A 50,888-nucleotide genomic window follows, 5' to 3' on the forward strand; every position below is an offset into this window, starting at 1 on the left:
TCGACGGACGGCACGATGGGTGTGGTTCCGGCGCTGGTGGCGGAGCGGCTGGGTGTGCCGCAGGTGACGCTGCTGTCGGAGGTGTCGGTCGAGGGTGGTGTCGTGCGCGGGCGTCGTGACGGCGACTCTGCCTCGGAGCAGCTGGAGGCGTCGCTGCCGGCGGTCGTGTCGGTGACCGACCAGTCGGGCGAGGCCCGTTACCCGTCGTTCAAGGGGATCATGGCGGCGAAGAAGAAGCCGGTCCAGTCGCTGGATCTGGATGATCTGGGCATCGACGCGGACGAGGTCGGTCTGGCCGGCGCGTGGACCGCGGTCGACTCCGCGGCGCAGCGTCCGGCCCGTACCGCGGGCACGATCGTCAAGGACGAGGGCGAGGGCGGCAAGCAGCTGGCCGAGTTCCTGGCCGGCCAGAAGTTCATCTGAGCCCCGCTCGCGCATTCCTTCGTAGTTTCTTCGTTCAATCGCAGGAGATTGAAGTCCCATGGCTGAAGTTCTCGTCTATGTCGACCACGTGGACGGTGCCGTCCGCAAGCCCACGCTGGAGCTGCTGACGCTGGCGCGCCGGATCGGTGAGCCCGTCGCGGTGGCGCTGGGCAGCGGCGCAGCGGACACCGCTGCCGCGCTCGCCGAGCACGGTGCCGTCAGGGTGCTGACGGCTGAGGCCGCCGAGTTCGCCGACTACCTCGTCGTGCCGAAGGTCGACGCGCTCCAGGCCGCCTGTGACGCGGTGTCGCCGGCTGCCGTGCTGCTGCCCTCCTCCGCGGAGGCCAAGGAGATCGCGGCCCGTCTCGCGGTCCGGATCGGGTCGGGCATCATCACCGACGCCGTCGACCTGGAGGCCGGTGAGCAGGGCCCGGTCGCCACGCAGTCCGCGTTCGCGGCGTCGTTCACGACGAAGTCCCGTGTCTCCAAGGGCGTCCCGGTGATCACGGTGAAGCCGAACTCGGCCCCGGTCGAGCAGGCACCGGCCGCCGGTGCCGTCGAGGCCCTCACGGTCTCCTTCTCCGGGCAGGCCACCGGGACCAAGGTGCTGTCCCGTACCCCGCGTGAGTCGACCGGCCGTCCGGAACTGACCGAGGCCGCGATCGTCGTCTCGGGCGGCCGTGGCGTGAACGGCGCGGAGAACTTCGCGGTCATCGAGGCCCTCGCCGACTCGCTCGGTGCCGCCGTCGGCGCCTCGCGCGCCGCGGTCGACGCCGGCTGGTACCCGCACACCAACCAGGTCGGCCAGACCGGCAAGTCCGTCTCGCCGCAGCTCTACATCGCCTCCGGCATCTCCGGCGCGATCCAGCACCGCGCGGGCATGCAGACCTCGAAGACGATCGTCGCGATCAACAAGGACGCCGAGGCCCCCATCTTCGACCTCGTCGACTACGGCGTCGTCGGTGACCTCTTCAACGTCGTCCCCCAGCTCACCGACGAGGTCACCGCCCGCAAGGGCTGACCCCGCCCCACAGCACACGGCACGGCACAAGGGCCCGGGGCCGCACGGTGAGACCCACCGCGCGGCCCCGGGCCCTTTCCGATCACCATTGACGCAGATACGACAGCCTTATAACTTCACTATACGGATTGTTGATTCCGGGAAGCGGAAACAGTGAGCGTGGAGGGTGCGGAAATGGGTCAGCAGGAGAAGGTGGCGACGAGCCTCGCCGGTGCGGTCAGCGACGGGATCAGCGCCTCCCTCACGGCGGTGGACGCCGAACTCGCCCGCCGCTACCCGGGCGATCCCGGAACGCGCCAGCCCGTCCACACGGTCTACGTACCCGGGGACACCTTCACCGCGGACACCATCCGCTCCTGGGGCGGCCGGGCGCTGGAGGCGCTCGACGAGCACGCCCCCGACGCGGCCGCGTTCGCCGCGGTGCTGGGGATCCCGGAGGAGCTCGCCGGGCCGGTCCACGACCGCGTACGCGCCAAGCTGACCCGCGAGCCCGTCGAGGACCTGCGGATCGACTTCGAGGACGGCTACGGCCCCCGGTCAGACGCCGAGGAGGACGAGGCCGCCGCCCGCGCGGCCCGCCTGGTCTCCGAGGCGTACGCGAACGACACGGCGGCGCCGTACATGGGCATCCGGATGAAGTGCATGGAAGCCGGGGTACGCGACCGGTCCATCCGGACCACGGACGTCTTCCTCACGGGCCTGATGGAGGCGGGCGGCCTCCCCGAAGGGCTCGTGCTCACGCTGCCGAAGGTCACGTACCCCGAACAGGTCACCGCCTTCGTCCAGCTCCTCAAGGCCTTCGAGAAGGCACACGCCCTGCCCGCCGGGCGGCTCGGCTTCGAGATCCAGATCGAGACCAGTCAGTCGATCCTCGCCGCCGACGGCACCGCCGCCGTCGCCCGCATGATCGATGCCGCGCAGGGCCGGGCGACGGGCCTGCACTACGGCACGTTCGACTACAGCGCCTGCGTCGGGGTCAGCGCCGCCTATCAGGCGAGCGACCATCCGGCGGCCGACCATGCGAAGGCCGTGATGCAGGTGGCCGCCGCGGGCACCGGAGTACGTGTCTCCGACGGCTCCACCAACGTGCTGCCCGTGGGGCCCACCCCCCAGGTCCACGAGGCCTGGCGGCTCCACTACGGGCTCACCAGGCGCGCCCTGGCCCGCGCCTACTACCAGGGCTGGGACATGCACCCGGGCCATCTCCCGACCCGCTACGCGGCCGTCTACACCTTCTACCGCGAGGGTCTGGAGCAGGCCGCGGCCCGGCTCGCCGCCTACGTCGCGAAGGCGGGCGGCGACGTGATGGACGAACCCGCCACCGCCAAGGCGCTCAGCGGCTATCTGCTGCGGGGCATCGACTGCGGAGCCCTGGACACCGCCGAGGTGGCCCGGCTGACCGGGCTGACCCGCGCGGACCTGGACGCCTTCGCCTCACCGCGGCGTGGCGGACTGACGGTGACCACGCCGTAGTCCGCCCGCGCCTGCCGCGCCCGGCCCGGAGCCTCTCAGGCCGGGCGCAGCTCGCCCGAACCGCGCGGGATCAGCTTCGTCGGCAGCTCGACGCGTGCCGGGCTGTGATCGGCGCCGTCGAGCCTGCGGAAGAGGTGCTCGGCCGCGGTGCGCCCGACGGCCGCCGCGTCCTGGGAGATGACGGTGATGCCGAGCAGGTCCGCGAGCTCGATGTCGTCGAACCCGACCAGGGCGACCGGTCGTTCCCGGCCGGCCAATACGCGTACCGCTGTGACCGTCACACGGTTGTTGCCCGAGAAGAGCGCGGTGACGGGTTCGGGGCCGGAGAGCATGGTCTCGACGGCGAGCCGGACCCGTTCGGGTTCCGTGGAGCCGAGCGAGACCCAGGACTCGTCGACCGTTATCCCGGCGTCGGTCATGGCGGTGTGGTAGCCGCGCAGACGCTCGGTGGCCGTGTGGATCCTCGGCTGGTCACCGATGAACCCGATGCGGCGATGGCCGTGTGCGATCAGATGGGCGACACCCTCGCGGGCGCCCCCGAAACTGTCCGAGAGCACCATGTCGGCCTCGATCCGGCCCGCCGGACGGTCCACGAACACCGTCGCTATGCCCGCCTTGATCTCCGGCTCCAGGTAGCGGTGGTCGTCCCCGGCCGGAATCACGATGAGCCCGTCGACCCGCCGCGCGCACAGGGCGAGCACGAGCTCCTCCTCACGCTCCGGGTCCTCGGCGCTGGAGCCGTTGATGAGCAGGGCGCCGTGCGCCCGGGCCACCTCTTCCACGGCGCGGCTCAGCGGGCCGTAGAACGGGTCCGCCAGGTCCTCCAGCACCAGGCCGATCGACGCGGTGCGGCCCTTGCGCAGCACCCGCGCACTGTCGTTGCGGCGGAAGCCCAGTGCGTCGATGGCCTCCTGGACCCGGCGCTCGGTGTCGGGTGTGACCCCCGGCTCGCTGTTGACCACGCGTGAGACCGTCTTGAGGCCCACTCCGGCACGGGCCGCCACGTCCTTCATGGTCGGCCGGCTGCCGTAGCGGGGCTCGGGATGACGGGTGGTCTCGGCCACGATGCGCTGTCCTGTCGTCGGGTACGGGCGGTCCGGGAGCGCCGCGGCGGGTGCCGTGGATGAGGCCGGAGGCTGTGGCGTCGAGCATAGGCCCTGGACAACGTTGTCAGAGGAATGGAGACTGTGCAGACTATTGACTGAAGTCGCAGGTCCCACCACCTCACCCACGGAGCCACACCGATGCATACCGACCTCGTCGCCGCGCTGGACATCGGCGGCACCAAGATCGCCGGGGCGTTGGTCGACGGCGACGGCACGCTCCGCGTCCGGGTGCAGCGTCCGACGCCCGCCCGTGAGGACAGCGAGACGGTGATGGCGTCGGTGGCGGATGTGCTGGCGGAACTGTCCGCGTCGCCGCTGTGGAGCCGGGTCTCCGCCGTGGGCATCGGCAGCGCCGGTCCGGTGGACGCCGTCGCCGGCACGGTCAGCCCCGTGAACGTGCCCGGGTGGCGGGACTTCCCGCTGGTGGAGCGAGTCGGGGCGGCGACCGGCGGTCTTCCCGTCGAGCTGGTCTGCGACGGCGTCGCGATCGCCGCGGCCGAGCACTGGCTGGGCGCGGCCCGGGGCCACGACAACGCGCTGTGCATGGTCGTGTCGACCGGCGTCGGAGGCGGGCTCGTCCTCGGCGGCGCGCTGCACCCCGGCCCGAGCGGCAACGCGGGCCACATCGGGCACATCAGCGTCGACCTCGACGGCGACCTGTGCCCCTGCGGCGCGCGCGGCTGCGTCGAGCGCATCGCCAGCGGCCCCAACATCGCCCGCCGCGCGCAGGAGGGCGGCTGGCGGCCCGGTCCGGACGGTGACGCGACGGCGGCGGCGGTCGCGGCCGCCGCCGCGGCGGGAGACCCGGTCGCGGTGGCCTCGTTCGAGCGGGCGGCGCAGGCGCTGGCCGCGGGCATCGCCGCGACGGCCTCTCTGGTCGAGATCGACATCGCGGTGATCGGCGGCGGCGTGGCCAATGCCGGCGAGGTGCTGTTCGCCCCGTTGCGCAGCGCCCTGCGGCGGTACGCGACGCTGTCGTTCGTGCAGAAGCTGACCGTGGCGCCGGCGGTCATGGGGAACGACGCGGGGCTGGTGGGCGCGGCGGCGGCGGCCTTCGCCGCGCGCGTGGCCGCGGACGGGGTGCTCTCCGCCTGAGGCGTGATCCGAAAGGAGCGCCGTCCGCGCGCAGGGCGGGCCCGTCGGCGTCCGGTGCGTGCGATCGCAACGCGCGGAAATGGTCACGGAGGGCGGACCCGGCCTGCCGTCAGGTGGCTTCCAGGAGAACGGCCCACAGGTTCAGGTCCGGGTCGCCGAGCCAGTCGGTGGCGTCCCACGGAGAGGCCGAGCCGGGTGGCGACGCAGGACGCCGCCACCCGGCTCCCCGTACGGCCTCAGCAGGTGATGCGGAGGTCCGCCCAGTCCCCGTGGTCGGAGTCGACGCCGTCGCCGCCGTCGGTGACCACCAGGCGTACGACCTGGGCACCACTCACGTCCGCCGAGACGGACTGCGCCGCCATGGCGTTGGTCAGGACCCCGGTCGACGCCGCCTTCGTACCGTCCGCCCAGATCTCGAAGGCCACGCTTCCCTTGGCTCCCTTCTCGTCGTCGACCCCGACGCGTGCCGTCACCGTGCCGCACGCGCCGCCCGCGTAGTACTCGACGGCACTGGCCGCATGCACCCCCAGCCCCTTGGCGTACACCTCACTGCCGATGGTCAGCGGATGGCCGTCGCCCGCCGCGCTCTCGCCGTTGCTGGTGTCCTTCTCCACCGGTCCGTAGCCGTTGGACGCGGTGAGCTGCGGCAGGTCGCTCAGGTAGCCGCCGCCGGCCGGTGGCGCCACCACCACATGGGCCTGGAACGGCACCGAGGACCGGACCTGCTGTCCGGCGGGCGAGCGGTACCGCGCGGTGAGCGTCAGGTCGTAGGTGCCGGTGGCCGTGCCCGGCGGAGCCGTCACCCGCCAGCGGGTGGTCAGCGCGCCTCCCGTCGGCAGGACCGGTGCCGCGGTCGCGGAGCCGGCCGCGATCCGCCAGCCGGACGGCCCGGTGAGCGCGGCCGACACCTTGACGGCGGGGGTCCGTCCCAGATCGGTGACCGTCGTCGTCAGCCCTGCCGTGCGGCCCGCCTCCACCAGCGGGCTTCCGCCCAGAGCCAGTTCCACCGCCGGCGGATACGCCGCCCAGTGGCGGTCGGCGGCCACGCGCAGCAGTACGGTCCCGTGGGCCGGTACCGTCGCGGAGAGGCCGCCCGCGGTATTGCGCGTGGTCTGCGCCCACAGATCGCGCACGGTGTACGCGTCGGCCGCGGGAAGCCCCGTCGCGGCGGCCGTCGTCGAGATCCGCTGCGCGCTCCCGGTCTCGTTGAACAGCGCCACCACCCGGCTGCCGTCCTGCATCTCCTTGGCGACGACCCAGCGGCCGCCTTCGGAGGAGAGCACGACGCCCTGCTTGCCCAGCGGGTCCTGGTCGACGGCGATGACCTCCCGGTTCGAGAGGATCCGGTACGTCTCGGGCGTCGCCGTGCGCAGATCCGCGCCGATGAGCAGCGGCGCGGCCATGACCGACCACATGGAGAAGTGGGTGCGGTACTCCGTGTCCGTCATCCCGCCGTTGCCGACCTCCAGCATGTCGGGGTCGTTCCAGTGGCCGGGACCCGCGGCGGCGGCGAGCGGCAGGTTCTGCTTCATGATCGACAGCATGCTGCTCCAGCTGTCGTTGATGTCGCCCGTGGTGCGCCAGAGGTTGCCCAGTCCGGCGGCCCATTCCCAGGGCTTGTTCTGGCCCCATTCGCAGATGCTGTAGACGATCGGGCGGCCGGTGGCCGCCAGCGCGTCCCGCATGGTCGTATAGCGCTCTTTCGCGTCCACACCCTGGTTGTTGCAGTTGTCGTACTTGAGGTAGTCGACGCCCCAGTCCGCGAACTGCCGGGCATCGCTGTACTCGTGGCCGAGCGCTCCCGGAAGCCCGACGCTGTCGCAGGTCTTGGTGCCCGCGCTGGTGTAGATGCCGAGCTTGAGACCCTTCGAGTGGACGTAGTCCGCAACAGCCCCGATTCCGTGCGGGAATCGCACCGGGTCCGCTTCGAGCTTGCCGTCCGCATTACGCTGCGGCTTCGCCCAGCAGTCGTCCAGGTTGACGAATTCGTAGCCCGCCTCCCTGAGCCCCTTCTCGACGAAGATGTCGGCGATTGACTTGACCATCTCCTCGTTGAACTCGGCGCGGCAATGGGTCGAGTTCCAATTGTTGAACCCCATCGGGGGAGTGAGCGCGAGACCGTTGTCCGCCCGCGTGCCGGCCGCCGGCGCCGGGGCGGGGGACTGCGCGGCGGCGGGAACGGTGATTCCCGCCGCGCACAGGAGGCCTGCGGTCAGCGCTCCGACGACTCTGTGGCGGCTTGTGCGGGTTGTACGGCTTGGAAGATGACGCATCGTTACGTTCCTCCGTACTCGTGCCGGATCGAGTGGCGACATGTGCACGCCAAGTCGAGCGATTACGTTAGAGCGTGTTGAAGTCTGTTGGAAGAGGGGCAGTGCCGGTTGTTCGGTATCTCGTCAAAACCCTTGACGTCGCTGCTCGTTGGGGGTGAGATCCAAGCGCACGTTCGGTTGTGTTGGGTTGCCTTCCGGAGGAGGGGGTCATGGCGCACTCGTACGACAGGTCAGATCAGCCCGGCGGCGTCACGGGACACCGGGTGTCCAGGCGGACTCTGCTGCGTGGCGCGGCAGTCGGAGCCGGAGCGGTCACGCTGCCCGCCCTGCTCGCCGCGTGCGGAGGCGGGCCGGGCGGTGACGGCAAGACCATCGCTCTGGGATCGAACGCGTCGGACCCCATTCCGAAAAAGGCCTTCGCCGACGCCTTCAAGGCCTATGCCGGTCAGTCCGACGGCCGAAAGGTGAAGGTCAACACCGTTGACCACAACACCTTCCAGGAGAACATCAACCGCTATCTGCAGGGAAAGCCCGACGACGTCTTCATGTGGTTCGCCGGATACCGCATGCAGTTCTTCGCCAAGAAGGGGCTGCTGTACGACATCAGCGACAACTGGGAGGGCTACGAGGGGTTCTCGGACGCGCTGAAGGCCCAGTCCACCGGTGAGGACGGCAAGCAGTACCTCACGCCGTACTACTACTATCCGTGGGCCGTCTTCCACCGCAAGAGCCTCTTCACCGAACGGGGCTACCAGGCGCCCAGGACGCTCGACGAGTACGTGGCCCTGGCCAAGCAGATGAAGAAGGACAAGCTGGATCCCATCGCTTTCTGCGACAAGGACGGCTGGCCCGCGATGGGCACCTTCGACTACATCAATATGCGGAGCAACGGTTACGCGTTCCACAAGAGTCTGATGGCAGGCGAGGAAGCCTGGACGGACAAGCGTGTCAGGGAAGTCTTCGACACCTGGCGGCGCCTCCTCCCGTACTGCCAGCAGGGCGCCAACGGCCGCACCTGGCAGGAGGCGGCCACCAGCCTTCAGAAGCGTGACGCGGGCATGGCGGTCTTCGGGCTGCCGCACCCAGGCGCCCAGTTCCCCGAGGCGGAACAGGACGACCTCGACTTCTTCCCCTTCCCCGTCATCAACCCGGAACACGGCCAGGACGCCGTCGAGGCGCCGATCGACGGCTTCCTGCTGGCGAAGAAGTCGAAGAGCCTCAAGAACGAGAAGAGCCTGGAGAGTGCCAAGGACCTGCTGAAGTGGCTCGCCACCGGCAAGGCGGAGGACATCTACCTCAAGAGCGACCCGAACAACATCGCGGTCAACGACCGGGCGGACACCTCCCAGTACTCCGCCATCCAGAAGAAGGCCGTCGAGCTGGTGTCGGGGGCGAAGCAGATCTCCCAGTTCCTGGACCGCGACACCCGTCCGGACTTCGCGTCCACGGTCATGATCCCGGCGATCCAGAAGTTCATCAGCAGTCCGAACGACGTGGACGGCCTGGTCAACGACATCGAACGGCAGAAGAAGACCATCTTCGCCTCGGACTGAACCGGGAGTACCGACCGTGTCGTTCATCTCGGGGCGGCGCACCGGACGACGTGGCTCGCGACGGTTCACCCGCCGCGACCTCGTCGTACTCGGTGCCCTGCTCGGCATACCCGTCCTGCTCGACATCGCCATCGTGTGGGGGCCGACGCTCGCCTCCGTCGCCCTCTCCTTCACCAGCTGGGACGGCATCGGCGACATCGAGTGGGTCGGCACACGCAACTACACGAACCTCTTCACGAACTACCCGCAGTTCTGGCCCGCCGCCCGCCACAACCTGCTCTGGCTCGCCTTCCTCGGGCTGGTCGCCACGCCGTTCGGGCTGCTCCTGGCCGTACTCATCGACAAGGGCGTGCGCTTCAGCCGCTTCTATCAGTCGACGCTGTACATGCCCGTCGTGCTCTCCCTCGCGGTGGTCGGCTTCATCGCGCAACTGGTCTTCTCCCGCGACCAGGGAGCACTCAACGCCGTCATCGGCGACACCGCCTCACCGACGGACTGGCTGGGCGATCCCGACCTCAACATCTGGATGGTCCTGCTCGCGGCCGCCTGGCGCCACACCGGCTACGTGATGATCCTCTACCTCGCCGGGCTCAAGGCCGTGGACACCTCGCTCAAGGAGGCCGCCGCGATCGACGGGGCGAGCGAGACCCAGACCTTCTTCCGCATCGTCTTTCCGACGCTGCGCCCGGTCAACGTCATCGTCGGCGTCATCACCGTCATCGAGTCGCTTCGCGCCTTCGACATCGTCTACGCGGTCAACCACGGCCGCAACGGCCTGGAACTGCTCTCGGTGCTCGTCACCGACAACATCATCGGCGAGGCCAGCCGGATCGGGTTCGGCTCCGCCATCGCCGTCGTCCTGCTGGTCGTCTCCCTGGGATTCGTCGTGACGTATCTGGTCCAGGAGATCCGAGGGGAGAAGGACCGATGACCACGCAAGCAGCCCCCGCCCCGCCTTCGCGGCCCGCCCCCGCCACGGCCCGGCGCCGGATCCGCCCCGGCCGGCTCGGCGTGCACGCCTTCCTGATGGCGGTCTCGCTCGCCTTCCTCGCCCCCCTGCTGCTCGCCGTGTACGCCTCGCTCAGGCCCTACGACGAGACCTCGGAGCACGGCTACTTCTCCCTGCCCCGCCATCTCTCGCTGGACTACTACCGGCAGGCGTTCACCGACTCCGGCATGACGAAGTACTTCATCAACACCATGATCATCGCGGTACCCGGAGTCCTCGTCACCCTGTTCCTCGCCTCGTTCGTGGCCTTCGCGCTCGCCCGGCTGAGGATGCGCGGCGGGCTCGTCCTGCTGATGCTCTTCACCGCGGGCAACCTGCTCCCGCAGCAGGTGATCGTCACACCGCTGTACGTCGTCTTCAACCGCATCCCGCTGCCCTACTGGATGTCGGACTCGATGACGATGTTCGACTCCTACTGGGCCGTCATCCTGGTGCAGGTCGGATTCCAGCTCGGCTTCTGCGTCTTCGTCCTGGCCAACTTCATGCGGACCCTCCCGCAGGAGATCCTGGAGGCGGCCGTCGTGGACGGGGCGGGCGTCTGGACCCAGTACTGGCGCATCACCCTGCCGCTGTGCCGTCCCGCACTCGCGGCCCTCGGGACGCTCCAGTTCACCTGGATGTACAACGACTTCCTCTGGGCGCTGGTCTTCATCTCCGACGGCGACAAACTCCCGGTCACCTCGGCCCTGAACAACCTGCGCGGCCAGTTCTTCACCGACTACAACCTGCTTGCCGCAGGCTCGGTGATCGTCGCGCTCCCGACCCTCGTGGTCTTCCTGCTGCTCCAGAGGCACTTCATCGCCGGGCTCACGCTGGGGTCCAGCAAGGGGTAGGGCGCCGGGCCGAGACGCGTCGCGCGGCTCGGCCCGGCTACCTCCTTCGTTCTGGCCCGGCCACGGTGGTCGGGCGCCGGGGAGAATCCGGGGAGAGCGTCAGCGTGGCCGCCACCACGACGCACCAGGCGTCCATCGCCGCCCTGCCCCTCGTCGGCCTCCGGCATGAAGTGCTCGTACGCCACACCGGTGCCGGGCGTCCCTGGGACGGCGGTGGTCCGGTCCTCGGCGTGTTCGAGGAGTCCGGATCCTAGGGGCGGCGGTAGTCCGGTCCTCGGGCCTACGGGGAGTCCGGATCTTCAGGACGGCGGTGGTCCGGACCTCGGTGCGTACGGGGGTCCGGATCAGTCGAACACCGACCAGCAGATGTCGTTGCGCAGCCGCTGGTCATCTCGTACGAGATCGCGGATCTCGTCCGGGAGCTGATCGCGCTGCCACTGGCACTCGAGTCGTCCCGCGGCCCCGCTCCCGCCCTCCGGCGCCGCCGCACGTGCGGCCTTGATCGCGTAGGCGGCGGCGCCGAGCTCGTGCGCGGCGACGTGGGCGACCGCCCCGGCCTGGCCGGCGGCGTACGCGGCATGCCGTGCCGCCCCACGCAGGTCCCTGGCCGCCCCCATCGCATGACCGCCCGCAGCGCGGGCCCGCATCATCCTGACCTCGCCACGCGCCCAGGCCCGGGCCTGCCCGATCGCCTGCCGCGGTCGCGGGTCCCCGGGCCGGGCCGACTCGAAGAGACCAAGGACGTGCTCCGCACAGGAAGCAGCCCACAGAGCGAGGAGACGGTGATCCGCATCAGTGAGAGTCCCACCACGGCGGAGCGTCACGAAGCGGGGGTCGCGCACCTTCGGGAGGATCATGACGTGGACTCCCTCTCGCGCACACCGGGGCCGGTCGTTGCCGTGTGCACCGGCGGCCGCTCGGCCGCCCGGCGCAGGGAGTGATCCAGCGCGCTCATCAGCTGGGCGACACGACTGCTGCCGCCTGTCGCGAGCGGGTAGCGGCAGAGCACATCGATGAGTACCGGTGTCGCACGCCGCCGCGACCGCTCCATCAGGGCGTCCACAAGCGCGAGGTCGCCGCCCGCCTCCAGCTCGCCGATGTATGCGGCGCTTGCCGGGGCTCGCAGGATGTGGCCGACCTGACCGGCCTGGGCGATGGGATGCAGGTACGCAGCCGACGCGGCGTCACCCGCGGATCGCGCGGCCAGTCGCGCGGCTTCGGAGGGCGCGGACCGGGCGGCTCGGTGAGCGTCCATGGAAGTGACGCGCTGCAGTCTCGTCCGGTCGGCACCGTTGGCGAACGCCCGAGCCGCGTCGATCGCCGCACGGGGGCGCGGATCATCGGGAACCGCCTGCTCGAAAACCGGCAGGACGTCCGCCGCGTGCCGAGCCACGTAACGCGCCACGACGCGCAGCTCGTCCATCGTCAGATCGAAGTCGCCGGACACGGTGTGCGTGCTCTTTGCCATGGCCCTGAATCGTATCCTTGAACGCCCGGTGGAGACTCTGCGACGCATTCTTCGCCCCATCTGCGCCCAAACCCTCAACCGGAGGTCACATGCGGCCCGTGGACCTGGCCCGCCGCCATGGCCTCTCCACGCAGGCGGTCCGCAACTACGAGGCCGCCGGAATCATCCCGCCTGCCCGCCGCAGCCGGACGGGGTACCGCGACTACACCGCCGCTCACGCCGCCGGCCTCGCGGCCTACCTGGCGCTCGTCCCTGCCTTCGGGTACGCGTCGAGCCGGCGCATCATGCATGCCGCCACCGGCGGCCGGATCGACGAAGCACTGGAGCACGTCGACGACGGGCACTCGCTCCTGGCCAGGGACCGCAACACGCTACGAACCGTCGAAGCGGCTCTCTCGCACCTCGGAACCTCCACCCCGGATGCGACGGCCGGCATCCGGGCGCCCCACAGCATCGGTGAACTCGCCCGCCACCTCGCGCTCGACCCGGCCACCCTGCGCGCCTGGGAGCACGCTGGAGTCCTCACCCCGCAACGCGACCGGCACGGGCACCGCCGCTACCAGGCACAGGACGTGCGCGACGCCGAACTGGCACACCTGCTGCGTCGAGGCGGCCGGCCCCTGGGCACCATCGCGACCGTGCTCGGAGAACTCCGCGACGCCGGCAGCATCGATGCGCTGGGCAGGACCCTGGAAGGGTGGCGGCGCGACCTGACGGCCCGCGGGTTGGCCCAGCTCCACGCCGCCGGTCAGCTCTCCACCTACCTTGATTCCCTGGACGCACCGGCGGAAGCCGGTTCAGCCCCGGAGCACGGGACCCATTGACGATCGATGCCGGGACCACTGACGTCTCGGCCGGGCCGCTTCGACGTGGCAACACTGCCCACCGAGCCGTGCCCGACCCGGGCAAGGCGGACGCGCCCGAGCAGTTGGCGTGCACGAGGCCCCCGTCGGCCGTTCCGCCTCGTCCGCGGCCTCGGTACTGTGGCTCCGCATGACCGAGATCGAGATCACCGCAGACCTGGTCCGTGACCTGCTGCAGGACCAGCACCCCGACCTTGCGGGGCTGGCCGTCCGCGAGGTTCAGGGCGGCTGGGGCAACCAGATGTGGCGCCTCGGGGACGAGTTGGCCGTACGCATGCAGCGCATGGACCCGACTCCGGAGCTCCAGCTGAACGAGCGGCGGTGGCTCCCCGTGCTGGCCCCGCGCCTGCCGCTCCCGGTCCCGACACCGGTGCGTTCGGGTGAACCGTCCGAGCGCTTCCCCAAGCACTGGACCGTGATGACGTGGGTTCCCGGCGAGCCGCTGGACCAGGGCTCGATCAGCCGCGGCGACCACGCGGCCGACACACTGGCGGACTTCCTCCGGGCGCTCCACGTGGCAGCACCCGCCGACGCGCCGGTCTCCACGGACCGCGGAGCGCATCCCGGGAACTGCACGGACGCCTTCGAGCACTTCGTGGAGGCCGTCGCCCTCGGCGACCGAGCTGCCGAGGTCCGGGCCGTCTGGGACGACGCCGTCGCCGCCCGGGCGTGGGAGGGACCGCCGGTGTGGGTGCACGGCGACCTCCATCCCGCGAACGTGGTCGTCTCGGACGGAACGCTCGCGGGCATCGTCGACTTCGGAGACATGTGCGCCGGTGATCCGGCCTGGGACCTCGCCGCCGCATGGGTGCTGCTGCCCGAGGGTGCGGCTTCACGGTTCTTCGACGCCTACGCGCATGCGGACGATGCGGCGATCCGGCGCGCCCGTGGGCTGGCCGCGATGAAGAGCCTGTTCCTGATGCTCATGGGGCAGAACGGAGACCGAGGTCTGCCCGGCGGCAAGCCGAACTGGGGTCCGGCGGGCAGAGCGGCACTTGACCGTGTCCTGAAGGGCGTTTGACGCACGCCTCTTCGCACTCGCTCCTGTTCTTGGTCCAGGAGTGCGGGGCAGGCCCTTCTCGGCGTTCGTCACCGGGGACCCGCAGGAACCTGCCCGTCAGCTGACCCGGGCAGGGGCCTGCTGACGGCTACTCAGTTCCCGTCCGCGGTTCCTGTCCGCGGTTCCTGTCCGTGGTTCCTGTCCGTGGCTCCCGTCCGCGGTTCCTATTCGCAGGCGACGCCGTCACCGTCGCGGTCGAGGTGTGACCCGTAGCCGGGGTCCCCGGCGCGAATGGGGTCGGCGCCGGCCGCCCGGACGGCTGAACAGTTGGCGTAGTACGTGGCCCCGCCGCTGTCGTCGTCCGCCTCGGACCCCCCGGAGGTTCCGGAACCGGCTGCGGCGGTGACCTTGACCGTCACCGTTTTCGTGACGGTGGGTACCGGCTTCGGCTTGGCTGTGACGGTCTCCGTGACCGCCGGCCCGGGTTCGGCCGTCGCGGTCGCTGTAGCTGTCGCTGTAGCTGTAACGGTCACCGTGGGGGCCGCGGTGGCCGTTGCGGTGACGGCCTTCTCGGTCTCGGCGCCGTCGTCCGCCGCGCCGATCCCGACGCCTATGAACAGCAGGACGACCGCAGCGGGGATGACGATCCGCTTCCTGGCCCAGCCCGGCCGCCCCGAGGGTGGCGTCGGGCCCGTGAACGGACCGGGGCCGATCGGCTGGGGCGGCTGGGGCGGCTGGCCCCAGGGCGGCTGACTGGGCGGCGGGTTGTGCGACATGTGTCCCCCCTGGAAGTACGTGGAGAGGCGACGGTAGCCGTGCCGCGTCCGGCAAAGGAGGGTGATGTTCCGGTGGTGATGAAGTTGTGACCAAGTTGTGGGGGATGGGTGGAGGCCGTCTCCTGTGTACCGCTCTTTCCGGGCCGCCGCCTCCTGGGCGTGAGCGGTCGTCCCTGTCCCGGCTCCCTTGCTGTCGCCGCCCCCCGCCCGCGATGCTTGACCTGTGCCAGGACAGGGGAAGAGGCGGCGGCGACAGGAGGCCGAGAGGCGGACCGCCGCTCGCACGGCGCCGGACCTGGGGCGGTGGGAAGTGGTCTTCGAGACCGGGGACCACGCGGAGCTTCGCGCCCGCGTGCGCAGCCTGCGGGCGGCCCGGGCCGACGCGGCGACGATCCGGATCGACACGCTGTGCGGGCGCCTGACGCAGCCGGCCACGTACCGGCTGAGCCGGTACGTGGCGAACGGGTGAGGGAAACCGGGCTTCCCGGACGAACGCCTCAGAGGGCGAGAGGAACAGATCGCAGGGCGGCAGTATCCGCTAGCAGGGCCTCTGTACGGCGAACTCGTTGCCGTCGGGGTCGAGCATCAGCACCCGGCCGTACTCGTCCTCGCCCCGGCCGGTATCCGCGAGCGCGGCGCCGAGTGAGATCAGGCGGCCGATCTCCGCATCCCTGTCGGCGCCGGCGGGAAGGCCCAACTCGAAGTACAGCCTGTTCGTGCCCGTCTTCGGCGCCACCGGCGGGCCACCCCAGGTGATCTTCGTGCCGCCGTGCGGTGACTGGATCGCGGTCTCCTGGTCCTGGTCCCAGACCAGCGGCCAGTGCAGGGCCTCGCTCCAGAAGTAGCCGACCTCCTGCGAACCGTCACACGCCAGGGCTCCGATGACGCCGGTGTCGGCGAGGAACTTGTTGCCGGGCTCGATCACGCAGAACTCGTTGCCGTCGGGATCGGCGAGCACCACGTGCCCCTCTTCGGGGAGCTGCCCCACATCGATGTGCTTCCCGCCGAACTCCAGCGTCCGGGCGACCGTCTGCTGCTGATCGCCGAGCGAGGTGCTCGTCAGGTCGAAGTGCGCCCGGTTCTGACCGGTCTTCGGCTCCTGGCCCGGCAGGAAACGGATACGGAAGCCCTCGGGGTCCGGGGACAGGAGTGTGGCGTCGTCGTCCGGGCCGGTCAGCGGCTCCCAGCCCAGGACTCCGCCCCAGAACCGTGCCAGACCGGCCGGCCGAGTCGCGTTGAAACAGATGGCGAACAGTTGACTGGTCATGCTCCGGGTGTCTCCACTTCGCTGATGGGCGCCGTGACGCCCGGCCCTTCCTGCGGGCGCATCCTAGGAGTGACCGCGTGGCACCCGCATCCGGGTTTTCCGGCGACGGTGTCGTGGCGCGGCGCACGTGCCTCCGATCGAGTCACACCGGCCCACAGGCCGAGCACGTTGTCAGTGGTCGATGCGATCCTGCGGGTATGGACGAGATCATGCGGCGACGGGTGTACGGCGCCGATCACGACGACCCGGATCCGGGTCCGCAGCCGGGGCGGGTCTACCGGGAGCTGGTGGGCGGTCCGCTCGACGGGCTGCTGCTGGACGTGACCGGCTGGACGAAGGTGGCACTGGCGGACGGCTCCGCCCTGATCACCGAGATCGGTGCCTACGGGGCGGGCGGCCGGGCCGAGTACGGGCCGCGCGCGGAAGATCCGAACAAATGGGACTGGCGGGGCGACACGCCTTAGCGTCAGCGGGCGGCCCGCGGCGCAATACCGGCCATCCGGTGCCGGACGGCCGGGTCCGGCAGCCCGGGCGTCAGCGGCCCCGGTCCGAGGACTGCTGCGGCACCACCACCAGGAACGCGTCCTGTTCCAGGTCCATCACGACCTCCGCCGCCACGCCCTCGCCGCGACGGGCCGCGGCGAACTCCTCCGCGGGCCAACTGCCCCGCGGGCCCCCGGCGGGAAACTGCTCAAGTACGGTGCGACGCACGGTCCACCCCCTGTCGTTCGTTCTGCTGACCGCTCCAACGACGGTTCGGCCGTCGCCGTTACGGCCGGACGGCGCCCGGCCATTTCGGCGACGGCGGCCGGACCGCACTGTTGCGTTCGCGCATCGTCATCGCCACAGTCGTGTTTTCGCGGCAGGGTGTTGCGGGCAAGCCACTGGGGGCTACCGAAGAGGGGGAACCGTGATCGTCTGGATCAACGGTGCGTTCGGCGCGGGCAAGACCAGCGCCGCGCGTGAACTGCTCGATCTGATCCCGAACAGCACCTTCTACGATCCGGAACTGACCGGCACGGGGCTGGGATCCCTGCTGCCGCAGAAGAGGTTCGCCGAGGTGACCGACTTCCAGGACCTGCCGATCTGGCGGCGCCTGGTGGTGGACACGGCGGCAGCGCTGCTCGCCGAGGTCGGCGGGGTGCTGGTGGTGCCGATGACGCTGCTGCGACAGGAGTATCGCGACGAGATATTCGGAGGGCTCGCCTCCAGGCGCATCGCGGTGCGTCATGTCCTGCTCTCACCTGAGGAAACGATCCTGCGTCAACGGATCGCTCACCGGGCGGAGTTCCCCGACGATCCGGTGGCCGACGGGACCGGACAGTGGGCGTACGACCGCATCGAGACCTACCGTTCGGCCCTCGACTGGATCACGCGGGACGCCCACACCATCGACAACAGCGCACTCACACCCCGTGAGACGGCGGAGCGCATCGCGGAGGCCGTGCGCACGGATGCGGCCCCGGCCTGTGAGATCGTCCAGACACCCGACCCCACGGCGGAGACCGTCGCGGCCGGCGTGCTGCTCTTCGACGAACACGACCGGGTGCTGCTCGTCGACCCCACGTACAAGCCCGGCTGGGAGTTCCCCGGAGGAGTGGTCGAGGCGGGCGAGGCGCCCGCACAGGCCGGGATCAGGGAGGTGGCCGAGGAGATAGGGATCCACCTCGCGAGGACGCCCAGGCTCCTCGTCGTCGACTGGGAGGCACCCAGGCCACCCGGCTACGGAGGGCTGCGGCTGCTCTTCGACGGTGGCAGGCTGCCGGGCGAGGACGCCGAGCGGCTGCTCCTTCCCGGTTCCGAACTGAGGGGCTGGCGGTTCGTCACCGAGGAGGAGGCGGCCACCTTGCTGCCCCCCACCCGGTTCGAACGGCTGCGCTGGGCACTGCGCGCCCGGGAGCGCTCAGCCGTGCTCAATCTGGAGGCCGGAATCCCGGTTGGCTGAGCCGCGCATGACCGCGACGGCGTCCTCGGTGAGGGGTTCGCCGTGACCGAAGCAGACCGTGGTCGCCTCCAGCGCGGCCAGTCGCCGGAAGGAGGCCATGGCCTGCTCGCGGTCGATATTGAACACGCCCAGCATCACCTGCCCCGCCTCGGCGACGCAGTCACCCGTGAACAGCACACCGTGGTGAGGCAGATGGACACCGATGGAGCCCGGGGTGTGGCCGGGGGCGTGGACCACCCGGGCTCCACCGCCGAACGGCAGCACCGCACCGTCGGACAGCTCGGTGTCCACCCGGGTCGGCGGAGCCACGGGGACGGTCAGACCGTGCTCGTACAGCGGGCGTTCCCAGTCGAGCAGCACGGGTTCGCCGATCTCCTCCTCGCCCCGGATCACCGGCGCGTCGAGTCGGTGCGCCAGAATCTCGGCTCCGTGGCGGTCGGCGAGTTCCTGGGCCGCGCCGAAGTGGTCGCGATGGCCGTGGGTGATCACGATCCGGGCGATGCGTGCGGGGTCGTGACCGAGCCCGCGTACCGCGTCCTCGACGGCGGATGCCGCGTTCACGTCACCCGCGTCGATCAGGGTCAGTTCCGTCCCGTCGCGCCAGAGGTACGCCTGGCCGATCCGGAACCGGAACATGTGCAACTGGGGAAGCACCTCGACGATGTCCATACCCCCGAAGGTACGCAGGATCGGGCGCCTGCCGGGCGGATCTACGCTCTGGGCGAGCTTCGCTCAGCGCGTAGCGAAGCGGCCGGAACGGGACCCGCCCGTTCCGGCCGGCCGCCGCCGGGCCGTCAGACCTTCTTGGAGGCGGCGTAGTTCCGCAGGAACAACGCCTCCGCGACCGAGAGCCGCTCCAGCTCCTCGGGGGACACGCTCTCGTTCACCGCGTGGATCTGTGCCTCGGGCTCGCTCAGCCCGATCAGCAGGATCTCCGCCTCCGGGTACAGCTCGGACAGTGCGTTGCAGAGCGGGATCGAGCCGCCCATGCCCGAGGACTGCATCTCCTGGCCGGGGTACGCGACGCGCATGGCGTCCGCCATCGCGGTGTACGCCGGACTCGTGACGTCCGCGCGGAACGGCTGTCCCTGGCCGACCTGCTCGACCGAGACCCGGGCTCCCCACGGGGCATGTGCCCGCAGATGTGCGGTCAGCAGCTTCGTCGCCTCACCCGCGTCCATGCCCGGCGGAACCCGCAGGCTGATCTGGGCCCGGGCGCTCGCCTGTACCGAGGGCGTCGCGCCGACCACCGCAGGGCAGTCGATCCCGATGACCGTGACCGCGGGCCGCGCCCAGATGCGGTCGGCGACCGTACCCGTGCTGATCAGACCGACCCCGTCGAGGACCTTGGCGTCCTTGCGGAACTCCTCCTCCGGGTACTGCAGACCGTCCCACTTCGCGTCGGTCGTGAGCCCGTCGACGGTCGTCGTCCCGTCCTCGGCGCGCAGCGACGCGAGCAGCTGGATCATCGCGGCCAGGGCATCGGGTGCGGCACCGCCGAACTGACCGGAGTGCAGGTTTCCCTCAAGAGTGTCGAGCTGCACGCGCAGCATCGTCATCCCGCGCAGCGTCGAGGTGACGGTCGGCAGGCCGACCCGGAAGTTCCCGGTGTCGCCGATCACCACGGTGTCCGCGGCGAGCAACTCCGGGTGTGCCTGCGCGTACTGCTCCAGGCCTCCGGTGCCCTGCTCCTCCGAGCCCTCCGCGATCACCTTGACCGAGACCGGGACACCGCCGTTCGCCTTCAGGGCGCGCAACGCGAGGAGGTGCATGACGAAGCCGCCCTTGCAGTCCGCCGCGCCCCGGCCGAACCAGCGTCCGTCACGTTCCGTCAGCTCGAACGGCGGGGATATCCAGGCGGACTCGTCGAGCGGCGGCTGCACGTCGTAGTGCGCGTAGAGCAGCACGGTGGGCGATCCGGCCGGACCGGGCAGGAAGCCGTAGACGGACTGGGTGCCGTCCGGGGTGTCGAGCAGGGCGACGTCCTGGAATCCCTCGGCACGCAGCGCGTCGGCGACCCATGCGGCGGCCGCCTCGCACTCGCTCTTCGGGAACACCGCGGGATCCGCCACCGACTGGAAGGCCACCAGCTCGGTCAGCTCCGCCTTGGCACGGGGCATCAGTGAGGCGACGGTCTCGGAAATCGGATGGGCGGTCATGGGCACGCTCCTCGTAGGTGCGACGTTATGTGTACGTATCCGGGTGCCTGCCACGCCAGGAGTGCGGCGTGAAAGGCACGACGGAGGCTCGGCCGATCCTCCCACAGCAGGGTCGGGCCGCAGCGCGCCGTAGGATGCCGGAAGCAGTTGGGGCCACTGGTCGGATCGGGAGCAGAAGCACATCGTGAGCAGCGAGAACGCAGACGCCGGACATGAGCACGAAGAGTCGTCCGTGTGGGACGTCGTCGTAGTCGGCGCCGGACCGGCGGGAGCCTCCGCGGCATACGCGGCGGCGGTAGCCGGCCGTCGGGTACTGCTCCTGGAGAAGGCGGAACTGCCCCGCTACAAGACGTGCGGCGGCGGCATCATCGGGTATTCGCGTGATTCGCTGCCGCCCGGTTTCGAACTGCCGCTGCGGGACCGGATCCACGCGGTCACGTTCTCGCTGAACGGCAGGCTGGCACGTACCCGCCGCTCCAGGCGCATGCTCTTCGGCCTCATCAACCGCCCCGAGTTCGACGCGGGACTGGTCGAGGAGGCACAGAAGGCCGGTGCCGAACTCCGTACCGGGGCGACGGTGTCCCGGGTCGAGCAGCACGGTGCCGCGGTGCCCGACCGGCGTACGGTCGCGGTCGTGCTGTCCGGCGGCGAGACCGTCCTGGCCCGAGCGGTCGTGGGCGCGGACGGCAGCGCCGGGCGGATAGGAGCACATGTCGGGGTGAAGCTCGACCAGGTCGACCTCGGCCTCGAGGCCGAGATCCCGGTGCCGCAGACGGTCGCGGAGGACTGGGCGGGCCGGGTCCTGATCGACTGGGGCCCCATGCCGGGAAGTTACGGATGGGTCTTCCCCAAGGGGGACACCCTGACGGTCGGCGTGATCTCGGCACGCGGTGACGGCGGCGGAACCAAGCGGTATCTGGAGGACTTCATCGCGCGCCTCGGCCTGGCCGGGTTCGAGCCGAAGATCTCCTCCGGCCATCTGACGCGCTGCCGCAGCGACGACTCGCCGCTCTCGCGCGGCCGGGTGCTCGTGTGCGGGGACGCCGCGGGCCTGCTGGAGCCGTGGACCCGCGAGGGCATCTCGTTCGCACTGCGTTCGGGACGGCTCGCCGGTGAGTGGGCGGTGCGGGTGGCGGAGTCGCACGACGCCGTGGACGCGCGCCGCCAGGCGCTCAACTACGCGTTCGCCATCAAGGCCGGGCTCGGCGTCGAGATGAGCGTGGGACGGCGCATGCTGAAGCTCTTCGAGCGTCGTCCGGGGCTGCTGCACGCGGTACTGACGGGTTTCCGTCCGGCGTGGAACGCGTTCGCGGGCATCACCCGCGGGACGACCTCGCTGGCCGAACTGGTCCGTTCGCACCCGCTGGCGCAGCGCGCGCTGTCGGCGATGGACCGATAGCGGCCGTCCGGCGGAGCATGGCCGGATCGGGAGGGTACGGCGATCCGGCCGTGGCAGAGCGCACCACTGAGCGGCCACGGCCCGGCGCTCGTCGTCGTGCGGGCCGGGGTCAGTTCCGGACGGTGATCCGGAAGACGGGGTGATCGGGGCAGGCCGCCAGCAGTTCGCTGTCCGTGGACTCGGCCGTGATGCCCTGGAAGTACTGGTTGACCTCCCAGCCCCAGCGCTCCAGGTAGGTGCGGACGATGATCACCTTCTGCTCGTCGTCCGCGATCTCCACCGCGGTGAAAGCGCGGGTCCTGCGGCCCACCCGCAGCTCGCCGCCGCCCGCTGCCCGCATGTTGCGCACCCACTGCGAGTGCCCCCGTGCGGAGACGAGGTACTGCACACCCTCGTAGGTGTGCGGGTTCACGGGGATCCGCTGCAACTGGCCGCTCTTGCGGCCCCGCACCGACAGCTCCTGTGAACCGAGCAGGCTCACCCCGTGCCGCGCGAGCCAGCCGATGAGGCTGTTCATCCGGACGTTGAACGGGCTGCCCTGAAGGTAGTACGGCTGCGACATGGGGACCCCCACGGTTTGGGAGAGCGGTGCTCTCGCTTGAGATCAGTGTGCACGGACTCTGCGCTCAAAAGCAAGAGCACTGCTCTCGTTATTGGTCGGTGCTCCTTTTCGTGGCAGACTTGCCGTCATGAGCGCTATCCGGGGAGCCAGGGAACGGGCCCGCATCGAGGTCACCGCCGCCATCAAGGACGAGGCAAGAAAACAGCTCGCGGCCGAGGGTGCGGCGAAGCTCTCCCTGCGCGCCGTGGCACGCGAACTCGGCATGGTGTCCTCGGCGCTCTACCGCTACTTCCCCAGCCGCGACGAACTGCTCACCGCTTTGATCGTCGACGCGTACGACTCCGTGGGCGAGGCCGCCGAGCGCGCGCACCGGGACGCCGCGGCAGAGACCGCGGCTCCGGCCCGGCCCGGCGCGCATCTCGCCCGCTGGGTGGCGGTCGCGTGCGCCGTACGGGACTGGGCCCTGGCCCATCCTCACGAGTACGCGCTGATCTACGGCTCGCCCGTGCCCGGTTACACCGCACCGCAGGCCACCGTCGGCCCCGCCTCCAGGGTCGGCCTCGTTCTCATCGCCATTGCCGAGGACGCCCACCGTGAGGAGGGGGTCGGGCTGCCGCCCCTCGCCGAGGAGCTGCGTCCCGAGGCCGAGCGGATCGCCGCCGACATCGCCCCCGGACTTCCCCCGGCGGTGGCCGCGCCGCTCGTCGCCGCGTGGTCACAGCTCTTCGGGCTGCTGTCCTTCGAGATCTTCGGCCAGTTCAACCGTGTGGTGGAAGCCCGCGAGGCCTTCTTCCGGCAGGCCGTGACAGAGCTGGCCCGCACCGTCGGACTCCTCGACCGGCGCAGCTAAAAGCTGTCGCGCAATTCCTGGCGGGCGCACGACGACAGCTACGGCACCTCGCGGCGTTGTAGGAACGCCCTAATACATCCAGTATGCGGGCGCCCCTCCGCCTTGCGATGCACCGCATCTGACGCCGCGCGCTGATCCACCAGGAATTGCGGGACAGCCCTCAGGGCCTCTCGCCCGGATCATGGAGGACTCGCCGGGCGCCGCACCCGCTCCGGCCCGTCCGCGACGAGAGGCCCTGGCCCCGTTCGCCGTACTCCCGGGGGAGTACGGGTGATCACCACGCCGGGCGGACGCAACGGCGCAGGCGCGCGGTCTAGCGTGACCGGCATGGAAGAGCAGCGCGCACAGACAGGCGGCGGGCCCCCCGGGCGCCAGGGCGGGCCGTCGCGTCGGCCGCCGTGGGCGCGCGGCGGGCCCGGCGGACGGAAGAACGCTTCCCCCGGACCGTGGAACCTCTGGAACGACGCGGAACCGCCGCGCTGGCTGACGGGTCCCCAGGGCCGGTCCGCCGGCCGGCTTCCCTGGATGTCCACGATCCTGCTCGGCGTCTTCGTCATGGCCGGATCGGCCTTCGCGGCCCGCGGCCAGCTGGACGACAGGGCCCCGCTCGACCTCTTCGCCCGGCTGCTCCTCCTCGCCGCGGTGGCGGTCCTGCTGCTGCGCCACCGTCACCCCGTCGTGGCCGTCTTCGGGGCGTCTGCCGCGGCGACGGTCTATCTCGGCGCCGGCTACCCGTACGGCCCGGTCTTCCTGGCCGTCGCCGTGGGCTGCTTCAGCGCCGTCGTGGCCGGCCACCGCCGGGCCGCGTGGTCGGCGGTCGCCATGGTGTGGGTGGGGCACCTCGTCGTGGCGCACTGGCTCTACCGCCGGCTGCCTCCGGACGACGACTCCGCGCAGCCCTGGGGACAGGAGCTGGGCGTCGCGGCCTGGGTGGTGGCCATCATCGCCGCGGCCGAGTTCGTCCGCGTACGCCGTGAGCAGTGGGCGGCCCAGCGGGCCGAGCGGGAACGCGCCGAGAAGCGGCGGGCCGACGAGGAGCGGCTGCGGATGGCCCGTGAACTGCACGACGTCCTGGCGCACAGCATCTCCGTCATCAACGTGCAGGCAGGGGTCGGCCTCGCCCTGCTCGACACCGACCCCGAGCAGGCCCGCACCGCGCTCACCACCATCAAGGACGCCAGCAAGGAAGCGCTCGGCGAGGTGCGGCAGGTCCTGGACACCCTCCGTGCGCCCGGCGACGCGCCCAGGGCGCCCGCCCCCGGACTCGACCGGCTCCCCGAACTGGTGGAACAGGCCGCGAGCGCCGGGCTCACCGTGACCGTCGGGACGGACGGTGTACGCGGAGCCGTGCCGCCCGGCGCGGACCTGGCCGCGTTCCGGATCGTGCAGGAGGCGCTGACCAACGTGGTGCGGCACTCCGGTTCGCGTACCGCGGAGGTCCGGGTCGGCTACGGACCGGGCCGCATCGCGCTCCGTATCGACGACGAGGGTCCCGCGACCGGTACGGAGGCCGGTGGCAGCGGCAACGGGCTGGCCGGGATGCGGGAGCGGGCGGCCGCCCTGGGTGGCACGATCGAGGCCGGGACCCGGCCCGACGGCGGCTTCCGGGTACGGGCCGAACTTCCGCTGCCGGCCGGCGGGCCGGAGCACCAGAAGGAGACACCGTGATTCGCGTACTGCTCGCCGATGACCAGCTGCTGGTCCGGGCGGGATTCCGGGCACTGCTGGACGCCCAGCCGGACATCGAGGTGGCGGGCGAGGCCGCCGATGGCGAGGAGGCCGTCCGCCTGGTGCGTGAACTGCGGCCGGACGCCGTGCTGATGGACATCCGGATGCCGCGCCTCGACGGCCTCGCGGCGACTCGCGCCATCACCGGGGACCCGGAGTCGGACGCTGTGAAGGTGGTCATGCTGACCACCTTCGAACTCGACGAGTACGTCTTCGAGGCGATCCGCTCCGGAGCCTCCGGTTTCCTGGTCAAGGACACCGAACCGGAGGAACTGCTGAGGGCGGTCCGGGCGGTGGTCGGCGGGGACGCGCTGCTGTCACCGGGTGTCACGCGCCGCCTGATCGCCGAGTTCGCGGCCCGTTCCAAGGAGCCCGCCGCGGCGAACGCCCTGAACGAACTGACCGACCGGGAGCGGGAGGTGATGGCGTTGGTCGGCATCGGCCTGTCCAATGACGAGATCGCCCGCCGCCTCGTCGTCAGCCCGCTCACCGCCAAGACCCACGTCAGCCGGACCATGGTGAAGCTCGGCGCCCGTGACCGGGCCCAACTCGTCGTACTCGCCTACGAGTCGGGGCTCGTGCGCCCGGGCTGGCTCGGCTGATCCGGCAGTACCGGGACGCGCCCGTCGACCTCGCGCTCCGTGGCGCGGCGGCCGAACCGCCACAGCACGTCGACGACGCGGCCGACGAAGACCAGCCCGGCCACGACGGCCGCGGCCGCCAGCAGCCCGGGACCCGCACCGCCACCCGGGGCGAGCAGGAGGGCGGGGGCGCAGACCGCGAGGAACGCGGCCCCCGCCAGCAGGGCTCCGGTCAGCACGGCGAAGCCGATCTCGACGGTCACGGCGTCGCGTTCCGCCTGGCTTCGATGCTCCATGCCCGAAGTGTCACAGAGGCGGACGTGCACGGACAAGCCCGCCTCTGTGTCCCGGCCGGTCCGGGATCAGAGGACCGAGGAGCTGTCGCGCCACAGCCGGGCGAGGGACCGGTCACCCGTCACGGTGAGGACGCCGAGCGGCAGCCGGTTCCAGAGCGCGAGGTAGAGCTCCTGGGACGGTGCGCTCAACTCGCAGTCCACGGGCGTCAGTACGGACGACTCGTCCTCCTCGCGCACGGTTGCGGGCGGCTCGGTGGAGAGCTGTACGGTCCACACGGAGCCGGTGTCCGTGGCCCGCACCCGCAGGGTGCGCGGAACGTCGGTGCGCACCCTGCTCTTCGGGCGGGCGTGGAGACCGCGCAGCAGCTCGTCGACGCCGTCCGCCGCGTGGCCCGACGCCATGGGGGAGAGGGAACCGCCGCGTGCGGACTCGGCGTCCACACGGTGGATCGCCGTCTCGTGCGCCTGCCGTCTCGCCCAGAAGGCCAGGGGAGAGGGGGCGGGAAGGAAGGCCCAGCACTCCAGGTCCTGCGGCGCACGCTCCAGCGCTTCCACCAGATGCCGGTGCCCCGCGCGGAACCGGTCGAGCAGCTCCGGGCCGTCCAGGTCCGGCTCCCCGGCCTCGGGGACGTATGAGGTGTGGCCCTCGGTCACGAACGCGGCCGCCCAGGTATGCACCATCGCGGTGTGTCTGAGCAGGTCGCCCACCTGCCAGCCCGGACAGGTCGGCACCGGTGCGCCGGTCCCCGCTTCCTGGGCCGCGTCCGCCAGCAGCCGGCCTTCCAGCGCCAGGGACCGTATGTGCTCCGTGATCTTCATGGCTGGATTGTGCCAGGAGGCTCAGGCGCTCCGGGGGTGGCCGTGACGGGCCCGGCCGCGGCCGCCGCGCAGCAGCCGTACGAACCAGCCCAGCGCCAGCGACTGCACCAGTACCGACACCACCAGCGCCAGGCAGAACAACCAGGTCGGCGCGGCCGTCTCCGCGCCCAGCATCGCACTGCCGACGAAGAAGACGAAGACGGTCGGCGCCGCCAGGAAGAAGAGCCACACCCCGGCGAACGACGCGTCCTCGTGGGCGACGAACAGCGTGTCCACCGCGACGAACACCGCGGTCGCCGCCACCACGCCCAGGTAGACCAGCGACGCGACGTTGCCGAACGTGAGGCGCGCGAGTGCGCGGACGTGCTGCTTGGTCAGGACCGGCCTGTTCATGGTGTGCTCCCCGTCGGTGTCCTACGGCCTCCCCCACGACAGCCGGCGGGAGGCCGGTACCTCTCCATCCTGTGCGGGAGGAACCGTTCCTGCCTGAGTACGCCTACTTACTCGTGTGTGGCCGCGTGGCGTGCGCCGTACCCCAGTGCGGCCCCTGCCAGAGCCAGCAGCGCCACCGTGGTCAGGGCCACGGGCAGCGAGAACCAGTCGGCCAGGAAGCCGATCGAGGGCGGCCCGAGCAGCATGCCGCCGTAACCGAGTGTCGAGGCCGCGGCCACTCCGCCGGGGCCGGCCAGCTCGCCGGCCCTGCCGACCGCCACCGGGAAGATGTTCGCCAGGCCGAGTCCCGTGACGGCGAAACCGAGCAGGGCGAGCCAGGTGGTCGGGGCGAGCGAGCCGATCAGCATTCCGGCCGCCGCCGTGCCGCCGCCCGCGACCAGCGTGCGGGTCTGCCCGAGCCGTTCGAGCAGTGCCGTGCCGGTGAGCCGGCCCGCGGTCATGGCGAGCGCGAAGAGCGAGTAGCCGGCCGCCGCCACCCCGGGGTGGGCGTGCAGGTCCTGCTCCAGGTGGAGGGCGCCCCAGTCGGCCAGGGCGCCCTCGCCGTACGCGGTGCAGAGCGCGATCACGCCGAACAGGAGCACCACCCGTCGCGTCCGTCCGGTCGGGCGGTGGCCGGCCTCCTCGCCGCCGTCCGCCGCGGGGGCAGGCTTCACCGAGGGGTATCGCAGCAGGACGGGGCCCCAGTACGCGGTGACGAGCAGACCGATTCCGGTCAGGCAGAGCAGGTGCGCGGAGGGCGAGAGGCCACCGGCGACCAGACCGCCCAGTCCGGCCCCGAGCATGCCGCCGAGGCTGAAAGCGGCATGGAAACTGGGCATCACGGGACGCCGCAGAGTGGCGACCAGATCCACCGCAGCGCTGTTCATCGCCACGTTCATGCCGCCGTACGCGGCGCCGAACACCAGCAGGACGAGCCCGAGCGAGAGTGCCGAGTGGGTCTGGGCGGGCAGGGCGATGCTGAGCGGCAGCAGGACGCCGCAGACCACGCTTACCGGGTGGCTGCCGAAACGACGGCAGAGCCGGCCGGTGAGCATCATGGTGATCACGGCACCGGCGGATACGCCGAGAAGTGCGAGGCCGAGGGTGGAGGCCGAGGCGCCGGTCTGCTGCTTGATGGCCGGGATGCGGACCACCCAGCCGGCGAAGAGGAACCCGTCGAGGGCGAAGAACACGGTCAGCGCGGTACGGAGGCGTGTCGATGAAGGTGAGGCGGTGTTTCCGCCCGGTCCCCCCGGCAAGGCCGTCCGCAGTTTGTTTAGTTGCGGCACAAACTCAGCATAGGGGCCCGCGGACGACGGGCGCAAGACGGCTGCCCACCCGGTCAGGGCGACGTGCCGGACCGGCCGGTTCCACACCGTCGAGCAGGGCCGCGCGGAGGAGGAGGCGGACGCCGCGGCGTCCGCACCACCTCCGGATCATGGGAGACTCGCCCCCATGAACGGCAAGGTGTCCACCACCCGGACGAAGTTGGAGAGGGGCCGCAGCGCGCTCGGACCCGCGCTGGAGCTGGTCCACACCGGACGCGCGCCCACCCGGGCCGTCCTCACCTCCGAGCTGGGCGTCACCCGTGCAACCGCCGGTGCGGTCGCCGCGGAGCTGGAGGCGCTCGGCCTGATCCGGGTCGACTCCAGCCCCGGCTCGGCCGCGGGCTCGCAGGGCCGGCCCTCCCACCGGCTGGCCGTGCGCGAGTCGGGGCCGGTGGCCCTCGCCGCCCAGGTGCACTCGGACGGATTCAGGGCCGCGCTCGTCGGGCTCGGCGGCCGGCTCGTCGCGACGGCCCCCGGCTGCGTCACCATCACCGCCGATCCCGCCCAGGTCATCGGCGAAGTCGTGGACGACTGCGCACGGTTGCTGCGAGACAGTGGTCTGCGATGTGTCGGGGCGGGCCTCGCGGTGCCGTCCGCCGTCGCCGAGCCCGAGGGCACCGCCCTCAACCCGCTCCACATCGCCTGGCCCGCGGGCGCCCCGGTCCGCGAGATCTTCGCCACATGCGTCCGTGAAGCAGGCATCACCGGACCGGCGTTCACGGGGAACGACGTCAACCTCGCCGCGCTCGCCGAGCACCGCCACGGCGCCGGCCGCGGGGCCCAGCACCTGCTGTGCGTCGCCACCGGCCACCGCGGGGTCGGCGGAGCGCTCGTCCTGGACGGCCGCCTGCACACCGGGAGTTCCGGGCTCGCGCTGGAGGTCGGCCACCTCACCGTCAACCCCGAGGGCCGTCCCTGCCACTGCGGCGGCCGGGGCTGCCTCGATGTGGAGACCGACCCGCTCGCCTTCCTCACCGCGGCAGGCCGCACACCCGGGCCCGAGGAGTCGCTGCTCAAGCAGTCCGGGGACCTGCTGCGCAACGAGTACGCGGACGCGGCGGTACGCAACGCCGCGGAGGAACTGATCGACCGCCTGGGCCTCGGGCTCGCCGGACTCGTCAACATCCTCAACCCGGACCGCATCATCCTCGGCGGGCTGCACCGAGCCCTGCTGGACGCCGATCCGGAGCGGCTGCGCGCGGTGGTCGCCGACCGCAGCCTGTGGGGACGCAGCGGTAGCGTGCCGATCCTGCCCTGCACCCTCGACCACAACAGCCTGGTCGGCGCGGCGGAGCTGGCCTGGCAGCCGGTGCTGGACGACCCGCTGGGCGCGCTCGCCTGACGGCGGGGCGGCGGGGCGGCGGGGCGCCGCCGCGGGCCGCCGCCCTCAGGCCGGCTGTGCCGGCGCCTCGAACGCGAACGCCCGTGCCGGGTTGGCGACCAGCAGATCCGTCACGGTCCCGGCCCCCAGTACCTCGGTCAGCCGCGGACGCAGCCGGTGCAGCAGATGCGGCATGCCCGGCGTCTCCGGCACGGTCGTGTCGCCGCCCAGCAGCAACTGCCCGCCGAATCCGGCCCCGGCCAGCGCCGCGAGTTCCTCGGGCAGTCGCCAGTCCGTCGCGTGATGGGCCCGCGACGGGCCGTCGAACGCGAGGAACGCCCCGGCCCTCGCCACCTCCCGCTGCGCGGCGCCGTCGGGCGACCGGCCGAGGTGTCCGAGGATCACGCGGTGCGGCGGGACGCCCAACGCACCGCACAGCAGGTCGAGTACGTCCGGTGCGGCCGTTCCCAGCTCCAGATGGACGGCGATCGGCGCGCCCGTACGGTGATGGGCCTCGGCAGCCGCCGTCATGGTGAGCCGGGCGTGGGCGTCGACCGTGTGGAAGGCGCCGGCCACCTTGATCAGGCCCGCCCGCACCGACGTCGAGCCGATGCCGGCGGTCAGCTCCGAGACGAACAGCGAGGCGAGCGAGTCCCGGATCCGGTCGAGCAGCGCGGCCGGGTAGTGCACGGCCTGGTGCAGTCCCGTCGCCGCCACCACATGGGTCCCCGTCGAACGGGACAGCTCGACCAGCGCATCGGCCCGGCGCCCCATGCCGTACGGCGTCCACTGCACCACGGACCGCCCGCCCAACTCGGCGAAGGCGCTGAGCCGTTCGGCCGCCGCCGCGGGATCGTCGAGTTCCTGGCCCGGTAGCACGGGGCTGCGCAGGAAGAGGTGGTCGTGTGCGTCGCACACGCCCAGTTCGCCGGCCGGGACGTCGCCGAGGACGGTACGGACCGCGGCTACCACTGGCGCCCCTTCCCGAGCCGTTCGCGCTCCGGGCCGCTGAGACGGAGCACCTCGTAGCGGTCGCCGGCCTCCTGCGGCGCGGGGCGGTCCCAGAGCGTGAAGTGGAGCAGCTCCCAGTGCCGGGGGTCGGCGGCCAGCGCCGTGGCGACCGCGCCGGGTGCCTTCGCGAGCCGCCGGCTCTCCTCCAGCGCGGCTTCCACCACGTCCGCCGGGGCGGCCGACGGCGGCATCGGTGAGCGGAGCCGGGTGGCCGAACGGGGGAGTGCGGCCGATGCCGGGCCCTCCTCGTACGACAGGCCGGTCCAGTGCTGTACCCCGGGGCGCCCGAAGTCCTCCACGATGCCCTGGAACCCGGCGCCCCAGAGGAAGGAGTTCATGCCGCCCGGCGTGTTCCAGAGGTAGAGCGGCGCGTACTGGTTGACCGGCGAGTCCTCGCCGCGCTCCCGCATCAGGTACGCCTTGATGCCGAGCCCGGGGTAGTCGTCCATGAGGTGGCCACGTCTCGCCACGCGGTCGCGGATGACGCCCATGTCGTAGTCGGCGGGAAGGGTGATCTCGTACTGCATCGCATGCATCGGGCGCTCCTCAGCCGGCCGGGTACTCGGGGACGCCGGGGTCGGTGTGCCAGTGGATGGTGGAGCCGTCCTCGGCCGCCTCGACGAGGGCGAGATGGGTCATGAAGGTCTGCGGTGCGGCGCCGTGCCAGTGCCATTCGTCCGGTTCTATCCACACGGTGTCGCCCGCCCGGATCGGCTCCACCGGACCGCCGCGGTGCTGCACCAGGCCTTCGCCCTCGGTGATGTGAAGGACCTGGCCGTGCGGGTGGGTGTGCCAGCCGGTGTGACCGCCCGGCGCGAAGTGCACGCTGAACAGCCTCAGCCGGGAGGGTGGTTCGGGAGCGGCGATCTCGTCGATCCAGACGGATCCGTTGAACTGCCCGGCCGGCCCGGACTGCGTGCCCGGCCGGTTCCTGGTGATGCGCATGGGTGAAAGGCTCCTCGGGTCGAGTCGTGTACGACGGAACGTCAGCCGGCGTCCGCAGGAGGGGCGAGCAGCGACAGCAGTCCTCGGGCGGCCGCGTCGAAGGCTTCCGTCGAGCCGGAGGCGCGGGCCAGCACATAGCCGCCCTGGACTGTCGCGACGATCGATGCCGCGATGTCCCGGGGTACCAGGCGGTGGTCGAACTCGCCCCGGTCCAGTCCTTCCTGGACGATCTCGGCGAGCCGGCCGCGGAGCCAGACGATTGTCTCCTCCACGGGCGCCCGCAACTCCTCGCTGGCGATGACCTCCGGGTCCATCGTCAGCCGCCCCACCGGACAGCCGCGCAGCACATCGCGCTCACGCAGCAGATAGCCCGAGATCCGCTCGTACGCCGACCCCGGTGTGTCCAGCACCCGGCCCGCCGTCGCGCGCAGCTCCTGTGCCGTGCGGCGGATGGCCGCCAGGGCCAGGTCCGGCTTGCCGGTGAAGTGGTGGTACATGCTGCCCTGGCCTGCGCCCGCGTGCTGCTGGATGGCCTTGGGGCTGGTGCCCACGTAGCCGCGCTCCCACAGGAGCTCCTGGGTGGCTTCGATCAGACGGTCCGAAGTGCTCATGAAGCCACTGTACATACCAGTAGGTACAGAGTCCAGGGTTCATGCCCGGCACCCGTGGAAGCAGCCGGGGGACCTCCGTCTGCTCCCGGCGGGGTACGCGCACTGCCGCCGGCCGTACGACGACGCGAACCCCACTGCGGAGACAGACTCGGTGGTGACGGAAAAGCGTGCGTCACCACCGTGAACCGAGGAGCTGACCGAGATGAACACCCTGGCCTTCGACGGCGGACCCGGACCGTGGGTTCTCCTCTTCCCGCTCGTCTGGGCAGCCGTCGTCATCACCGTCGTCACCGTGCTGCGACGCACCGTATGGCGCGGCAGGCGCGGTCCCTGGCAGGTCCGCGCCGAGCGGAACGGCCCCGCCGAGACCTCGCCGATCACGCTGCTCGGCCGGCGCTTCGCCGCCGGGGAGATCGACGAGGACGAGTACTGGCGCCGCCTCTCCGTCCTCGACGAGCAGTTCGGCACCCTCGGCAGGGGCGGTGCGGCATGACCGCCGCCGCCACCGGATCCGCCAGCAACCGCGGGACAGCCCCCGGGCCCGGGGGAACGCCGGGAGCGGGGCGCCCGGGAGGCGCCCCGCTCCCGCGATGTCAGCCGACGACCACCGATCGTGCCACCGAGGGTGATACGCCCTCCGGCACGGTGGGACCGCTCAGGTCGAACGGCCCGTCGGTCGTCGCCCCGTACAACGCGTGCGGTGGCTGCGTGGCGAGGAGGGAGGGGGTGGGGAGGGTGAACCAGACCACCTTTCCCGCACCGCCCCGGGGGCGGACGCCCCAGCTCTCGCTGACCGCGGCGATCAGTGCGAGTCCGCGCCCCGACGTACTGGAGTCGTCGGCCTCGCGCACGGTCGGCAGCCGCGGGTCGTGGTCGTGGACGGACACCGTCAGCCGTTCGAGTAGCAACTCGACCTCGACGGTGCATGATTTGTCCGGCTGTGCATGCCGGTGGACATTGGTCAGCAGTTCAGTGACGCCGAGTGCTGCCTGGTCGATCAGAGGATCGAGATGCCAGAAGCGCAACTGCGCCGAGATGATTCTGCGGACCTGACCGATCCGCGACGGCAGGGCCTGGAGCTCCACCGTGCAGTGCCTGCTTGGCTCGCTGATCACGGCTGCGACTCCCCGAAGTAGGTCCGGAAGAAGACGAAGGAACGGATCCAGCAGATGGCTGGCTGCTGGTTCTGGCCCGGCGGCCTGGATCACATTGTCACCGCCGGTGAACCATGAGTGATGCGTCTCCAATGTCACCCAGCGGCCACGGCTCCGCAACTCGCGGTGTTCCCGCGGCCCCGTTCCGTCAGCCCCGCCGCCCGCCCGCCCGGTGCACGGCCTCCAGGAAACGACGGGCCGGCCCGGGGTCGTGGGGCTTGTCGGGGCTCCGCGGCATCGTCAGCCGGTACCGCGTCCCGTTCACCCGCGCCACCGTGGCGTCCGCTCCGGCGAACCACGGTCTGCCCGCGCTCACCGTGCCCGCCGGCGCACTGTCGATCTCCCGGCCGTAACTGGTGAGCAGCACCACCCGGCCGTCCTTGACGGTGACCTGCCCGGCCCGGGTGAGTGAACGCACCCACCTGTCGATACGTACGCCCGTCTCGCTGAACTCCGTCTCCTGCATGGACCCTTCGCCCCCTTCATCGCACCCCTGCAAGGAGTGTGCACACCCGGGGGCGTGTGCACCAGGGCGGAACGGGACGCAAAGCCCATTCCCGACGCGAGAGCCCGTCGGAGGCGGCCGACGGCACCAAGGCAGTGCTATGGAGTATCAAAGTCAACGTTTGCCCAGGTGGGGGGCATATCGTGAGGATCGCCGGGACCGGTCGGACGAGGAGAAGCGCGCTGATGAGCACGAGTGAGCACAGGCACGACGGCGACGCTGCGGCGACCGTCGACATCGACCGCACCGACCCGGCGTACCGCGCCTGGCTGAAGGAGGCCGTCCGCAAGGTCCAGGCCGATGCCAACCGCTCGGCCGACACCCATCTGCTGCGCTTCCCGCTTCCCGAGAGCTGGGGCATCGACCTCTATCTCAAGGACGAGTCGACCCACCCCACCGGCAGCCTCAAGCACCGGCTGGCCCGGTCGCTGTTCCTCTACGGGCTCTGCAACGGCTGGATCCGCCCCGGCAAGCCCGTGATCGAGGCGTCGAGCGGTTCGACCGCCGTCTCGGAGGCGTACTTCGCCAAGCTGATCGGCGTCCCGTTCATCGCCGTGATGCCCCGCACCACCAGCCCCGAGAAATGCCGGCTCATCGAATTCCACGGCGGTCGCTGCCACTTCGTGGACGACTCGCGCAAGCTGTACGAGGAGTCGGCCGGGCTCGCCGAGGAGACCGGCGGCCACTACATGGACCAGTTCACGTACGCCGAACGGGCCACGGACTGGCGGGGCAACAACAACATCGCGGAGTCCATCTACCAGCAGCTGAGAATGGAGCGGTACCCCGAGCCCGCCTGGATCGTCGCCACGGCGGGCACGGGCGGCACCTCGGCGACCATCGCGCGGTACGTGCACTACATGCAGCACGACACCCGGATCTGCGTCCCCGATCCGGAGAACTCCTGCTTCTTCGACGGCTGGACGCACCACGACCCGCACGCCACCAGTGACTGCGGCTCCCGCATCGAGGGCATCGGCAGACCGCGGATGGAACCGAGCTTCGTCCCGGGTGCCATCGACCGCATGATGAAGGTCCCGGACGCGGCCACCGTCGCAGCCGTGCGCGCCCTGGAGCGGTCCATCGGCCGCAAGGCGGGCGGCTCCACCGGTACCGGTCTGTGGAGCGCCTTCAAACTGGTCGCCGAGATGGTCGCGCAGGGCAGGACCGGCAGCATCGTCACCCTGATCTGCGACCCCGGCGACCGCTACCTCGACAAGTACTACTCCGACACCTGGCTGGCCGCCCAGGGCCTGGACATCGCCCCGTACGCGCGGACGATCGACCACTTCCTGGCCACGGGCAACTGGCCGGGACAGGAAGGGCGTTCGGCATGAGCGGACCCTGCCGGTTGTGACCCCGGCCTCAGGCCGCAGCCGCCGAAAGCCGCCGGTCCAGATTGCGCACCGCGTCCCGGAACGACCTGCCGACCGCGCTCCGCGCCCGCCGCAGAGTGAACCGGAACAGCCGGGAACCGTCGGCGGCGAAGGTCCACTGCACCCGGGTTCCGGTCCCGGCCGGGGTCAGCCGCCACTCCTCCAACAGGGCTTGCATCCCGGGGGCGTTGGTCTGGTCCACGCGGTAGGCGTACCGCTCGCCGGGATCGGTGGCGACGATCGTCTCCCGGAACGCGATCCCGCCCCGCAGCCGTACCTCGCGGCCGACGCCGCCGTCGAGCGGGAGCGCCGCGGTCACCTGGGTGAACCAGCCGGGCCAGCCCTCGACGTCGTCGGCCAGCGCCCGGTACACGGCATCGGGCGGTGCGGACACCTCGGCGGCGAAGACCAGCCTGACCGGAGCGGACTCGACGAAGTCGAGGTCCACGGAGCGGAGTCGGCGTGCCATGGAACGCACCTCCCGTGCGATCGGCGGCTGACGGGGCCGCGCACACCATAACCGGCGGGCCGTCAGAAGTCGTCAGGCGCAGCGGAACCGGCTCGGGCCGCGGCCCCCGGACGGGGTCAGCGCACCGCGCTGAGCGAACCGCCCTCCCTCAGCCGGGCCGTCAGTTCCACCGGCGCCTCCCGCGGCGCCCGGACCGCGAGTGTCGTCCCGGCCGCCGATTCCCGCACGGCCCCGGTGGCCTCGATCCGGCTCACCGCACGGCTTCCCGCCGCCAGCACGTACCAGTGTCCGGACGGCGCCCTCCAGCGCGTACCCGCCAGGACATGCTGTCCGAACCTGCTGCACAGGGCCGTGTCGCGCTCGTCCGCCACCACCGTCCCCTGCCCGGTGAGCGAGGAGCTGGGCGGCAGGAACTGCACCAGCACACGTCCGGGACCCTGCCAGGTGTCGGCACGGGTGCAGAGCCACTGCGCCGGAGTGCCGGACTCCGGCAGACGCTGCTCGGCGAAGTTCCAGTTGTTGACGGCGCGGACACCGGAGCCCCGCAGCGCCGTCAGCGAACAGGCGGTGCGGGCCCAGGCCAGCAGGGCGGGGCTGCTCGTCGCCTCCCTCGGCTGCCGCGCCCCGGCACGGGCGGCCGGACCCGGCGTGAACGTCAGGTGGACCGGGGCGAGATCGCCCAGGTCGGTGAGGAGGAACGCGTGGTTCTCCACGATGCGTTCGGAGGAGCGCAGCTGGAGCACCGGCCAGGAGTCGCAGCGTCCGCCCGGTGACGGCCGCGGCACGGCCGCGGTGACCCCGTCCGCGTTCACCTGCAGCGTGCGCGCCGGGCTGTCCGGTGCCAGCAGGTCGCGCGTCGTGGTCCGCGAGATCCAGGGAGCCATCAGGAACCGGGCCCGGTCCCCGTCGCGGCTGACGACCAGGGCGGCCCCCGTCGTCACGTCCGCGCCGTCCGTCCGCGCGAAGTCCAGGGCGGGCGTCCCGGACCCGGCCCGCGGCTCCGCGTAACGCACCACCCGCACACCGCGGTCGTGGAACAGCACCACGGCGGTGCCGTCCACCTCACCGGCGTACAACAACTGCGGCGGCTGCGCCGGCGGCACCGCGAGCGTCCCGGGCGTGGCCGACACGGCGGTGCCGTCCGGGAGGCGCCCCCAGGCCCGCAACGCCCGGCTCAGCAGGGCCCGGTCCCCGGTCAGGTCACCCCGGGCCGGCCAGGCGGTGAAGTCGATGCGGGAGGTGTCAGCCCACTCGTCGGCCGCGGTCCTCAGCAGCGTCGCCGGGTCGAGTGCGGGAGCGATCGCACTGCGCGCGCCGCCGGGTGCGGGTGCGGACGCACCCTGCTCCGTCAGCGCGACCAGACCGCCGGCCAGCACGCAGAGCGCCGCGACGGCTGCCACCGCCCGCATCCGGTGCCTGCGCCGCAGCAGATCGCTGGGACGCGTCTGGAGCACGCACGGGTCGAACTCACCGGAACGCAGCAGCTCCCCGGCCCCCGCCCGGTCGGCGCCCTCCAGACTCCTCGCGGCCCGCACCGCCCCCGCCGGGTCCGTCGCACCCGCCCGGACGAGCAGAGCCTGCGCCTCGGTGGCGTCCAGCTCCTCCAGCAGCCGCAGCGCGAACGCGGCCCGCACAGCCCCGGGAACCGCCGACAGTGCCTGGTCCAGGGCCAGTTCAGCCGCGCCGCCGGCCCGTGGGTAGAGCCGCAGGCCCCAGACGGCCGGGAGCGAGGGGCGCAGGGCCGCGGGAACGGGGAGCCGTCCCGGCCACCAGCGCGGCCGCCGTTCGTGCGCCAGCGCGGCGCGCAGCACCCGCAGCCGCATCCAGGCGTACGCCGTGCCGGCGCCGTCCTGGCCCGGGCGGGGCGCGGCACCACGGGTCTGCGCCGGGATCCGCGACAGGGCCGGGATCTCGGGCGCGGTACGCACTCCGGGCAGCGCGCGCTGGACCACCGCGTGTGCGGCGAGCACCCGGCGGTGCCGGCCCAGGGGCGGCGGGAGCACCAGATAGGCGAGCCGGACCAGACGGGGATAGTGCTCCACGAGCGCGGACTCGGCCTGCTGCACGCCGGGGCGCTCGCTGTTGCCGGTGGACCGCTGCCGCGGTGGGTGGATCGGCATGATTCGTGCCTTCTGAGCCGTGGGCGAAAGACGTCACACCGACAAACGACTCGATCGTGTGACGGTCACATCACCTGCTCATGCCGCCTGTGTCCGGACCCGCCGGGGCGGCACGTGCCGTCAGCCGGACGGCTGCGCCGGCCGGTCGAGCATGGAGTCGAGTACCCGGCCGAAGATCCGCCGGCCCGCACCGGCGATGAGGGGGTCGCCCCACCGCGGCAGCAGCCGGAGGGAGAGCTCCTCCACCCACACCACGTGGGAGCCCGCGTGCGTCGGATACACATCGATCGAGGCCCGGCCCCGCACCACCCGGCCGCGCTTCTCCAGCCGGCACATCCCCGCCCGGCTGCCGGCCGGCGGCGACCACCGCACCACTTCCATCGGATCGTCGAACGCCAGCGGACCGGCTCCGGTCCGGGCCACGAAGACCGTCCCGACACGGGTCGGCAGCCCGGTGGGCACCGTGATCGTCGTCAGCGGGACCTGCGCGGCGTGCCGCTCCCAGTCCGTCACCCGGCGCCAGGACTCGGCTGCGGGCAGAGGGGTGAAACGCTCGATGCGGAAGACGGCCACACGTCGATCCTAGGACGTCATGGCTCCGGCGCGAGCTGAGCGGAATCCGGTGCTCAGTCCTGTGCCGGTTCGTCGCCCGCGGCCCGGCCCGTCACCACGAGGCCCGGCAGATGCTCCTCGATCTCCTCACGGGCCTCACCGGACAGTCCGGCGTCCGTGACGAACGTGTGCACCTGTTCCAGAGCGGCGAACGAACTCAGTCCCACCGTGCCCCACTTGGTGTGGTCCGCGACCACCACCACCCGCCGGGCCGACTGGACGAAACGGCGGTTGGTCTCGGCCTCCGCCAGGTTCGGTGTGGACAGCCCGCCCTCCACCGAGATCCCGTGCACACCGAGGAACAGCACATCGAAGTGGAGTGAGGCGATCGCCCGGTCCGCGACGGGTCCGACCAGCGAGTCGGACGGGGTCCTGACCCCACCGGTGAGCACCACCGTCGCGGCACCGGGCCGCGAGCCGGGGGAGCCCGGACGCTGCGCCGCATGGAACACGTCGGCGACCCGCACCGAGTTGGTCACCACCGTCAAGTCCGGTACGTCCAGCAGATGCTGGGCGAGTGCGTACGTGGTGGTGCCGCCGGAGAGCGCGATGGCGCTGCCGGGCACGGCCATCGCGGCCGCGGCCCGCGCGATGTCCTCCTTGGCGGACAGCTCCAGCGCCGACTTCGCCTCGAAGCCGGGCTCGTGCGTACTCGCCTCGACCACGGGCACCGCGCCGCCGTGCACCTTCTCGATGACCCCCTGGCGGGCCAGCGCGTCCAGGTCCCGGCGGACGGTCATGTCGGAGACGTTCAGCTTCCGGGTCAGTTCGTTGACCCGGACCCCGCCGCGTCTGCGCACCTCGTCGAGGATCAGCGCACGCCGCTGCTCCGCGAGCAGATTCTGATTCTCGCTCAACGCAGTGCCCGGTCCTTTCCTGTGGCCGTGCGGCAGTCCATGTCGACGGTTCATCCTGCCACGCGGTGTCGCGGACCGCCGCACTGGGGAGATTACGTAAGAAGCGGTGCGGACACCCGGGCCCATCGAGCACTCTGGTGACCGGCCATCAGCCGCGTCCCCCTCCGAGAGCGAGCCACCCCCGTGCCACCTGCCACCCAGGCCCCACAGAGCGAAGGACCCGCACTGGAGCTGCTGGTCCACGGCGTGGGCGGAGCCACGCCCCAGGAGATGCTCGTCGATCCGCGCACGGTCCGCGTCACCGGTGACGCCACCGCCGCCATCTACCGGCGCCCCGGCGACATCGACGCGGAGGCGCACCCCGAGCGCTACCGGGACCGGCCCATCCCGGAGGCGTACTGCTGGTCGCATCTGACCTCCGGCAACGGCTCCCGCGCGCTGTGGCTCCTGCTCCTCCCGTTCATGGTGATCAACCTCGCCCACTGGATGCGCCCGGCCGCCACGCGCCGCCCCCGGGCGATCCGGCTGTACGGCATGCTCGTCCGGCTCGTCGCGCTGAGTCTCACCGTCCTGCTGACCGCCGCCGTCTGCGAGGTCGCGCTCGATCTGACCGCCTGGCAGTGCGCCGGCGTACCGGAATGCTCCGACCAGCGGTCGTGGCTCGGGTTCCTCTCCGCCGCGCAGGGCGGCTGGTGGTCCCAGCCGGGCCGTCGCCTCGCCCTCGCCGCCCTGGTACCGACCGCGCTGGTGGGACTGCTCTGGTACCTGTCCAACCGGACGTGGAGCGCGTACGAGTCCCAGCGCCCGCTCACCGGTGCCGACCCGGACGACGGCGCACCGCCGCAGGAGACCGGAGCGGACGCCGCCCCCGTGGTGCGGCCCGCGCTCGGACGGCCCGGGTTCTGGTACGGACGCAGGCTCGTCGCGCGCCTGCGTGCCGCCCATACCGCCGCGGGCTTCCTCACCGTCACCGCGTTCGTCACGGGCGCCGCGACCCGCCGGGACCGGCAGGCGGCCGGACCGGTGCCCGAGGTGTTCGGCCTGCTGATCGGGGCGGCCCTCGTGGCGGGAGCGCTCGTGGTCGTCGTGGTGGTCTGCCGGCGCGGCCGGAGCGAACGGCGGCTCGACAACCGGATCGACCGCGCCATCGTCACGTATCTGCCCGCGACCGCCCTCGTCCTGCTCGTCCTCGCCGCGCTGCACTCCGCCTGGTCGCGCCCCGGCTGGGCCTCCGCCGGAGCGCTTCCCGGCGACGTGATGTTCCGCGTCGTCACCCTCGCCCAGGGCGCGCTCGTCGTGCTGCTCGCCGCCGTGGCGCTGGACCTGTACCGGCGCAGCCCCGAGCCGCGCACCGTGATGCGCGGGCTCGGCGGACCCGCCGTCGCGATGCTGGCCTGCGCGCTCGGCGGTGTGATGACCGGCGGGGTGGCCCAGCGCGTGGCGGACTGGCTGGACGGCCCGGGCAGCCCCGGCATGGGCCGCAGCGCCCTCATAGAGGGACCGCCGGTGCTCCTGAGCTGGCAGGCCTCCGTCATCCCGGTGCTCCTGGTGCTCCTGGTGATCCCGTGCCTGGTGCTCGGCCTGCGGACGTACCGCGCGGCCCGCCGGCTGGAGCCGCTGATCGACGCGGAGTACGGACAGGAGCGGCCGGACCTCGCGCGGACCAGGCGGATCGCCCGGATCCGGGCCACGGCCGCGCTCACCGACTCGGCACCCGGCATGCTGGGCCTGCTCTCCGGGGCCACGCTGCTGCTCGGCGCGGGGGCGGTCGGCGGCGCCTGGGCGAGTGGTCAGGTACCCGGACTCGCGATGGACGGCAGCAGCCCGTTCGTCGAATCGGTGGCCGAGGCGGCACAGTCCACCGGCTCCTGGCTCATCGGCTTCGGCTTCCTGGTGTTCGTCGCCTGCGGGCGCCGCGCCTACCGGGACGCCTCGGCCCGCCGCACCATCGGGATCCTCTGGGACGTGGGCACCTTCTGGCCGCGCGCCGCACACCCCTTCGCCCCGCCCTGCTACGCCGAGCGGGCCGTCCCCGACCTGGCCTCACGCATGTCCGGCTGGACCGCGCGAACCCGCGGGCGACTCGTCATCTCGGGCCACTCCCAGGGCAGCGTCCTCGCCGCGTCGGCGGTCTGGCAACTGCCGGCCGAGACCCGTGGCCGGGTTGCGCTGCTGACCTACGGCTCACCCATCGAACGCCTCTACGGGCGCTGGTTCCCGGCCTACTTCGGGCCCGTCCAGCTGCACGGGCTGCACCGGTCCGTGCACTGCTGGCGCAACCTGTGGCGCGCCACCGACCCCATCGGCGGCGAGGTCCGGCTCGGCGAGGAATCCGGGCCCGAAGTGGACCGGGGCCCGCTGAAGGACCCTCTGGTCTACGGGCGCACCCCCGAACACCCGCTGCCCGAGCCGGTGCTGGGGCACTCCGACTACCAGGCCGACCCCGTGTTCGCCGAGGAGCGGGCCGCGCTCCTGGAACGGCTCGTCCCCGTTCTGCCCCACCAGGCGGACATGTCCGGCAGAGCCGTCAGGGGAGTTCCGGCAGGTCCTCCGGAAACAGCAGAGTGAGGTCGTCCGTGCTGGTCTCGGCGAGCTGGGCGACCCGCCCCGCATGCCGCTCGACCATCGATTCGAAGGTCTGGCGGGCCGTACGGCCGTTACCGAAGGCGGGCCCCTTGGGCAGCTCGGTGAAGTACTTCAGCAGCGCCTCGCCGGTCCCGGACGCCAGGCTGTACTCCTGCTCCTCGGTCTGCTGCTCGACGATCCGCAGGAGCTCGCCGGGCTCGTAGTCGCTGAAGGTGATCGTGCGGGAGAACCGGGACGCCACCCCGGGGTTGACGGTGAGGAACCGCTCCATCTCATGGGTGTACCCGGCGACGATGACGACCACCGCGTCCCGGTGGTCCTCCATCAGCTTCACCAGGGTGTCGATCGCCTCCCGGCCGAAGTCCCGGCCGGAGTCCTCGGGCGACAGGGCGTAGGCCTCGTCGACGAACAGCACCCCGCCGCGGGCCCGTTCGAAGGCCTCCTGCGTGCGGATCGCGGTCGAGCCGATGTGCTCGCCGACGAGGTCGACGCGGGAGACCTCGACCAGATGGCCCCGCTCCAGCACGCCGAGAGAGGCCAGGATCTCGCCGTACAGCCGGGCCACCGTGGTCTTGCCGGTGCCGGGAGAGCCCGTGAAGACGAGGTGGCGGCGGACGGATGCCGCCTTCAGCCCGGCCTGCCGGCGCCGGCGCCCCACCTCGATCATGTCGGTGAGCGCGCGTACCTCGCGCTTGACGCTGTCGAGGCCGACCAGTGCGTCCAGTTCGCCGAGCACCGCCTCGGACGTGCGTGCGGGCTCGGCCGGTGCCTCGGCCGTCACGGGCTCCACGGCGCGCGGCGCGGGCACCGCACCCAGCAGCCCCGGCGTCGACTGGGTCGCCGTCAGGACGGTGGGCGGTGGGGGAGTGACGGTCCGCAGAGCGCTCTCGTCGCTGGTGCAGTCCTCCACGACCGGCCCGGTCGTCGACCCGTCAGCGCGGGCCCCGCCCTCCGCGAACTCGTAACCGCCGCGGGCGCACCGCTCCGTGCGGCAGCGCGTCAGTGTCGTACGGCAGCCGTCCATCACGTGGAAGCCGTATCCCTCGCTGCCGGTGACCCGGCAGCTGTGGAAGGTGCCGCGCCCCTCGGCCGACACGTAGAAGCCGGCTTCGGCGGGGGAGGTGACGGTGCAGCGCTCGATCGTCGGATCGGCGCCCTTGGTGACGATCACTCCGGTCTGCACCGCGTCGACGGTGCAGTTGTTCAGGGTGCCGCCGCTGCCGTGGTCGCGGAACCAGGCGCCCGTGGACGCCTCCCGGATCCGGCAGTCGTCGAGCTGCGCGGTCGCCCCGTCGCTGACCGACACCGCCGTGTTGCGGACCTGGGAAAGATCGCTGTCCACGACGTCGGCGCGCGAGCCCCGGTCGAGGACGAAGAGGGCGTCCGGTACGTCATGGACGCGGCACGAATCCAGTATCACGGTGGCCCCGTCGCTGACCCAGACCGCGGGGTAGTCGCCGGTGCTGTCGTGGATCTCGCACTGGTTGGCGTCGACCCTGGTGCCGGGGTCCCAGACGGAGAGTCCGTTGCGGCCGAAGCGGCGCACCGTGGAGCGGGTCAGCGTGAGGACGGAGCGCGACCGCAGGTCCACCGCGTTCTCGGGGATGTCGTGGATGTCGCAGTCGGCCAGCGTGAGTACCGCGTCCGTGTCCAGCGTGACGCCGTCCGCGGAGGTGCGGTGCACCGTGCACTCGGTGAGATGGGCGGCGGCCCGGGCCGAGACCTGTATCCCGCTGCCCTTGATCTCGTAGATCTCGCAGCCGACGGCCTCCAGACCGCTGCCCTCGCCGGTGACGGACAGCCCCGCTCCCGAGGCGTGATGGACGCGGCAGCGCTCCAGCCTCGGGTGCGCGCCGTCGCGCACGGAGACACCGGACTGCCCGGCGGAGACGATCTCGCACTCCTCGAACACCCCGCCCGCCCCGTCGAGTACGGCGATGCCGACACCGGCCGGATTGTCGACGGTGCAGCGGCGCACGGTGGGCCGCGCGGCCCCGCGCACCTCGATACCGGCGGCCGAGCGGGTCACGATCCGCAGATCCGAGAGATCCGGGGCGCCCTCCTCGACCAGCAGCGCCGGTGCCGCGGAGTCCTGGCCCTCGACGTGCAGGTCCTGGACGACGGCGGAGGCGCGCAGGGTCAGCGGGACACCGTCGACGGGAGCGATCCGCACCGAGCCGACGGAACCCTCGGGCCCCCGCAGGGTCACCGCACGGGCGATGACCAGATTCTCCCGGTAGGTGCCCGGCGCGACGGTGAGCACATCACCGTCCGCCGCCGCTTCCAGAGCCGCGGTGAGGGAGGCGTACTCGCCTGTGCGGCGCCGCCACCGCGATGTACCGGTGTGCGTCACCTGGACCGTGCCCTGTGCCATGGCGCTGTTGTGCCCCCACCTCGTGCGTGTGTGAAGCCCGTGTCACCGGCCGCGCGGCAGCGATCACCCGGGACCTGCCCCGCAGGAGTGACGGGCGGGCCGGTCCACCGTAGCGCGCGTGGAGGGCGGGAGTTGACCCGAACAGCAGGTCCTCAGCTGCCGGTGCCCGTCCGGCCCCAGTCAGGACCGGCCTCGGCCCATGCCCGGTCGAGCCGCTCGTACCGCCGTTGCACCATGCGCCATACGATCAGACGCCGCCCGCCCTCGATCAGCAGGACGCACATCAGCGCCGCGCCGAAACCCGCCAGAGCGGCATGGGTGTGGGCCGTCGGCGCGTCCATGGGGCGCGGCGCGGGGTTGCCCGCCAGGTCCGTCCAGATCCGCACCCGCGCGCCGGGCGCGGTGTCGCGCGAGGTGGTCGTCACCGTGGCGCTGCGCGCCGTTCCGTCCGGGGCGTGCCAGCGGGCGACCACCGGGATCTGCGCCCTGCGGTCCGTGGAGATCTCGGGATCGCTCACGAGGTGCCGGGCGGCCGGGCGCACCACGACGGCGTTCGTGAGCCGGCGCTCGGCCTGCTGGGCCCGCGCCGACGCCTGCAGCGCGTCGTCGGCGCGCGAGCCGCACAACCAGCCGAGGGCCGGCGCCACCATGACGAGCAGAAGCAACGCGACCAGAGCCACCCACGCCTCGCGCCTGTCCGTGGCGCGGCGCAGTGGATTGTGCCGCCAACGCCAGACTCCCGTGAGCGCTCGCACAGTCCCACACCCCCTTCCGTATCCGTCTTAACCCGATACGGCGCGGTCCGCGCGCTGGAGCGGCGAAGAGAGAGCAACCTCACCCGGTCAACGTGCCGTGCCGCCCCGCGAGTTCCCGGTGAACAATTCCTTTCAGCCCAGGACGCGCACCGGGTCCCCGACCCGGATGACACCGGTCGTGTCCGGGATCAGATTCTGGCCGAAGAGCAGCCCCCTGCCGGAGCGGCGGTGCCGGGCGAGCGTGTGCAGAGGTTCGGCGCCCCGGCGGGCGGTGTGCTGGTCGGTCGTGGTGATCACACAGCGGGCACTCGGCTTGACCACGCGGAACGTCACCTCGCCGATCGCGAGCCGCGTCCACGCGTCCTCCGCCCACGCGGCCGTGCCGGCCACGACGGCATTGGGCCGGAAGCGGTCCATCGGCAACGGCCCCTCACCGGCGTGGTCCCCGTCCGCGACGAGCGAGTTCAGCGCGTCGAGCGAGGCGAGCGTGGTGAGCAGCAGAGGGAAGCCGTCGGCCAGGCTGACGGTCTCACCCGGGCGTGCGTACGCGGGGTCGATGAGCCTGCGCCGGTCCGGAGCATCGAGATGAACCAGCCTGACCTCGGCCCCGAGGTACGCGCCCAGCCAGGCATGGGCACGCGGCGCCGCCTCGACCACGTCGAGCCGGCTTCGGTGCAGCAGTACGCCGGTCGTCTCCCGCGGTTCGGGAACCTCCACGGGCAAGGGCGCGCTCCCCGGCGCGCTCAGCACGATTCCGCCGCCCGGCACGGGGGTGGCGGAGATCAGCGCCATGCGGGGCTGCTGACGTTGTGTGACCACTTTGCCGGTGGTGTCGACCAGCATCCAGCGCCGGTCGCCGTCGAGTCCCCATGGCTCGACGACGACCTCACTCACCGTGCACGCGGCCAGCGATTTGACCGGGTGGATGTGGACGGCACTCAGTTCGGGAGAGGGCATGCCTCCATCCTGCCAGCCATCCCCGGTGACCTGCCGCTGTGCCGTCCGGGGCCTCTCGTCCGGATCGTGCCGGGCCGGGTTGTCGTCGGTCGCCCGTGCTCCGCAGCGACGCCGTCCTCCGCCTTGCGGCCGCCCGCACCGGACCCGCTCCCTGATCCGGCCTGATCCAAGCAGAAGACCCTAGTAGCCCCGGCCCTGGTAGGGGCGGTTGTACGGGTCCTCGTACGGGGACTGCGCGGGCGCGGGCCGCGGCGAGGCCGGACGCATCGACTCGTAGCCGGTACCCGGCGCGGGCCGCTGCGGCTGCTGGTACTGCTGCGGCGACTGCTGGTAGCCGCCGCGTCCCGCGGAAGGCTGCTGCGGGATGTACGGCGCCGGCGCGTGCTGCAGCTGTGCCGGCTGCATCGGCGCGTAGTTCTGCTGCGCCATCGGCTGCTGATAGCCGTACGACGGATTCGGCTGGGAAGGTGCCGCGGGCAGCGCCGGCAGGGCCGACGGCAGCGCCGGCAGGTAGCTGTTGCCGGTGTCGTACGCGGCGGGCACTCGGATCGGCGCGATCTGAGGCGTACCCCGCTCCGCGACCAGGGAGTCGTAGATCGGAGTGTCGGGGAACGACGGCGCGGCGTAGTAGCCGCTGCCGTAGCTGGAGCGGGGGGAGGTCATGGCACCTAAGTTAAGCCCACGATGTGCTGATTGGGGAGTCCCAATCTTGGGGTTATCCGTTTTACGCTGCTTTTGTCAGCCTGACATGCCAAGACACCGTTAAAGCATCCGTTAACAGCTAGGTCTTTTCCGCTGGAGAGCCGCTGTGGTCAACAAGAAGTGGCGGTTGCGTTACAAAGGGCGACATCCGCGTGGAGACCGCCGCGGCACAGGGCTTCGCTCCCCCGGACGCCCGGTGGCCCTGATCTTCCCGGCTGTCACGTCTCCCAGTCCCACGAGCCGAAGTAGGCCGCCGTGCCCGTGCGGCGGGCTTGTGCCACCGCGTCCAGCCGGACGAAATCCCGCCGCGGCATGAGCGCGCGCCATTCGGACAGGGGAAGCACGCGGGCCTGGTCGTGTTCGGCCGGATCCAGGACGAGGGAGTGGATCTGTTCGTCGGTGAGCCGGCCGCCCTCGAAGACGAAGCCGATGGTGGCGTAGGGCCATTCCGCCCCGGGCTGGCCGAAGACCGACGCGAGAAGTTCCACGGGCCCGTCGTAGACGATCCCGGTCTCCTCCCGGCACTCCCTCAGGGCCGTCTCCCACGGCCGCTCGCCCGGATCCATCGTTCCGCCGACGAGTTGCCACGGATGCGTCCGCGAGTAGACCGCCTTCAGCTGAAGCGGGTTGTCGTGCTGGTCGGTGAAGTACATGCACGCGAACGCGGTCGCCTTCATCACCGTCTCGGCGTACTGCTCCGGCGGCAGCCATCCCGGGCTCACCGCCTGCCCGCTGAGGCCTGAGTGCAGCTCTTCGCTCGTGGACCGGGCGTGTGGCAAGGAGTTCCTGCCTTTCTGACGGATCTCGACTCGTGAGGAGGGTGGGGGAGGGCGGTCCCGCCCGACCAACGCGCACATGATTCCTTCGGTTACGGGCAGCGCTTCGGCGTCGCCGTCCGGAGCCCGGCGGGAACCCCGGGCGGACCCCGGCCGACCCGTTCCGCCCGCGACGTACTCGGACCCGCGCCCGGCGCACGGCTGATTTCCGCGTCGGAACATGTTTACGGGGCTGCTTCTGTCCTGCGGGCCGAGAACATATCCGCTCGGACCTCATCACAGCGGTCGGAGGACTTCTTGCTATGGCCACCGCGTTCCCCGTCCGCATCTGTTCGGGGCCGGCGCTTTCGCACACGGACCGTGTCCCCGTCGAAGCTGTGTGCCGACATCTCTCGAATCTGCCGGGGCGGCCTGCATGGTGCCATCCGTTCAAGATATAAACCCCCTCGAATCCTTGTGTGATCAGAGGGAGTTGAGTAATGATCGGCCCACCAATAGCTGGGCACGTGATGGTGTCAAGGGGGAACTATGGAAGAACTCTTGATGGTCGGTTGCGGCTGGACGGTCCGTTCGTACGCGCAACCTGCGCATGAGCGTGGTCCGGATGCGATGGCGCCGTGTCCGGACGGGATGAGGCCGAGGCTGCCGGGGACCCGGCCGGCATGTGCTCCCCGAAGCCGGTCGCGGCGGCAGTGCCGACCGGGGAACCGTGCGGGCCGTGTGGGCGTCTCAAGGGACGAGTCCGTGCGGCAGGACGTGTCCGGGCGGGCCCGTCACGTGCAGGGCGAGCCCACCCGCGCGCCGAACGCCCAGGTGGGCGTCGTGTTCACGGCCTGCCCCGGACCTTCGGTGCGCCCTGCTCCGCCGAGGAGTTCCTCGACGCTTCGGAACCCGGCGTTCCGTACGTGTATGACGTGACCCGCGTGCAGAACCTCCACCTTGTTTTCGTGGCGTTTACGGGCTCAAGTATGTGAGAGAGCCTCTCCGTGTCTATAGTTGGCAACTTTATGGATGAGGTATGTGCGCTACAGCTGGGACTTCGTCTTCGGCATGTGTAGTCGACAGGGAGTTTGGACCGGAAATCTCGGGGCAGGAGCCGGGATCCTGGTTCGAAACCATCTTTGATGAGCCGTCCGGCACTTCAGTTCTGGAAATATGTGGCGATCGATGGACGGGGAAGAGCCTCCTGCTTTCGCGGCTGGCCGAGAGCGGTGCTCGCAGAGGCAGGGTCATCGCCTCCGGGTGTGCCGTGCCCTGGTCGCGGGTCGGAATGCCATTCGGTGTTTTCGTCGACGCCCTGGATGACGTACTGGTGCAGTACAGGACCCGTCACCCCTGGTCGGAAGGGCAGGCGCAATGGCTGAAGGCCGTCTTTCCCGCTCTCTCCGGAACAGGGGGGTTATGCGTGCCCACGAACCCGGTGGGCAGGTACCACCTGTTCAGTGCGGTGCGGGCCCTGTTGGAGCATCTCGGCGCCGACGGCGGGTTATTGATCACCCTCGATGATCTGCACTGTGCCGATGAGGCGTCGATGGAACTGGTGGCGCATCTGGTGCGACACCCGCCCGCCGGTCCTGTGCTGATGGCACTCGCCTATCGTCCCCGCCAGCTCGACCACAACCTTCAGGACGTGCTGAACCAGGCTGTGCTGAATGGGCGGGCCAAACGGGTCGTCGCGGCGGGGATCTCCCGGGAGGCCGCCCTCGCGCTGCTTCCCGAGGACATCAGCCGGGTGCAGTGCAATCTCATGCTCGACGAGTCGGACCGCAACCCCGGTCTGCTCAAGGCGTATTCGGCACTGCGCTCGATACCGGGGCAGTCCGCGCCGGCCATGCCCCCGCTCCCGCTGGACGTACTGACCGATACTCTGCGGGACTTCAGGGCGCTCTCCGACCTCGCATGGCAGGTCGCCAGGGCGGCTGCGGTGCTCGGTGAACCCTTCATTCCCGCCAACGTGGGATGCGTCGCCTGCGTGAGCGGCGAAGAACTCTGCACGGCCATTGACGAGTTGGTGCGTGAGGACCTGCTGCGGGTCGACACCGCCACCCGTCGGCTGCGGTTCAGCAACCCGCTCCTGCGCGCCGCCGCCTACCAGACGGCCGGCTCCGGCTGGCTCTTCGGGGCCCATGGCAGGGCCGCGCCGATCCTTGCCCGGCAGGGTGGCGATCCGCTGGACCTGGCCGGCCATCTCCAGTACGCCGCCGTGACCGGCGACACCGACAGCAGCCGGATTCTGCTGCAGGCCGCGGCCGAATCGCTGTGGTCCGACCCGGAGCAGGCCGCGACATGGGCCGCGACCGCGATGGACGTGAGCCGGCCGGGCCCCGGATCGGGTCCGGAGACCCTGTTGCTCGGGAGTGCGCTGATGCTCAGCGGAAAGCTGTCGCAGGGCATGACGGTTCTGGACGGGCTCCGCGGCGAGGACGAGTCGCACCCGACCCATCTGAAGGCGACGCTCTGGCGGGCGTGGGCGCTGCGCCACCTGGGCGATCCGGACGGCGCGGACCAGGAGATCGCCGCGGCCCTGAAGCTGACGGGCGAACAGGAACGCGAGCGGCACGCCCTGTTGCTCGGCGCACGCCTGGAGAACGCTCTGGCGGCCAACGCGCCCCTGCCCGAGATCGAGGAGGACGCCCTGCTCGACGACGCGGCCGGACTGTCCCCGGTGACGCGCGGCTGGCTGTACGCCCTGCTGGCCATGGGGGCCACCAGGAACCGTGCCACCGAACACGCGGTGCTCCACCGGGCGGTGGCGTGCCGGCTTCTCGACCAGGCACAGGATGACGAGGCCGTGCGGTATCTCGACGGCCTGTACTGGCTGGCCGCGGCCGAGTCCGCACTCGGACGCAAGGAGTCCGCGGCCCGGCATTACGAGCGGGGTCTGCTGCTCGCCGAGCGCGGTAAACAGCTCAGCCGGGTACCGCAGTTCGCGCTCGCGGTCGGCGCGATGGACCTGGCGGACGGTGACCTCGCAGGTTCGGTCCGGCATGCCGTGGTGGCGGCGGCGGCCGCCGCGATGACGGACAGCGCGTATCTGCGTGCGATCACCGAGGAGGCGGAATCGGCCCTGCGGGCGGCGGGCCGCAACGTCGCGACGACCGCGCCGCACCTGGCCCGGGTCCCCGTCCCGCGGCCGGCTCCGGCGCAGCAGCCGTCGGGACCGACGTACGCGGCGAAGACGCGGCTGGGCCAGTTGAGCAAGCGTGAACTGGAGGTCGCGGTCCAGGTGAGCCGGGGCCGTACCAACCAGCAGATCGCCCGCACCCTCACGGTCAGCCACAAGACCGTGGAGACCCACCTGGGCCGGATCTTCAAGAAGCTCGACGTGTCCTCCAGGGCCGAACTCGCCACCCTGGTCGGCCGGTCGTACGTGGGTCCCAGAGAAGTGCCCGGTCCCGAGCGGGAGCGCGGGTGACGGAAGGAGCGTGGGGGGGGGGGGGGGGGGGCCGGGGGGCCCCCCCCCCCCCCCCCCGCGGCGCCGCGCGCCCCGCGGCCCCC

General features: G+C 71.5%; 51 protein-coding genes. 22 read left to right on the forward strand and 29 right to left on the reverse strand.

Annotated elements, in window-relative coordinates:
* From ACIQMX_RS10765 to ACIQMX_RS10775, 3 genes are all read left to right on the forward strand, one after another.
* On the forward strand, positions 1-423 hold a 423-nt coding region (locus ACIQMX_RS10765), incomplete at its 5' end, for an electron transfer flavoprotein subunit beta/FixA family protein (RefSeq protein ID WP_402476545.1).
* Positions 424-481: 58 nt separating this feature from the next.
* A complete protein-coding gene (locus ACIQMX_RS10770; RefSeq protein WP_363078976.1) occupies positions 482-1,444 on the forward strand; it encodes an electron transfer flavoprotein subunit alpha/FixB family protein in 963 nt (320 codons plus the stop codon).
* A gap of 174 nt (positions 1,445-1,618) precedes the next feature.
* The gene (locus ACIQMX_RS10775) at positions 1,619-2,917 is read left to right on the forward strand and encodes a DUF6986 family protein (RefSeq protein ID WP_402476549.1); all 1,299 of its coding nucleotides are present in this window, start codon (positions 1,619-1,621) and stop codon (positions 2,915-2,917) included.
* A 35-nt stretch (positions 2,918-2,952) separates the two neighbouring features.
* Here the strand turns inward: ACIQMX_RS10775 and ACIQMX_RS10780 are convergent, their stop codons facing one another.
* Positions 2,953-3,981, reverse strand: coding sequence for a LacI family DNA-binding transcriptional regulator (locus ACIQMX_RS10780; protein ID WP_363077948.1), 1,029 nt, complete (start codon positions 3,979-3,981; stop codon positions 2,953-2,955).
* 180 nt (positions 3,982-4,161) lie between these two features.
* Between ACIQMX_RS10780 and ACIQMX_RS10785 the strand changes: the two genes are divergently transcribed.
* Positions 4,162-5,118, forward strand: coding sequence for an ROK family protein (locus ACIQMX_RS10785; protein WP_402476552.1), 957 nt, complete (start codon positions 4,162-4,164; stop codon positions 5,116-5,118).
* 236 nt (positions 5,119-5,354) lie between these two features.
* Here the strand turns inward: ACIQMX_RS10785 and ACIQMX_RS10790 are convergent, their stop codons facing one another.
* The gene (locus ACIQMX_RS10790; RefSeq protein WP_402476555.1) at positions 5,355-7,391 is read right to left on the reverse strand and encodes an NPCBM/NEW2 domain-containing protein; all 2,037 of its coding nucleotides are present in this window, start codon (positions 7,389-7,391) and stop codon (positions 5,355-5,357) included.
* 209 nt (positions 7,392-7,600) lie between these two features.
* Here ACIQMX_RS10790 and ACIQMX_RS10795 point away from each other — a divergent pair, with 209 nt between their 5' ends.
* The 4 genes from ACIQMX_RS10795 (at position 7,601) to ACIQMX_RS10810 (ending at position 11,040) form a co-directional block, all read left to right on the forward strand.
* Positions 7,601-8,944, forward strand: a complete 1,344-nt coding sequence (locus ACIQMX_RS10795; protein WP_402476557.1) for an ABC transporter substrate-binding protein — start codon at positions 7,601-7,603, stop codon at positions 8,942-8,944.
* Between the two features lie 16 nt (positions 8,945-8,960).
* Positions 8,961-9,875 carry a sugar ABC transporter permease gene (locus tag ACIQMX_RS10800; protein WP_363077940.1) on the forward strand — a complete coding sequence of 305 codons (915 nt, stop codon included), beginning with the start codon at positions 8,961-8,963 and terminating at the stop codon, positions 9,873-9,875.
* The gene (locus ACIQMX_RS10805; protein WP_402476560.1) at positions 9,872-10,786 is read left to right on the forward strand and encodes a carbohydrate ABC transporter permease; all 915 of its coding nucleotides are present in this window, start codon (positions 9,872-9,874) and stop codon (positions 10,784-10,786) included. The genes ACIQMX_RS10800 and ACIQMX_RS10805 overlap by 4 nt, the downstream gene beginning before the upstream one ends.
* A 104-nt stretch (positions 10,787-10,890) precedes the next feature.
* Complete coding sequence (locus ACIQMX_RS10810) at positions 10,891-11,040, forward strand: hypothetical protein (RefSeq protein WP_402476563.1); 150 nt, start codon at positions 10,891-10,893, stop codon at positions 11,038-11,040.
* 90 nt (positions 11,041-11,130) lie between these two features.
* Here ACIQMX_RS10810 and ACIQMX_RS10815 read toward each other — a convergent pair whose 3' ends face one another.
* Entirely contained in the window at positions 11,131-11,643 is a 513-nt protein-coding gene (locus tag ACIQMX_RS10815) for a putative immunity protein (RefSeq protein WP_363077934.1), read from the reverse strand.
* Positions 11,640-12,254 carry a putative immunity protein gene (locus ACIQMX_RS10820; protein ID WP_402476566.1) on the reverse strand — a complete coding sequence of 205 codons (615 nt, stop codon included), beginning with the start codon at positions 12,252-12,254 and terminating at the stop codon, positions 11,640-11,642. The genes ACIQMX_RS10815 and ACIQMX_RS10820 overlap by 4 nt, the downstream gene beginning before the upstream one ends.
* Before the next feature lie 89 nt (positions 12,255-12,343).
* Between ACIQMX_RS10820 and ACIQMX_RS10825 the strand changes: the two genes are divergently transcribed.
* Positions 12,344-13,078, forward strand: a complete 735-nt coding sequence (locus tag ACIQMX_RS10825; RefSeq protein WP_402476568.1) for a MerR family transcriptional regulator — start codon at positions 12,344-12,346, stop codon at positions 13,076-13,078.
* Between the two features lie 169 nt (positions 13,079-13,247).
* Positions 13,248-14,138 (forward strand): aminoglycoside phosphotransferase family protein, encoded by an 891-nt coding sequence (locus ACIQMX_RS10830; RefSeq protein ID WP_402476571.1) that lies wholly within the window; start codon positions 13,248-13,250, stop codon positions 14,136-14,138.
* A 203-nt stretch (positions 14,139-14,341) separates the two neighbouring features.
* Here the strand turns inward: ACIQMX_RS10830 and ACIQMX_RS10835 are convergent, their stop codons facing one another.
* Positions 14,342-14,893 (reverse strand): excalibur calcium-binding domain-containing protein, encoded by a 552-nt coding sequence (locus tag ACIQMX_RS10835; protein ID WP_402476574.1) that lies wholly within the window; start codon positions 14,891-14,893, stop codon positions 14,342-14,344.
* Between the two features lie 310 nt (positions 14,894-15,203).
* Between ACIQMX_RS10835 and ACIQMX_RS10840 the strand changes: the two genes are divergently transcribed.
* Positions 15,204-15,362, forward strand: a complete 159-nt coding sequence (locus ACIQMX_RS10840) for a hypothetical protein (protein WP_363077925.1) — start codon at positions 15,204-15,206, stop codon at positions 15,360-15,362.
* A 69-nt stretch (positions 15,363-15,431) separates the two neighbouring features.
* On the opposite strand, the gene ACIQMX_RS10845 is transcribed toward ACIQMX_RS10840, so the two are convergent.
* Positions 15,432-16,160, reverse strand: coding sequence for a VOC family protein (locus ACIQMX_RS10845; RefSeq protein WP_402476577.1), 729 nt, complete (start codon positions 16,158-16,160; stop codon positions 15,432-15,434).
* A gap of 197 nt (positions 16,161-16,357) precedes the next feature.
* Between ACIQMX_RS10845 and ACIQMX_RS10850 the strand changes: the two genes are divergently transcribed.
* Positions 16,358-16,624, forward strand: a complete 267-nt coding sequence (locus ACIQMX_RS10850; RefSeq protein WP_359087057.1) for a hypothetical protein — start codon at positions 16,358-16,360, stop codon at positions 16,622-16,624.
* 70 nt (positions 16,625-16,694) lie between these two features.
* Here the strand turns inward: ACIQMX_RS10850 and ACIQMX_RS10855 are convergent, their stop codons facing one another.
* The gene (locus tag ACIQMX_RS10855) at positions 16,695-16,871 is read right to left on the reverse strand and encodes a hypothetical protein (protein ID WP_187284892.1); all 177 of its coding nucleotides are present in this window, start codon (positions 16,869-16,871) and stop codon (positions 16,695-16,697) included.
* Between the two features lie 199 nt (positions 16,872-17,070).
* Between ACIQMX_RS10855 and ACIQMX_RS10860 the strand changes: the two genes are divergently transcribed.
* Positions 17,071-18,105 carry an NUDIX domain-containing protein gene (locus ACIQMX_RS10860; RefSeq protein ID WP_363077921.1) on the forward strand — a complete coding sequence of 345 codons (1,035 nt, stop codon included), beginning with the start codon at positions 17,071-17,073 and terminating at the stop codon, positions 18,103-18,105.
* Here ACIQMX_RS10860 and ACIQMX_RS10865 read toward each other — a convergent pair.
* Positions 18,064-18,774 carry an MBL fold metallo-hydrolase gene (locus ACIQMX_RS10865; RefSeq protein WP_363077919.1) on the reverse strand — a complete coding sequence of 237 codons (711 nt, stop codon included), beginning with the start codon at positions 18,772-18,774 and terminating at the stop codon, positions 18,064-18,066. The genes ACIQMX_RS10860 and ACIQMX_RS10865 overlap by 42 nt on opposite strands.
* Positions 18,775-18,899: 125 nt before the next feature.
* Positions 18,900-20,264, reverse strand: coding sequence for a dipeptidase (locus ACIQMX_RS10870; protein WP_363077917.1), 1,365 nt, complete (start codon positions 20,262-20,264; stop codon positions 18,900-18,902).
* Between the two features lie 184 nt (positions 20,265-20,448).
* Between ACIQMX_RS10870 and ACIQMX_RS10875 the strand changes: the two genes are divergently transcribed.
* Complete coding sequence (locus tag ACIQMX_RS10875; RefSeq protein WP_363077915.1) at positions 20,449-21,663, forward strand: geranylgeranyl reductase family protein; 1,215 nt, start codon at positions 20,449-20,451, stop codon at positions 21,661-21,663.
* A gap of 109 nt (positions 21,664-21,772) precedes the next feature.
* Here ACIQMX_RS10875 and ACIQMX_RS10880 read toward each other — a convergent pair whose 3' ends face one another.
* Positions 21,773-22,225: a nitroreductase family deazaflavin-dependent oxidoreductase gene (locus ACIQMX_RS10880; protein ID WP_363077913.1), complete on the reverse strand. Its 453-nt coding sequence runs from the start codon at positions 22,223-22,225 to the stop codon at positions 21,773-21,775.
* A 127-nt stretch (positions 22,226-22,352) separates the two neighbouring features.
* Between ACIQMX_RS10880 and ACIQMX_RS10885 the strand changes: the two genes are divergently transcribed.
* The 3 genes from ACIQMX_RS10885 to ACIQMX_RS10895 all read left to right on the forward strand — a co-directional run bounded on the left by ACIQMX_RS10885 (position 22,353) and on the right by ACIQMX_RS10895 (position 25,405).
* Complete coding sequence (locus tag ACIQMX_RS10885) at positions 22,353-23,075, forward strand: TetR/AcrR family transcriptional regulator (RefSeq protein ID WP_363077911.1); 723 nt, start codon at positions 22,353-22,355, stop codon at positions 23,073-23,075.
* Positions 23,076-23,402: 327 nt separating this feature from the next.
* Positions 23,403-24,743 carry a sensor histidine kinase gene (locus ACIQMX_RS10890; RefSeq protein WP_402476585.1) on the forward strand — a complete coding sequence of 447 codons (1,341 nt, stop codon included), beginning with the start codon at positions 23,403-23,405 and terminating at the stop codon, positions 24,741-24,743.
* On the forward strand, positions 24,740-25,405 hold the full coding sequence (locus ACIQMX_RS10895; RefSeq protein ID WP_363077907.1) for a response regulator transcription factor: 666 nt from the start codon (positions 24,740-24,742) through the stop codon (positions 25,403-25,405). The genes ACIQMX_RS10890 and ACIQMX_RS10895 overlap by 4 nt, the downstream gene beginning before the upstream one ends.
* Here the strand turns inward: ACIQMX_RS10895 and ACIQMX_RS10900 are convergent.
* The 4 genes from ACIQMX_RS10900 to ACIQMX_RS10915 form a co-directional block, all read right to left on the reverse strand.
* Positions 25,366-25,680 carry a DUF6332 family protein gene (locus ACIQMX_RS10900; RefSeq protein WP_402476590.1) on the reverse strand — a complete coding sequence of 105 codons (315 nt, stop codon included), beginning with the start codon at positions 25,678-25,680 and terminating at the stop codon, positions 25,366-25,368. The genes ACIQMX_RS10895 and ACIQMX_RS10900 overlap by 40 nt on opposite strands.
* Positions 25,681-25,746: 66 nt before the next feature.
* The gene (locus tag ACIQMX_RS10905; protein WP_402476593.1) at positions 25,747-26,499 is read right to left on the reverse strand and encodes a maleylpyruvate isomerase family mycothiol-dependent enzyme; all 753 of its coding nucleotides are present in this window, start codon (positions 26,497-26,499) and stop codon (positions 25,747-25,749) included.
* 21 nt (positions 26,500-26,520) lie between these two features.
* A complete protein-coding gene (locus ACIQMX_RS10910; protein ID WP_402476596.1) occupies positions 26,521-26,892 on the reverse strand; it encodes an SCO4225 family membrane protein in 372 nt (123 codons plus the stop codon).
* Positions 26,893-26,999: 107 nt separating this feature from the next.
* Entirely contained in the window at positions 27,000-28,124 is a 1,125-nt protein-coding gene (locus ACIQMX_RS10915) for an MFS transporter (RefSeq protein ID WP_402476599.1), read from the reverse strand.
* 262 nt (positions 28,125-28,386) lie between these two features.
* On the opposite strand from ACIQMX_RS10915, the gene ACIQMX_RS10920 reads away from it, so the two are divergent.
* Entirely contained in the window at positions 28,387-29,601 is a 1,215-nt protein-coding gene (locus ACIQMX_RS10920; RefSeq protein ID WP_363077897.1) for an ROK family protein, read from the forward strand.
* Positions 29,602-29,646: 45 nt separating this feature from the next.
* Here ACIQMX_RS10920 and ACIQMX_RS10925 read toward each other — a convergent pair whose 3' ends face one another.
* The 4 genes from ACIQMX_RS10925 to ACIQMX_RS10940 are packed head-to-tail and all read right to left on the reverse strand — an operon-like array spanning position 29,647 to position 32,147.
* On the reverse strand, positions 29,647-30,552 hold the full coding sequence (locus ACIQMX_RS10925) for a phosphotriesterase (RefSeq protein WP_402476603.1): 906 nt from the start codon (positions 30,550-30,552) through the stop codon (positions 29,647-29,649).
* Complete coding sequence (locus tag ACIQMX_RS10930) at positions 30,546-31,127, reverse strand: DUF4865 family protein (RefSeq protein ID WP_402476606.1); 582 nt, start codon at positions 31,125-31,127, stop codon at positions 30,546-30,548. The genes ACIQMX_RS10925 and ACIQMX_RS10930 overlap by 7 nt, the downstream gene beginning before the upstream one ends.
* A gap of 10 nt (positions 31,128-31,137) precedes the next feature.
* The gene (locus ACIQMX_RS10935) at positions 31,138-31,536 is read right to left on the reverse strand and encodes a cupin domain-containing protein (protein ID WP_363077891.1); all 399 of its coding nucleotides are present in this window, start codon (positions 31,534-31,536) and stop codon (positions 31,138-31,140) included.
* Between the two features lie 41 nt (positions 31,537-31,577).
* Complete coding sequence (locus tag ACIQMX_RS10940) at positions 31,578-32,147, reverse strand: TetR/AcrR family transcriptional regulator (protein ID WP_402476610.1); 570 nt, start codon at positions 32,145-32,147, stop codon at positions 31,578-31,580.
* A 202-nt stretch (positions 32,148-32,349) separates the two neighbouring features.
* On the opposite strand from ACIQMX_RS10940, the gene ACIQMX_RS10945 reads away from it, so the two are divergent.
* Entirely contained in the window at positions 32,350-32,640 is a 291-nt protein-coding gene (locus ACIQMX_RS10945) for an SHOCT domain-containing protein (protein WP_363077887.1), read from the forward strand.
* Between the two features lie 100 nt (positions 32,641-32,740).
* Here ACIQMX_RS10945 and ACIQMX_RS10950 read toward each other — a convergent pair whose 3' ends face one another.
* Both ACIQMX_RS10950 and ACIQMX_RS10955 read right to left on the reverse strand, forming a co-directional pair.
* Positions 32,741-33,262, reverse strand: coding sequence for an ATP-binding protein (locus ACIQMX_RS10950; RefSeq protein WP_363077885.1), 522 nt, complete (start codon positions 33,260-33,262; stop codon positions 32,741-32,743).
* A gap of 187 nt (positions 33,263-33,449) precedes the next feature.
* On the reverse strand, positions 33,450-33,767 hold the full coding sequence (locus tag ACIQMX_RS10955; RefSeq protein WP_363077883.1) for a hypothetical protein: 318 nt from the start codon (positions 33,765-33,767) through the stop codon (positions 33,450-33,452).
* Between the two features lie 224 nt (positions 33,768-33,991).
* On the opposite strand from ACIQMX_RS10955, the gene ACIQMX_RS10960 reads away from it, so the two are divergent.
* Entirely contained in the window at positions 33,992-35,143 is a 1,152-nt protein-coding gene (locus ACIQMX_RS10960) for a PLP-dependent cysteine synthase family protein (RefSeq protein WP_402476615.1), read from the forward strand.
* Positions 35,144-35,171: 28 nt separating this feature from the next.
* Here ACIQMX_RS10960 and ACIQMX_RS10965 read toward each other — a convergent pair whose 3' ends face one another.
* The 4 genes from ACIQMX_RS10965 to ACIQMX_RS10980 all read right to left on the reverse strand — a co-directional run bounded on the left by ACIQMX_RS10965 (position 35,172) and on the right by ACIQMX_RS10980 (position 39,240).
* Positions 35,172-35,651: an SRPBCC family protein gene (locus ACIQMX_RS10965; protein ID WP_363077879.1), complete on the reverse strand. Its 480-nt coding sequence runs from the start codon at positions 35,649-35,651 to the stop codon at positions 35,172-35,174.
* 116 nt (positions 35,652-35,767) lie between these two features.
* Positions 35,768-37,771, reverse strand: a complete 2,004-nt coding sequence (locus ACIQMX_RS10970; protein ID WP_402476618.1) for a hypothetical protein — start codon at positions 37,769-37,771, stop codon at positions 35,768-35,770.
* A 120-nt stretch (positions 37,772-37,891) separates the two neighbouring features.
* Positions 37,892-38,344, reverse strand: coding sequence for an SRPBCC family protein (locus ACIQMX_RS10975; protein WP_363077875.1), 453 nt, complete (start codon positions 38,342-38,344; stop codon positions 37,892-37,894).
* 53 nt (positions 38,345-38,397) lie between these two features.
* Positions 38,398-39,240 carry a DeoR/GlpR family DNA-binding transcription regulator gene (locus ACIQMX_RS10980; protein ID WP_363077873.1) on the reverse strand — a complete coding sequence of 281 codons (843 nt, stop codon included), beginning with the start codon at positions 39,238-39,240 and terminating at the stop codon, positions 38,398-38,400.
* Between the two features lie 183 nt (positions 39,241-39,423).
* On the opposite strand from ACIQMX_RS10980, the gene ACIQMX_RS10985 reads away from it, so the two are divergent.
* On the forward strand, positions 39,424-41,808 hold the full coding sequence (locus tag ACIQMX_RS10985; RefSeq protein ID WP_402477520.1) for a hypothetical protein: 2,385 nt from the start codon (positions 39,424-39,426) through the stop codon (positions 41,806-41,808).
* Here the strand turns inward: ACIQMX_RS10985 and ACIQMX_RS10990 are convergent.
* From ACIQMX_RS10990 to ACIQMX_RS11010, 5 genes are all read right to left on the reverse strand, one after another.
* Complete coding sequence (locus ACIQMX_RS10990) at positions 41,768-44,200, reverse strand: right-handed parallel beta-helix repeat-containing protein (RefSeq protein ID WP_363077871.1); 2,433 nt, start codon at positions 44,198-44,200, stop codon at positions 41,768-41,770. The two genes, ACIQMX_RS10985 and ACIQMX_RS10990, sit on opposite strands and share 41 nt — an antisense overlap.
* A 152-nt stretch (positions 44,201-44,352) precedes the next feature.
* On the reverse strand, positions 44,353-44,955 hold the full coding sequence (locus ACIQMX_RS10995; protein ID WP_363077869.1) for a hypothetical protein: 603 nt from the start codon (positions 44,953-44,955) through the stop codon (positions 44,353-44,355).
* A gap of 132 nt (positions 44,956-45,087) precedes the next feature.
* The gene (locus tag ACIQMX_RS11000; RefSeq protein ID WP_363077867.1) at positions 45,088-45,912 is read right to left on the reverse strand and encodes an MOSC N-terminal beta barrel domain-containing protein; all 825 of its coding nucleotides are present in this window, start codon (positions 45,910-45,912) and stop codon (positions 45,088-45,090) included.
* Between the two features lie 180 nt (positions 45,913-46,092).
* The gene (locus ACIQMX_RS11005; RefSeq protein WP_363077865.1) at positions 46,093-46,575 is read right to left on the reverse strand and encodes a DUF6643 family protein; all 483 of its coding nucleotides are present in this window, start codon (positions 46,573-46,575) and stop codon (positions 46,093-46,095) included.
* A 257-nt stretch (positions 46,576-46,832) separates the two neighbouring features.
* The gene (locus ACIQMX_RS11010; RefSeq protein ID WP_363077863.1) at positions 46,833-47,393 is read right to left on the reverse strand and encodes an NUDIX hydrolase; all 561 of its coding nucleotides are present in this window, start codon (positions 47,391-47,393) and stop codon (positions 46,833-46,835) included.
* 1,015 nt (positions 47,394-48,408) lie between these two features.
* Between ACIQMX_RS11010 and ACIQMX_RS11015 the strand changes: the two genes are divergently transcribed.
* A complete protein-coding gene (locus tag ACIQMX_RS11015; RefSeq protein ID WP_363077861.1) occupies positions 48,409-50,805 on the forward strand; it encodes a LuxR C-terminal-related transcriptional regulator in 2,397 nt (798 codons plus the stop codon).
* The last annotated feature ends 83 nt before the right edge of the window (positions 50,806-50,888 follow it).

It is taken from the genome of Streptomyces sp. NPDC091416, assembly GCF_044756845.1.
Classification (GTDB): domain Bacteria; phylum Actinomycetota; class Actinomycetes; order Streptomycetales; family Streptomycetaceae; genus Streptomyces.

Excerpts from the sequence above, each read along its gene's own strand:
- ACIQMX_RS10935 (WP_363077891.1), bottom strand. The coding sequence starts at position 31,536 with ATGCGCATCACCAGGAACCGGCCGGGCACGCAGTCCGGGCCGGCCGGG.
- ACIQMX_RS10820 (WP_402476566.1), bottom strand. The coding sequence starts at position 12,254 with ATGGCAAAGAGCACGCACACCGTGTCCGGCGACTTCGATCTGACGATG.
- ACIQMX_RS10955 (WP_363077883.1), bottom strand. The coding sequence starts at position 33,767 with ATGCAGGAGACGGAGTTCAGCGAGACGGGCGTACGTATCGACAGGTGG.
- ACIQMX_RS10930 (WP_402476606.1), bottom strand. The coding sequence starts at position 31,127 with ATGCATGCGATGCAGTACGAGATCACCCTTCCCGCCGACTACGACATG.
- ACIQMX_RS10920 (WP_363077897.1), top strand. The coding sequence starts at position 28,387 with ATGAACGGCAAGGTGTCCACCACCCGGACGAAGTTGGAGAGGGGCCGC.
- ACIQMX_RS10970 (WP_402476618.1), bottom strand. The coding sequence starts at position 37,771 with ATGCCGATCCACCCACCGCGGCAGCGGTCCACCGGCAACAGCGAGCGC.
- ACIQMX_RS10905 (WP_402476593.1), bottom strand. The coding sequence starts at position 26,499 with ATGAAGATCACGGAGCACATACGGTCCCTGGCGCTGGAAGGCCGGCTG.
- ACIQMX_RS10790 (WP_402476555.1), bottom strand. The coding sequence starts at position 7,391 with ATGCGTCATCTTCCAAGCCGTACAACCCGCACAAGCCGCCACAGAGTC.
- ACIQMX_RS10880 (WP_363077913.1), bottom strand. The coding sequence starts at position 22,225 with ATGTCGCAGCCGTACTACCTTCAGGGCAGCCCGTTCAACGTCCGGATG.
- ACIQMX_RS10785 (WP_402476552.1), top strand. The coding sequence starts at position 4,162 with ATGCATACCGACCTCGTCGCCGCGCTGGACATCGGCGGCACCAAGATC.
- ACIQMX_RS10795 (WP_402476557.1), top strand. The coding sequence starts at position 7,601 with ATGGCGCACTCGTACGACAGGTCAGATCAGCCCGGCGGCGTCACGGGA.
- ACIQMX_RS11005 (WP_363077865.1), bottom strand. The coding sequence starts at position 46,575 with ATGACCTCCCCCCGCTCCAGCTACGGCAGCGGCTACTACGCCGCGCCG.
- ACIQMX_RS10885 (WP_363077911.1), top strand. The coding sequence starts at position 22,353 with ATGAGCGCTATCCGGGGAGCCAGGGAACGGGCCCGCATCGAGGTCACC.
- ACIQMX_RS11015 (WP_363077861.1), top strand. The coding sequence starts at position 48,409 with ATGTGCGCTACAGCTGGGACTTCGTCTTCGGCATGTGTAGTCGACAGG.
- ACIQMX_RS10990 (WP_363077871.1), bottom strand. The coding sequence starts at position 44,200 with ATGGCACAGGGCACGGTCCAGGTGACGCACACCGGTACATCGCGGTGG.
- ACIQMX_RS10865 (WP_363077919.1), bottom strand. The coding sequence starts at position 18,774 with ATGGACATCGTCGAGGTGCTTCCCCAGTTGCACATGTTCCGGTTCCGG.
- ACIQMX_RS10770 (WP_363078976.1), top strand. The coding sequence starts at position 482 with ATGGCTGAAGTTCTCGTCTATGTCGACCACGTGGACGGTGCCGTCCGC.
- ACIQMX_RS10890 (WP_402476585.1), top strand. The coding sequence starts at position 23,403 with ATGGAAGAGCAGCGCGCACAGACAGGCGGCGGGCCCCCCGGGCGCCAG.
- ACIQMX_RS10845 (WP_402476577.1), bottom strand. The coding sequence starts at position 16,160 with ATGACCAGTCAACTGTTCGCCATCTGTTTCAACGCGACTCGGCCGGCC.
- ACIQMX_RS10815 (WP_363077934.1), bottom strand. The coding sequence starts at position 11,643 with ATGATCCTCCCGAAGGTGCGCGACCCCCGCTTCGTGACGCTCCGCCGT.
- ACIQMX_RS10835 (WP_402476574.1), bottom strand. The coding sequence starts at position 14,893 with ATGTCGCACAACCCGCCGCCCAGTCAGCCGCCCTGGGGCCAGCCGCCC.
- ACIQMX_RS10775 (WP_402476549.1), top strand. The coding sequence starts at position 1,619 with ATGGGTCAGCAGGAGAAGGTGGCGACGAGCCTCGCCGGTGCGGTCAGC.
- ACIQMX_RS10850 (WP_359087057.1), top strand. The coding sequence starts at position 16,358 with ATGGACGAGATCATGCGGCGACGGGTGTACGGCGCCGATCACGACGAC.
- ACIQMX_RS10870 (WP_363077917.1), bottom strand. The coding sequence starts at position 20,264 with ATGACCGCCCATCCGATTTCCGAGACCGTCGCCTCACTGATGCCCCGT.
- ACIQMX_RS10900 (WP_402476590.1), bottom strand. The coding sequence starts at position 25,680 with ATGGAGCATCGAAGCCAGGCGGAACGCGACGCCGTGACCGTCGAGATC.
- ACIQMX_RS10960 (WP_402476615.1), top strand. The coding sequence starts at position 33,992 with ATGAGCACGAGTGAGCACAGGCACGACGGCGACGCTGCGGCGACCGTC.
- ACIQMX_RS10830 (WP_402476571.1), top strand. The coding sequence starts at position 13,248 with ATGACCGAGATCGAGATCACCGCAGACCTGGTCCGTGACCTGCTGCAG.
- ACIQMX_RS10825 (WP_402476568.1), top strand. The coding sequence starts at position 12,344 with ATGCGGCCCGTGGACCTGGCCCGCCGCCATGGCCTCTCCACGCAGGCG.
- ACIQMX_RS11000 (WP_363077867.1), bottom strand. The coding sequence starts at position 45,912 with ATGCCCTCTCCCGAACTGAGTGCCGTCCACATCCACCCGGTCAAATCG.
- ACIQMX_RS10910 (WP_402476596.1), bottom strand. The coding sequence starts at position 26,892 with ATGAACAGGCCGGTCCTGACCAAGCAGCACGTCCGCGCACTCGCGCGC.
- ACIQMX_RS10945 (WP_363077887.1), top strand. The coding sequence starts at position 32,350 with ATGAACACCCTGGCCTTCGACGGCGGACCCGGACCGTGGGTTCTCCTC.
- ACIQMX_RS10965 (WP_363077879.1), bottom strand. The coding sequence starts at position 35,651 with ATGGCACGCCGACTCCGCTCCGTGGACCTCGACTTCGTCGAGTCCGCT.
- ACIQMX_RS10805 (WP_402476560.1), top strand. The coding sequence starts at position 9,872 with ATGACCACGCAAGCAGCCCCCGCCCCGCCTTCGCGGCCCGCCCCCGCC.
- ACIQMX_RS10940 (WP_402476610.1), bottom strand. The coding sequence starts at position 32,147 with ATGAGCACTTCGGACCGTCTGATCGAAGCCACCCAGGAGCTCCTGTGG.